The organism is Mycolicibacterium hodleri (assembly GCF_025822245.1).
Taxonomy (GTDB): Bacteria; Actinomycetota; Actinomycetes; order Mycobacteriales; family Mycobacteriaceae; genus Mycobacterium; species Mycobacterium hodleri.
In genome coordinates, this window is the sequence record NZ_JACKTL010000026.1 from 474857 (window position 1) to 530696 (window position 55840).

The window sequence follows — 55840 nt, forward strand, 5'->3', positions numbered from 1 at the left end:
CGCGGCCGAGGTGCTCACGCTGTCCGAGGTCGAGCATCCGAACATCGTCCGGATCTACAACTTCGTCGAACACCTGGACGCTGGGGCGACGGCCCCCGTCGGCTACATCGTCATGGAGTACGTCGGAGGCACGTCGCTCAAGCAGATCCGCAAGGCCCGCAACGCGCCACTGCCACCCGACCAAGCCGTCGCCTACCTCGTCGAGATCGCGCCCGCCGTCGCCTATCTGCACGCCCAGGGCCTGGCCTACTGTGACTTCAAGCCCGACAACGTGATGCAGACCGACGAGCAGCTCAAGCTGATCGACCTCGGTGCGGTCATCGCGATGGACGACGAGGAGAGTGCGATCTTCGGGACCGCCGGCTATCAGGCGCCGGAGATCGCCCAGACCGGGCCCACCGTGGCCAGTGACGTCTACACCGTCGGGCGCACCCTTGCCGTGCTCGTGATGGACGTGCCGCAGGCACACGGCCGCTTCGTCGACGAGTTGCCCGGACCCGACACCATGCCGGTGCTCTCGACGTACGAGTCGTTGCACCGCGCGATCCTGCGCGCCACCGACGTCGACCCGCTGCGCCGGTTCTCCTCGATCGAGGAGATGGCCGATCAGCTCACCGGCGTGCTGCACGAAATCGCCGCCACCGACACGGGAGTCGCGCGTCCACGCCAGTCGAGCTACTTCAGCCCTCAGCGCGAGGTGTACGGCGCCGGCCGAGACGCAGCGGTGAAGCCGGCCCGGATCATCGCGGCCCTGCCCGTCCCCGTGGTCGACCCGACCGACTCCGGCGCCGCGCTGCTGGCGACCACCAGCGGCACCACGCCCGCTCGGCTCGAGCACGCCCTCGACCTCGCCCGCGGTGGCACCAACCAGGGTGCCAGCACGTCGGTCGAGGTCCCGCTGCGGCTGGTGCGCGCGTCGTTGGAGCTCGGTGCCCTGGACAAGGCCAGGGCCCGCCTCGCCGAGCTGGATCCGGTGATCGCCGGGGACTGGCGGCTGTCGTGGTACGGCGGGCAGTGCGCCCTCCTCGAGGGTCGATTCGACCAGGCGGCAGCAGATTTCGACACCGTTCTGGCCACGTTGCCGGGTGAGCTCGCCCCCAAGCTGGCGCTCGCCGCCACCGCCGAACTGCGCGGCGCCCGCGAGGACGCGCAGCGGTACTACGAGATGGTGTGGCGGACCGACCGCGGCTACGTCAGCGCCGCCTTTGGTCTGGCGCGGCAACGAGAGCGCGCAGGAGACCGGGTCGGCGCCGTCGCGGCGCTCGACCAGATACCTTCTGCCTCTTCGCATTTCACCGATGCCGGCGCCGCCGCGATCGAGATCCTGCTTGACGGGCAGCCGGCGGAGAAGCTGGACGAAAAGACCCTCGTCGATGTCGACCGGCGAGCCAGCGCTCTGGCGCTGGAGTCGAACGCCAAGCGAGCGTTGCTGCGGCTGCGCGTGCTGGGTGCCGCACTCGGGTGGCTGGAGGCCGGGCAGCGCACCACCGTCCCTCGCCTGCTCGGCGCGGACTTCACCGTGGCGGGATTGCGCACGGGGATGGAGCGCTGCTACCGCGACCTGGCCCGCGAGTCCTCGGGGGTGTGGGAGCGCATCGACCTGGTCGAGAAGGCCAACGCGATCAGACCGAGGACACGGGTATGACCGGGGCCATCACCGACGGGCCCGCCACGTGCCCCTCGTGCGCGACGCCGGTCGGAGGGTCGGACCGGTTCTGTGAGAGCTGTGGCGGGCCGCTCTTCGAGGTGCCGGAACCGACGTTCGAGAGGGTGGCCATTCCGCGGCCGGGCCCGGTCGAGGGAGCGTGTGCCGATTGCGGCAACGACGCATTCTCCGACGGCTACTGCACCGGGTGCGGCCACCGTCGCGCCGCACCCGATCGCGACGAGGCGCACGTCGGCGCCATCGTCCTCGTCACCGACCGCGGCCTGCACCACGCGCGTAACGAGGACGCCGCCGCGGCGGGAACGGTGACCGGTGTTCCCGGCGTTCCGGCGGCGCGCGCCGTCGTCGTGTGCGACGGAGTGTCCAGCTCCGGAGAGCCGCAGATGGCGTCGGCCGCCGCGTCCGCGGCCGGCGTCGAGGGCATGGTCGCGGCGTTGGCCGCGGCCGGTACGACGCACGCCGCGGTCCTCGCGGGGCTCGCCGCGGCGACCAGGGCGGCCGCCGACGCCGGTGCCGGCCTCGACCCGGACAACGCGCCGTCGTGCACCTATACCGGTGTGGCGGTCGTGGCGAAGAACCAAGGGACGGTCCAGGTCACGGTCGGCAACGTCGGAGACAGCCGGGCCTATTGGCTGCCCGAACCGCCCGCGCAACCGCAACAGCTCACGCTCGACGACTCGGTGGCCCAGGAGCTGGTGACGGCCGGAGCCGCCGCCGATTCGGAGGCCGTGCAGCGGGGCGCGCACACCATCACCCGGTGGCTGGGTGCCGACTCCGAGGCGCAACCCTGGTCGGATTCGAGCGTGCGGACCCTCACCCTGACGGGACCCGGATCGCTGCTGCTGTGTTCGGACGGCCTGTGGAACTATCTGCCCGACGCCGCCGACATCGCCCGGTTCTGCTCGGGGCAGGACCCCACCGCCGCGGCCCGGGCGCTCACCGAGTTCGCTCTGCAGGCCGGCGGTGACGACAACATCACCGTCGCAGTGATTCCGATCGGAGGAACTACATGAGTTCAGCTGGGCCAGAAGGCATCTCCGGGTTCTCCGTCGACGTCGACCACAACCCGTACCTGCCCGAGGGGTCGGGCACGGTCGACGCGATCGTCAGCATCACCATCGGAAGTGACGTCGCGGTGGCGAGCGCGCCCACCCAACGCGTGGAGGCCATCATCATCGATTGCTCGACGTCGATGCTCAAGCCTGCGGGCAAGTTCGACGGCGCGAAACGGGCGACCCTCGCCGCGATCGACGAGCTCAGCGACGGAACGTACTTCGTCGTCGTCTGTGGAACCGCCAGCGCGGCGGCGATCTACCCGCCGGACGGCACGCCGACGCGGGCGAGCGCGTCGACCAGGAAGGAGGCGGCGTGGGCGGTCGACGGCTTGATCCCCTACGGCGGCACCGCGATGGGCACGTGGCTGGCGTTCGTCCGTGACGTCGTCGGCCGGTATCCGGGCGCGCTGACCCACGCGATCCTGCTCACCGACGGCAAGGACGAGCACGAGACGCCCGAACAGCTGCAGCAGGAAATCGCGCTCAGCGTCGGACGGTTCACATGCGACTGCCGCGGGGTCGGAACCGCCTGGCGCGTCGACGAATTGCGGTCGATCTCCTCGGCCTTGATGGGCACCGTGGACATCGTCGCCGACGCCGACGACCTCGCTGCGGACTTCGCGGCGATGATGCGCGCCTCGATGGGCAAGTCGATCCCCGATCTGACCCTGCGGGTGTGGACACCCGCGGGTGCCACCGTGGAGTTCGTCAAGCAGGTCGCCCCGACCGTCGAGGACCTGACCGACCGCCGGGTGGACACGAGTGCGCAGATCGGCGAATACCCGCTGGGCTCCTGGGGAGCCGAGGATCGCGACTACCACGTCCAGGTCGCCGTCGAACCGGCCGCGGCCGGCAAGGAGAAGTTGGCCGCGAGGGTGACCGTCGTTGCGGGAGAACAGGTTCTGGGTCAGGGCCTGGTCAACGCACTGTGGACGGCGGACACGGCGTTGTCGGCGAGGATCAACCGCCGGGTGGCGCACTACACCGGCCAGGCGGAGTTGGCCGACGCCGTTCAGCAGGGGCTGGCGGCGCGTCGTGACGGCGACGTGGCGACCGCCACGGCGAAACTGCAGCGCGCCATGGAGTTGGCCGTGGAGTCGGGCAACGACGACAAGGTCGCCGAACTCGGCAAGGTCATCGACGTCGACCAGCGGACGGGGACGGCGCGCCTCAAACGCGAGGTGGCGGCGGCCGACGAGATGGCGCTCGACGCGCGGTCGACGAAGACCGCCCGCGTACGGAAGGAGAAGCCCGCCTGATGCCGATCTGCGCAGAGGGACACACCTCGGCCGCCGAGGACTACTGCGACGTGTGTGGGGCGCCGATCGGGTCGCCGTCCGCCCCGGTCGCGTCGCCGCCGGCCGCGGCGAAGGCCTGCCCCGCGTGCGGGGCGTCGATCAGTGGACGCTTCTGCGAGACGTGCGGCCACGACTCCGCGCTGCCCGCGCCGGCCACGCCCGTGCAGGCGTCCGTGACGTGGACCGCGGTGGTGCGCGCCGACCGGGAGTTCTACGACCGCGTGGTGGCCCGAGGCGGACCCGACAGCGTCGACTTTCCGCAGTTCTTCCCGGAACGCCGCATCACGATTCAGGGCGACACCGCGCTGATCGGGCGGCACAACCGCGATCAGGGCGTCACCCCCGAGATCGATCTCGGCCTGCAGCCCGCCGACCGTGGCGTGTCCACGCAGCACGCGGTGCTGCGGATCCATGACGGCGGTCCGACGATCACCGATCTGGGCTCCACCAACGGCACCAGCCTCAACGGCAGCGAGGATCTGCTGGCCAACGGGGTCGAGACCCCCCTGTCCGACGGTGACCGCATCCACGTCGGCGCGTGGACGACCATCAAGATCGAGAAACAGCAGTAATAACGCGTACGGCGGGTTCACAATGTCCCTAGGTCCGGCAACTTGGGGGCACAGTGACCGAGCCGAACGAGCGCACGTCGCGTACGTCGCGGCAGTCGTTCCGCGTGCACGATCAGCTGAAGGACGCCCGCAATCAGTCGGCGGCCAGCCGCGAGATCCTCGCCGCTCTCGGCAAGGACGCCGCCAACACCGACGCGGTGCTCGACATCGTCGTCGAATACTCCGCGCGACTCTGCGGCGCCAAGGCGGCACAACTCTTCCTCGCCGACGGTGAGCTGTTCCGCGTCTCGCGGGTCTCCGGCGACACGCCCGAGGAGTACCGCGAGTATCTGGTCGACCATCCGATCGCGCGCAACCGCTCGTCGACGGTCGGGCGGGCCGCCGCCGACAAGTGCACCAACCAGATCGCCGACGTGCTCAACGACGCCGAATACGGACGCTCGGACCTGCAGAAGCTGACCGGCTTCCGCACCTTGCTCTCGACGCCGATGCTCCTGGAGGACGAGGTCGTCGGGGTGCTGTCCATGTGGCGCACCGACGTGGCGGCCTTCAACGACCAGGAGCGCGAACGCCTGGAGGAGTTCGCGGCCCAGGGTGCCCTCGCGTTGCGGCAGGCCAACTTGATGCGGGCGCTCACCTCCCGAGAGGCCCTGCTGACCAGCAAGGTGGAGCAGCTCGAAGCCCTACGCGAGGTCGGTGAGGCGGTCGGCTCGAGCCTGGACCTCGACGTGGTGTTGCACCAGATCGTCGGAAACGCCGTGCGCCTCACCAACCGCGGCTTCGGCGACATCACCTTGCGGACCGACGGCGGCTCGATCCTGGAGTACGACGACACGACGGGCACGTTCCACGTCCACGCCATCGGTGTGAGTCCCATTCTGCTGCAACGGCTTCGGGGCATCACCATTGACCGCGACTCGACGCTGGTGGGCCGGACGGCCCACGAACGACGACCGATCGAGGTGGCCGACCTCGCGGCGGTGGTGCGAGACCCGCACCTCGAGGTGCTGTTCGCCGACGGGTGGCGCTCCGTGCTCGCCGTCCCGATGCTGCGCGGCGACAAGATCGTGGGCGTACTGGTGATCCGCCGGCGGGGTACGGGTGCGTTCCCCTGCGACGTCATCACGTTGCTCGAGACCTTTGCCAGCCAGTCCGCGCTCGCCATCGTCAACGCGCGGCTGTTTCGTGAACTCGAGACCAAGACCAGCGAGCTGGAGGTCGCCAGCCGGCACAAGTCGGAATTCCTGGCCAGCATGTCCCATGAACTGCGCACGCCGTTGAACGCGGTGAACGGGTTCTCCGAGGTGCTCCTCGACCGGACGTTCGGCGAGATCAACGACCGCCAGGAGGAGTACCTGCGCGACATCTGGAACTCGGGCCGGCATCTGGTCGCGCTGGTCAACGACATCCTGGACCTCTCGAAGGTCGAGGAGGGCCACATGGCCCTGCAGCCCACCACGTTCGCGGTGAGCGGTGCGATGGAGGCAACGCTGACCATGGAGCGGGAGCGGGCGACGCGTCACGCCATCGCCTTGACACTCGAGGTGGGCGACGACGTCGACCTGATCGACGCCGACGAACGACGGTTCACACAGGTGCTGCTGAACCTGGTGTCCAACGCCGTCAAGTTCACCCCCGACGGCGGCCGCGTCGGCGTCCACGCCCGCCGCGAGGGAACCGAGCTGGTGGTCACGGTGACCGACACCGGACCCGGGGTGGCGCCGGGGGACCAGGTGCGGATCTTCGACTCCTTCCAGCAGGGCAGCCGCGGAAACCCCAAGGAGGAGGGCACCGGCCTCGGTCTCACGCTGTGCCGGCGGATGGTCGAACTGTTCGGCGGAAGGCTCTGGCTGGACAGCACGTTGGGTGTCGGAAGCACGTTCGGCTTTACGCTGCCCGGGCTGCGGGAACGCCGGCGCGAGGATGACCCACCCAGCCTCGGCGGTCCGCCCGTCATCGTGCTGCTCGACGAGGACCCAGCCTCCCAGGATCTGGTCGAGGCCTATCTCGACGGCTTCCCGGCTGCGGTGATGCGGGCGTGGGACGGGGTGCGGGCGCTCGAGCTCATACGCTCGGTGCGTCCGGCCGCGGTCGTGCTCGAGGTCGGGTTGCCGGGCCTCGACGGCTGGCAGGTGATCGCCCAGGTGAAGGCGGACCCGGCGACCGCCGCCATCCCGTTGATCGTCGCCTCGAGGATCGACGACCGGCCCCGCGGTCTCGCCCTCGGTGCCGCCGCATACCTGCTCAAGCCGATCCGGCGGGACGAACTCGTCGACGCATTGCGTTGCGTCGGAGCGCTGTCCGAGGTGGAGACGTCGTGATGGACGCGCCGGTGACGGTGCTGGCCGTCGACGACCAGCCGATCAACCTGAGACTCCTCGACGCGGTACTCGCGCCACGCGGGCACCGCGTGCTGACCGCCTCGTCGGGGCCAGCTGCCCTCGCCCTGCTCGAGACCGAGGACGTCGACTTGGTCCTGCTCGACATTCTGATGCCCGACATGGACGGGCACGACGTGTGCCGAGCGATACGAGCTACGCCCGCAACCGAATTCCTCCCCGTCGTAATGGTCACGGCCAGCGGCAACGAACAGCGGCTGGTCGCCCTGCAGTCGGGTGCCGACGACTTCGTCATGAAACCGTTCGACCAAGCCGAGCTGTGTGCCCGGGTCGCCTCGCTGGCACGGATCAAGCGGTACCAGGACACGATTCGACGTCAGGCCGACGAGCTGGCGCGGTGGAACGCCGAACTCGAAACCCGGGTGGCCGAGCAGGTGGAGGAGCTCCAACGCACCAGCCGCCTTCGCCGGTTCCTGTCCCCGCAGCTGGCCGACCTGGTCGTCGGCGACGAGACGCTGCTGCAGAGTCATCGTCGCGAGATCGTGGTCGTCTTCTGCGATCTGCGGAACTTCACCCCCTTCGCCGAAGCCAGCGAGCCCGAGGAGGTGATGGGGGTGCTCGCCGAATATCACCACGCCATGGGATCGCTGGTACACCAATACGGGGCCACCCTGGAGAGATTCACCGGCGACGGGATCATGGCGTTCTTCAACGATCCCGTGCTGCAGGACGATGCCGCCGAACGTGCGGTGAGGATGTCGATCGGCATCCGTGACGCCGTGAGAGAGCTTGCGGCTCAATGGCGTCGACGGGGCCACGACCTGGCGCTGGGAATTGGCATCGCCCAGGGCTTCGCCACGCTCGGAAGGATCGGGTTCGAGAGTCGTTTCGACTACTCCGCAATCGGCAGCGTGACCAACTTGTCCGCCCGGCTGTGCGGCGACGCCGGTCCATGGCAGGTGCTGGTCACCGACCGCGTCCTGGCGGCCACCGAGCACCTCGCGGTCGCCGAGCCGGTCGGCGACGTCACACCCAAGGGATTCAGCCGCTCGGTGCGGGTCCACAACATCACGGAACTCAAACGAAACTAGTTGGTAGACATGATGAAACAAGAAGACCCCGGTCGTCGGCTCTCGCAGCTCGACGACGACGAACGTTATCGCGTCTTCGACCGGCTGCAGCAGTCGATGCCGGCTGTCTGGTCGTCGATGCAACGCGGCTTCGACGACGAGTCGGTGGTGGTGGTGCCGTCGATCAGCATGGACGGGCCGACCTCGAGGAGCGGCACCGTCATGCAGGCGATGGAGGAGCGCGCGCTGTTCCTCCTGCTCCTTCTGCGACAGCCACGCCTGCGGATGATCTACGTGACCTCGCAGCCGGTGGCGGAGGCCACCATCGAGTACTACCTCGGTCTGCTTCCCGGGGTGATCCCGAGTCACGCCAGGGCACGGCTGACCCTGGTTCCCGTCGGCGACGCGTCGTCGGACTCGCTCAGCGCGAAGCTGCTGGCGCGACCACGGCTGCTGCGGACCATCCGGACGCTCATTCCCAACCCGGCCAAGAGCCATCTGATCCCGTACAACACCACGCCGCTCGAACGCGACGTGGCGCTGAGCCTGGGCATCCCGATGTACGGCGCCGACCCGCGGCTGGAGGACCTCGGGACCAAGACCGGCTGCCGCCGGATGTTCGACGAGCTCGGGGTGCCGTGCCCGGTCGGCGCGGAGGACCTCCACACGGTGGACGACGTCGTCGCGGCCGTCCAGGGCATGCGACGGCGACGGCCCTCGCTCACCGAGGCGATCGTCAAGCTCAACGACGGCGTCTCGGGATCGGGCAACGCGTTGGTCGACCTGCACGGGTTGCCGCCGTCGGGCGCACCGGAGGAGGCGGCCGCGATCACCGAGCGACTGCTCGGCATGCAGTTGGAGGCCGAGGACCTCGCTCTCGACGTGTACCTCGCGGCATTCGCCGAACACGGCGGCATCGTGGAGGAGCGCATCACCGGCGTCTCGCTGACGAGTCCCAGCGTCCAGATGCGGGCGCTGCCGGACGGCACCGTGGAGCTGCTGTCCACCCACGACCAACTGTTGGGTGGCGCCAGCGGGCAGAAGTACCTCGGCTGCGTGTTCCCCGCCGATCCGGGCTACGCCGTGCTGATCGCCGAACCGGCGATGGTGATCGGTCGGCACCTCGCGAAGCTCGGCGTGCTGGGTCGGTTCGCGGTGGACTTCGTCACCGTGCAGGACGAGACCGGTGCCTGGACGCCATATGCGATCGAGCTGAACCTCCGGAAGGGCGGCACGACCCACCCGTTCCTCACGCTGCAGTTTCTCACCGACGGGCACTACGACGGCGAACGCGGCGTCTTCCTGACGCCGGGCGGCAGCAGCAAGCATCTCGTGGCGACCGACCACTTCGAGGACGACCGACTGAAGGCTCTGACCGTTGCGGACCTGTTCGACATCGTCGTCGCCGAGGGGCTGCACTTCGACCAGGCCCGTCGTACCGGTGTCGTGTTCCACATGATCAGCTGCCTGACCGAATGTGGTCGCGTAGGGCTGACCGCCGTGGGCGACGACCCTGCGGATGCGCAGCGGATCTACCTCCAGGCGCAGTCGGTGCTGCTGCGGGAGGCCGACGTCGCCCTTCGGGAAGGAGCCGTGATCGGTTGAGCCGGCACCGGGTCAGTAACCTGGGCCAGGTGTTGATCGTGAACCTGCCGGCCGCGGCCACCGCCGGGTTCAGCGTGCGGCCGCGATAGTGGAACTCAACGACCGCGTCTACCGGCTCATGCGGCCGCTCACCAGGGTGTTGTCCCTTCGGGCCATCGTCGTCGTCGCCGCCCTGGCGGTCATCGTCCTGGTCATCGTGCTCGGGACGTGGGTGTGGGTGGGCGTGACCGACGACCAGTACAGCCAACTCGACCGACGACTCGACTCGGTGAGCAGCCTCGGCGACGTCAGCAACCTGCTGAGCAACACGCCCAACACCGACGTCCGGCAGCCCAAGCCCGACGGCAACGTCATCCGTACCGCACGCATCGGTGGCATCACCGTCTCGGTGCCCGACGACGTCGTCCTGCCCGAGCTCGCCGACGGGTACGCCACCACGGAGATCGACGGCGTGCCATACCGGGTGCGGACCTTCTCCGCAGGCCCCGGCTCGATCGCCCTCGGTGCGCCGCTGGCCGAGACCCAGCACCGCATCGACGAACTGCACCGGCGCGTCTTGCTGATTTGCAGCGGCGTGATCGTGGGCACCGTGCTGGTCGGCTGGGTGATCTCGCTGTTGATGATCGTCCCGTTCCGGCTGTTGGCGCAGCAGGCGCGGGCGATCAACGCCCAATCCATGCCCGACGGGGTTCAGGTGCGCGGCGTCCGGGAGGCCGTCGAGATCGCCGAGGCGGTCGAGGGCATGCTCGCCCGCATCGGCACCGAGCAGCAACGCACCAGGGCGGCACTGGAGTCCGCGCGGGACTTCGCCGCGGTGGCCTCCCACGAGTTGCGCACTCCGCTGACGGCGATGCGCACCAACCTCGAGGTGCTCTCCACCCTGGACCTCGCCCAGGAGCAGCGCGACGAGGTCATCAACGACGTGGTGCGCACCCAGGGCAGAATCGAGGCGACGCTCACGGCCCTGGAACGGCTCGCCCAGGGCGAACTCACCACGGCCGACGACTTCGTCTCCTTCGACGTCACCGAGATGCTCGACCGCGCCGCGCACGACGCCCAACGCGTGTACCCCCGCTTGCACGTCACCCTCGCGCCGTCGCCGTCGAAGATGATCGTGGGACTGCCCGCCGGTCTGCGGCTGGTGATCGACAACGCCATCGCCAACGCGGTCAAACACGGTGACGCCACGGAGATTCGGCTGAGCGTGGTGAGTTCGGTCGCCGGCGTCGAGATCGCCGTCGACGACAACGGTGCCGGCGTGCCGGAGGAGGAGCGGGCGGCGGTCTTCGAACGCTTCGCCCGCGGTACGACCGCGTCGCGATCGGGCTCAGGGCTGGGACTGGCGCTGGTCGCCCAACAGGCCGAATTGCACGGCGGCTCAGCAGAACTCGACGTCAGCCCGCTCGGCGGGGCCCGGCTGCTGCTGCGGCTGCCGAGCCAGGAGGCCAAGCGGGACGGGGTGCTGACGCCGTCGCTGGCCTAGCGCCCGTCCGTCAGCGGCGTGGCAGTCGCACGTGTTCGTCGACGTCGTCGCGCACGCCCCTGGCGAACTCCCACCAGAGTCGCCGCATCGGTGGACCGAACTCGGCGAGCGCCCGGCGGGCGTCCGTCCCGAGCATGGGAGCGCGGTTCCACTCGTCGAACGAGCCCATCAGAAAGGGGAGTTCGATGCAGTGGCACGCGCCAAGGGCGCTGCCCGCCGGTTGCCAGTCGAACACGTAGGTCGTGGCATGACCTCCGTCGCGCCGGTGCTGCCTGGCGAAGGCCGCCGACGGTCCGGCGAACAGGCGGTTGGTGACGGTGGTGCCGGCCAGTCGTCGCGCCGTCGACCCGACGAGAGGGGCGTCGAAGACGGGCGCCAACCGGGGGTTGAGCATCAGGAACGGTCGGGCGTCGTCGGCCGTCGTGCCGATCATCACCGGCAGGCGCCCCGCCACCTCGCGGCGGCGGGCGTCGACCTGGTCTTCGGGCGGCAGCGGGTAGTGCCCCGTTTGAGGTCCGAACGACATCTGCGCACGCGTGCCGAACGCGGCAGCGGCTGCGGCGACGGTGGATTGGGCGGCCAGCACGTCCTGGGTGTCCGCCGCCTTGGGATCGGGTCCGAGCGCGGCGCGTGCGGCCACGCCCATCGCGTGGCTCATCGGGCCCCGTCCGCGCTGAATCCCCAGCGGCGCACTCTGCAGGATGGCCCGGCGGAACAGGCCCTCGGTCCCGTCCGCGATCATCAGATGAGACACCGAGTCGGCTCCCGCGGATTGACCGAAGATGGTCACGTCACCCGGATCGCCGCCGAAGCCGCCGATGTTGCCGTGCACCCACCGCAGCGCGGCGATCTGGTCGAGCAGACCGAGGTTCGCCGGTACCAGGCCGTCGATCGCGAGGTAGCCGAACATGCCGAGGCGGTAGTTCACGGTGACCGTGACGACGTCGCCCTCCTCGGCCATGGCCGTCAGGTCGTGGAGGGGGGACTGGCCACTGCCCGTGACGTAGGCGCCGCCGTGGAAGAACACCATCACCGGTTTGGGGGTGTCGCCGGACCGGGGCGCGACGACGTCGAGCACCAGGCAGTCCTCGTCCTGCACCAGTTCGGTTGCGCGCGTTCCGACGACGAACGCCAGGCGCGACGGCAGCTGGGGGTACGCGGGTCCGCGGGTGGTGGCGTCCACCACCCCGTCGGCGGTGGGCACGGGCACGCACGGCTCGAAGCGTCGCGCCGTCGCGTACCGCAGCCCGTGGGCGCGAATCATCCTGTCGTCGCAGCGGACCCGGAACCGTCCGCTGGGGAGTACCAACACGTCATCGTCCATAGCCGAACCGAGCCTACGGGTCGAGGCTTCACACTTCTCGCCACTCGTGGTGGACGCGGGTCGTACGATCGCAACCAATGGACGGCGGGGGAGCGACCAGCGGGCACACCGTCCTGGCACAGGCCGACGGTGCGATGTATCGGTCCCTGCGCCAGCAATCGGTGAGCAGGGCCGAGCGCTACGCCCTTGGCAAGAGCCTGCGCAAGCAGGTGCCGCGTCGCTCGTTGGCCGACTGGACGGTGCCGTCCACCCGACCCGATCCCGTCGACCTGATCAACGCCAGCCACCGCGGCCGGGTCGACCGGCTGATCCCGGTGCGGGTGGGCCGCATGGTGGCCTCGCCGTACGGATTCCTGCGCGGTACGGCGGTGGTGATGGCCGAGGACGTGGCGGGGCTGCCGTCGACCGGCATCATGCCCGTCGTCTGCGGCGACTCGCACCTGGGCAACTTCGGCTTCTACGCCTCGCCGGAGCGGGATCTCGTGATCGACCTCAACGACTTCGACGAAGCGCATCCGGGCGGCTGGGAATGGGACCTGCGCCGGCTGGTGGCCAGCATCTGGGTCGCGGGGCGGGACAACGGCACCTCCGAGGAGCACTGCGGCGACTCGGTGCGGTCGTGCGTCGCGGCCTATCGCCACGAGCTGCGGCGGCTCGCGGACCTGCCGTTGTTCACCCGGTCGTTCGAGCGACTCGACGTCGACCGGCTGGCGGCTCAGACCGAAGGGCCCCTGCAGCAGCAGGTGGCGCGGTCGGCCGAACGAGCCCGACACCGCACCGGCGACCGTGCCCTGCCCCGCTTCACCCACGAGGTGGAGGGCAGGCGGCGGATCGTCGAGGAGCCACCCCTCATCACGCGTCCCGAACCCCGGGAGGCCGAGCTGCTGGCCGAGGCGCTGGACGGCTACCTGGAAACGCTGCCGTCCTACTGGCGGCGCGTCCTCGGCGGCTACACGCTGGTCGACGTCGCGCACAAGGTCGTCGGCGTCGGCAGCGTCGGACTGCGCGCGTACGTGGCCCTGCTGGAGGGTTCGTCGTCATCGGACGTGGTGTTCCTGCAGCTCAAGCAGGCGCGGCGGTCGGTGCTGGCGCGCTACGTGCACGGTGACTCCGCGTGGCACGCGCATCAGGGGCAGCGGGTCGTCGAATACCAGCAGTCGCTGCAAACGGTCAGCGATCCGCTACTGGGGTGGACCACCATGGACGGGCTGCAGTACTACGTGCGGCAGTTCAGGAACATGAAGGGACGCATCCCGCTGGACTCGATGGACGCGGCGGCGCTCACCGACTACGCCGGCGTGGTGGGTCAGTTGCTGGCCAAGGGGCACGCCCGAACCAGCGGCGCGTCGATGATCGCCGGGTACATAGGCAGTTCCAGCCGGGTGGACAAGGCGTTGTGCACGTTCGCGAGGCGGTACGCCGACCAGACCGAGGCCGACCACGCCACGCTGGTCGCCGCGGTCGACCGGGGATTGCTCCCCGTCGAACGCGGCGTCTAGCGGAGCTCAGGCGCAGTCGGCGCAGATCATGCGGTCGCCGACCTGACGGGCCAAGCGGTGGCTGTGCTGCACCAGGAAACAACTCGAGCACGTGAACTCGTCGCGCTGCTTGGGGACGACCCGAACGGTGAACTCCTCACCGGAGAGGTCGGCGCCAGGAAGCTCGAAGTCCTCGAGCTCTTCGCCGTCGTCGACGTCGAGCACGGCGGTCGCGGCGTCGTTACGACGTCCGGCCAACTGCTCAAGCGATTCGTCGGCGACGTCATCGGTTTCCTTCTGGCGGGGTGCGTCGTAATCAGTAGCCATTTTTGTCCTTTCGAGTCCAGTGCCGGCGTCACGACAACGTGGACGGTGCGCAGCTTGTTCCCGTCTGCTAACGGGATCAAACGCTCACCCTCGAATTCACCTCGACGCACGTAGACACATCAGCTGATTCTCAGTGCGGGCTCAGGCAGATGCCTGCTCGCCGAGGTCAGTTCGAGGACACAGTACGGTCCGATGGAACGGATCGCCGTGCGCCGCGGCGAAGCGAACGGCGTCATTTGCACGCGCGAGCGGAAACACGCTCACCCGTTCGTGTGCGAGGTCCAGCACGCCGCTGCGAATCATGTTGATCAACCCGACGTTCGCGGTCCGCGGATACATCCACTGACCCCGGACGGTCACCGAATTTCGCATCATCCACGGATAGGGCAGCGCCAGGTCGTCACCGCCCAGCATCCCGACCCCGCCCATGAGCACGACGCGGCCGTACGGACGCACCGTCATCACCGCCGCCCGGGCCACGGCGGCACCCGCGCTGGGCGGCAACAGGTCGAGCACCACGTCGACCGGATCGCCGGCGGCGGCTTGCATCGCGGCCCGGTCGGCGTCGCCGTCGCCGGTGAGCACGACCGGCCGCACCCGGTCGCCGAAGCGCGCGACGAGATCGGCCAGCACGGTCTCGTTGCGGCCGGGGCAGACGACCGAGGCTGCGCCCATGGCCAGCGCGACCGACACCCCCGCGCTGCCGAAGTTCCCCGTGGCGCCGCTGACCAACACCGTCTCTCCTGCCTGCAAATTCGCGGCGAGCAGGCCGCCGTACGGCACCAGCAGCACGCCCAGGGCGGTCCACCGCGGCACGTCGGCGAGGTCGACGTCGCCAAGGGCGACGGCGTTCTCGGTGGGTACCCGCATCCGCTCGGCGAAGGGCCCGTCGTGGAAGTACCGCGACAGCGCCAGCCCTCCGTCGCCGGCAGAACTCCAGCCCTGCAGGGTGATGTCCGGTGTCACCGCGTCGTCGCGCGACCGGACGGTGGCGTCGCACCACACCAGATCGCCGGGGCGCAGCCGGGTGGCGTCGGGCCCGGTCGACGCCACCCGCCCGATGGCGCCCACCCCCGAGATCACCGGCGGTTCCAGGGGATAGCTCCGCTCCCCGCTGAAGACCTCCGCGGCGTACGGCAGCACGCACGTCGCCAGCACGTCCACCACCACTTCGCCCGTCCCCGCCAGGGGGTCGGGAACCTCCTTGATCGTCAACGGTTTTCCGAACTGCTCCAGCACGGCTGCCTTCATCGTCGTCTCCCTTCCACCTCCCTCACAACCCTGACGGCCGGACCGTCGATGCCATGTCCGATGCGACAACCCGGCATGGGTGGTATGACGTTGACGCATGGAGCCCTCGCTGACTGGCCTACGGGTGTTGCGCGCAACCGCTGAGCGCGGCAGCTTCACCGCCGCGGCCGCAGAGCTCGGCTACACCCAGTCCGCGATCTCGCGCCAGGTCGCCGCGCTCGAACGGGAAGCGGGCGCCCCGCTCTTCGAGCGGCACCCCGGGGGCGTGCGCCTGACGAGCAGCGGTGCGACGCTGCTGCGGCACGCGCGGGTGGTGCTCGACGAGATCGACGCGGCCACAAGGGAACTCGCGGGCACCGAGCCCGACGTAGAGGTAGTGCGGGTCGGAACGTTCATCAGTGCGGGCGCGCTGGTCCTGCCCCGCGCGCTGCGCACGTTGCGGGACCGGCGGCCCGACATCCGGGTCACCAGCCGCGACGGCACCACTCCGGCCTTGGTGCGGGCGCTGCGCGCGGGCACCGTCGACCTCGCGGTGATCTCGTCACGCGCGCCGTACCGGCCTCCCGACACCGAGCTGCCCGCACTGGTCACGGAGGTGATCAGTGAGACGGGTCTGGTTCTGGCCGCCTCGACGACGGGGCCGTTCGCCGGCCGCACGGTGGTGAGCGTCGACGAACTCGGCGACGTCGACTGGATCGCCAGCCCGTCGTCCGGCGGGGAGTCCCTGCTCGGAGTGTGGCCGGGGCTGGCGGGGCGGCCACGGGTCGCGCACACCGCGCGGGACTGGTTGACCAAGCTTCAGCTCGTGGCGGCGGGGTGCGGGGTCACCACCGTGCCGCCGAGCCTGGCCGACGTGCTGCCCGACGGCGTGCAGCTGATGCGCGTCGACGGCGGACCCGAAGAGCGCCGCCGGGCACTGGTGGCCCGGCTGCCGGGACGGCCCTCCCGCGCCGTGATGGCCGTCGTCGACGCGCTGCGCGGCGGATATCCAAGCTGATCTCACGTTCTGGCGGGCTCGGACGTCTTCGGATCGAGACCCACCACGAGGAGGAGACCATGACCACCGCGGATCCGAACCCGCCACCATGGAACCCATGACCGGCAAGCAGGCCTTCGAGGCCGTCGTGCGGCAGCACGGGCCGACCGTCCTGCGAGTGTGCCGCGCGGTGGTGGGTTTCACCGACGCCGACGACGCCTGGTCGGAGACGTTCCTGTCGGCGCTCAAGGCCTATCCCGACCTTCCCGCCGACGCGAACGTCGAGGCCTGGCTGGTGACGATTGCGCACCGCAGGGCGGTCGACGTCGTGCGCGCCAGGGCGCGCCGCGCGATCCCCACCGACGAGGTGCCCGACGTGGTCGGCCCGTCGGTACCCGACCGCGACGACGACCTCGCCGCCGCCCTGGCCCGGTTACCCGACAAACAGCGATACGCCGTGGCCTACCACCACTTGGCGGGTCTTCCCCATGCCGAGGTGGCCGCCATCCTCGGCGGCAGCGCCGACGCGGCCCGCCGCGCCACCGCGGACGGCCTCGCCGCCCTGCGACGAACCTATCCACCGAAGGGAGCATCACGATGACCGAGGACCGCGACATGCTCGCACTGCACACGCGACTGGTCGCCGCCGCCGAACGCGACGGCGTGCTCGACGTCGCCTACCGAACCGTCGACGGTCCGGTCGGAGCACTGCTGTTGGCGGCGACCGACCTCGGCCTGGTCCGGGTGGCGTTCGCGGTCGAGGACCACGACGCCGTGCTGCAGGGCCTCGCCGACCGGGTGAGCCCGCGAATCCTGCACGCACCCCGCCGCCTCGACGCCGTCGCCGCACAGCTCGACGAGTACTTCGCCGGCGCCAGAACGACATTCGACGTGCCGCTGGACTGGCGCCTGTCGGGTGGGTTCCGAGGCACCGTTCTGCACCACCTGCCGGAGATTGCCTACGGCCACACCGCCAGTTATGCGGCCGTCGCCCAGCTGGCGGGCAACCCCAAGGCGGTCCGAGCGGTCGGCAGTGCCTGTGCGACCAACCCGTTGCCCGTCGTGGTCCCGTGTCACCGCGTGGTGCGCAGCGACGGCGCCATGGGCGGCTACCTCGGGGGAGTCGAGGCCAAGCGCACCCTGCTGGCCCTGGAGGCCGCGGCGTGAATGGGCGGTCCCGTGTCCCCGCACGGTCGGGCCACGGTGTCGAGGTGTTGCCCCGACAGGTGGTGATGTCAGTGCGATGATTCGGACCAGTCACCCTTGATGTGGTCGAGATGACCGAGCATCAGGGTGCGGGTGGCCTCGGCATCCCCGGCGACGATGGCATCGAGGATTGGCAGATGCTCCTCGGCAGACGCCGTGAGAGTGCCGCGGTCGGAGAGCTCCTTGAGTCCGAACAGTCGCGTCTGGTCGCGAAGTCCGTCGACGAGTTCGAGCAGGCGTCCATTGGTGGTGTGGGCCAGAATGCCCATGTGGAAACGGCGGTCGGCATCGAGGTAGTCGATGAGGTCGCCGTCACGGGCGGCGTCGACGATCTCGGCCGCGATCGCCGAGTACTTGCCGTACTCGGCCTTGATGGCCTCGTTGCCCGCCAGATTCTGCATGGCCGGGATCTCCAGAAGCACTCGCAATTCAAAGATTTCGCGGCGATCGGAGTCGTCGATGGGCAGCACCCGGAAACCGCGATTGCGGATGGGCTCCATGAGTCCCTGGTTCACCAAGGTCAGCATGGCCTCGCGCACGGGGCTGGCCGAGACGCCGAGTTGATTGGCCAAAGCCGTGACGGAGTAGATCTCGCCGGGGGCCAGTTCGCCGGACACCATGCCCTCGCGCAGCACGGCGAGTGCCTGGTCCCGCAGGCTCGCGCGTTTGAGACTGGGGGTGTTGCTGAGCATCGGGCCTCCGATCACGGTGTACGTACTATGTTACGTCGTACCTGCAACCGTGATGCGCGAGAACGGGTGTGTCAGCCGAACAGTTCGCGCAGATGGGGATTGAGGAAGAGGTTCTTGGGGTCGAACCGCCGTCGGATCTCTTGGAAGTCGTCGTATCGGGGGTAGAGGGCTTCGACCCGGTCGCGGGTCAGATAGTGCACCTTGCCCCAGTGCGGGCGAGCGTCGAACTGCTGCAGTTCGTGATCCAGTTCGCGCAGGAACGGTTCGTAAGAGGTGCCCACCTGGCCCGACACCGACAGTGACATGGTGTCGCGACGGTACTGAGCCGACAGGTAGGCCTCGTCGGCCTTCTGCCAGCGCACCTGGACGGGTGAAATCTGGTCGGTGTGCTTGGTCAGCATCAGCGTGCGCAAGACCTCGAGCGCGTCGCGGCCCTGTTCGGCGGGCACCATGTACTCGAGCTCGTGGAAGCGAGCCTCGGTGGTGGCGTCGGGGTAGATGAGGTGGGCGCGGCCCGTTCGGCTGCCCGGTTCGGCGTCGACGTCGGCGGCATCGGCGGGCTCCTCGGTCAGCAGCTTGACGACGCAGTGGTCTGGCGGGACGGTGCCGAGGTCGTACATCGCCGACGATGCCGGGGTGGGCATCCACCAGAACGAGAAGTGTCGATAGTCGGCGAGGTAGGTCGTCCAGTTGGCCTCGACCTCGTCGAACGGGAGTATCGCGTTCTGCTCTCGCAACTTGTAGGCGGGTACGGCCTGGACGTCGACGTCGAGAAACACTCCGAGCATGCCAATCGACACCTGGGCGGCGTGAAGGGCGTCGGCGTCCGACTCGGTGATGGCGACGACGTCGGCGTTGCCGTCGACGAGTCGCACCCCGCGCACGGTCGACGACAAATTGCCAAAGGCTGGACCCGATCCCTTCGTGCCGGTGGCGATGGCGCCGGAGATCGACTGTGCGTCGACGTCACCCTGATTGGCCAGCGACATCCCGTGGTCCCACAGCGGGGCGCCGACGTCCCACAGTCGGGTACCGCCGCGAACGGTGGCCCGCATGGTGGCCTCGTCGGCGCTCGTCACCCCCGTCAGCCGTTCGACGCTCAGCAAGGTGTGGTCGGACTGCACGATCGGAGTGAAGGAGTGTCCGCTGCCGGCGACCCGAAGGCCGTGGCCCGTCGTCGCGGCGCGGGCGACCGCGGCGACCACGTCCTCGTCGGTCGCGGCGTCGACGAACTCGGCGTAGTCGAACGCCTGGTTGCCTCCCCAGTTACCCCAGTGTCCGGCGGTTGTGGCGATGCTTTCGCGCATGGAGAGGCCCTTCGCGTTGGTAAGATGTAATCGGTAGCATACTACTGAGCGATATGCGGCGCCAGCCGCAACGACTTACGTCCCCGCGGGGTGCAGCGTGCCGTCGATGCGACGGGGGATGTCGGCGTACCCGTCGCGCAGTTCGGGCGGAAGCGCCCGTTGCGGGGCGTTCTGGTATGTCACGGGTCGCAGGAAGCGCCGAATCGCCGTGGCGCCCACCGAGGTGTGCAGGGAGTTGGTCGACGGCCATGGTCCGCCGTGGTGCTGGGCCCACGACACCGCGACTCCGGTGGGGAATGCGTTGTACACCACGCGGCCGGCGTGGGCGACAGCCAACTCGGTCAGCCCCTGAAGCGCCGCGTCGTCCTCCGCATAGTGCACGGTCGTGGTGAGCGATGGCGGAAAGGCGTCGAAAAGCTTTGTCGCCGAGCTAATCACGGAATCGACAGGGTATCTGACGATGACCGTGATCGGTCCGAACACCTCGTGTACCAGGTCGAGGTCAAGCTCGTCCAGGGTGGTCTCGACCACCATGGGGCTGACGGAGAAGCCAGTGCCGACGACGCTCGGCCCAGTGCTGGTGCGCACGTCGGTCCGCTGTTCCAGGCCCGCGGCCTCCTCGGTGAAGGTGGTGTAGATGCCCTCGTTGAGCAGGACGTGCCCGGACGCGTCGGCGAGCCCCGCGCCTACCGCCGCGACGAGGCGGTCGCCGTCGCCGGAGTCGGGAACCAGGACGAAACCCGGTTTGGTGCAGAGCTGACCCGAGCCGACGGTGAAGGAGCCGACCAGCCCCGCGCCAATGTCCTCGCCGCGTTCGGCTGCGGCGCCGGGGGTGACCACGACCGGGTTGAGGCTGCTCAACTCGCCATAGAACGGGATCGGCTCCTCGCGCGCGTTGATGATGTCGAGTAGCGCCTTACCGCCGCGAAGCGACCCGGTGAATCCGACCGCCTTCACCGCGGGCTGCGCCACCAGCGCGGCGCCGGCGCGAGTGCCGTGCACGATGGCGACGACTCCGGCAGGCGCCGCGCTGTGCGCCAGAGCATCGGTGATGACGTCAAAGGACGATTGCGACGTGCCCGGGTGGGACGGGTGGGCCTTCAAGACGACGGGGCAGCCTGCCGCCAGGGCGGAGGCGGTGTCGCCGCCGAGCACGGAGAACGCGAAGGGAAAGTTGCTGGATCCGAACACCGCGACCGGACCGATCGGGCTTAAGATCCGGCGCAGGTCGGGGCGCGGGCCCATCGGGGTGTCCCCGGGCGGGTCGATGGTCACCTCCAGGTAGCTGCCCTCGTCGAGAACTTCGCCGAAGAACCGGAATTGGAACGCGGCACGCGTGAGCTCTCCGTCGAGCTTGGCGGTGGTGAATCCGGTTTCGGTCGAGGCGATCTCGATCAACTCGGCACGACGGGCGTCGATCCCGTCGGCGACGGCCCGCAGGATCTGTGCTCGCATGCTGCGGTCCAGACCCGCGAAGCCCGGCGCGGCCGCGGCGGCCGTCGCGACGAGGTCGGCGACCCCGGCCTCGGTGGTCTCGACGGTGACGGGCGGTAACGCCTCGCCGGTACGGGGATTGGTTCCGAAGACCGTGAGGGTCTCTGTCATGGGTGTCCTTCCGACAGTTTGAGCAGTGAGGCGGTGGTCAGCGTGGTGCCGCGTTCCAACTGGCTTGCCAGGGCGATGAAGAGGCTTGCCGTGGTGACGGCGTCGCCGAGGGCGTGATGGGGTGAGTGCACGGGGAGGCCGAGTTCGGTGGCGGCATACTCCAGTGACACCGCCTGGCCTGGGTCGAGGTCGACGTCCAACACGAGGCGGGCGAGGACTGCGGTGTCGAGCATGGGGTTGGAGAAGGGAAGATAGGAACGCCGAAAGGCCTTGCGCAGGAACGAGCGTTCAATCCACGCACAGTGGGCGACCACGGGGTGGCCGCCGATGAGACCGTCGAGGGTGGTGACGCAGTCCGCCAGCGGGGGCGCGCCGTCGAGGTCTTGGCTCCGCAGCCCATGGAATTTGATGGAGCTGCCTGGGACGTCCCCGGGCACGTGCACCAGCCCGTATACCGATTCGGCGGTCCTGACCCTGCCGTCGCGGATGGGTACTGCGCCGTAAGAGACGATATGACAGTTACGCGGGTCGAGGCCGGTGGTCTCCAGGTCGATGACGACGAAGGTGTCCTCTCGCCAGTCCACCTCGGCGTTCGTCGGTCGCCGAGGTCGGCGCGCGCGGAACCGCTGGGCCCAGTGGGTTGCCATGGTCAGATGCCCTCGTATCCAAACCATTTGCGGCTCAATCGGTCCTGGATTCCACTGATCGTCCGGAACGCGCTGCGGAGGTGTCGTCGCTCCAGCGGGTCGAGGGTGGCCGGATCGATGGCCGACTCCACTGGCGCGCCCGTCTTGATGGCGGCGATCTGACTGTCGAAGACCAGGTGGTAGAACAGACTGAACGCACCGGAGAGGGCATCGGCCTCGTCAGCCGTGAGCAGGCCGCTGCGGTGCGCCCTCTCGAGACGCTGGGGCGTGGATCCCGTTGGGTCGCCCGTGCGTTGGGCCAGGGCTCGCGCCAGTGACGCCACCGGCCGTAGGCCGGACTTCTTCAGGTTGAGGTGGCCCCTCTGCTCGCCGAAGTGTTCGACGACGAAGCCCCGGACGAAGCCGCTCGGTGGCCGGTCGCTCATCGAAAAGCGGCTCAGCGCGCGCGTGAACGCGTCGCGGCCGATGCCGCCGACCAGCGCGGTGCGCATGGGTTGGATCAGCGCGGGTCGCGTGATCGGGCGGGCGTCGAGCACGGTCGAGGCCATCAGTAGGTAGTCGATCTTGTCGGGGTTGGCGCGCCACACGTCGGCGATCTCGCGCCACTGCCGCTGCGACCGGTTGAAGAGTGGTGAGGATGCGTTCAGTCCCTGCGGACACGGGGCAAGCCCGCATCGGGTGAGTGCGGTGATAAGTGGTTCGGTTGCGGCAGCGACGTATTCGCGAGTGAATTCGACGTCCGTCGGCCCCTTGACGGCCCAGGCCAACGCGGTGTCGACGTCGGAGTTGGGCAGTGGCTCGCGTCGACCGAGGGAGCCCATCAGCATCCACGAGCAGTCCAACTCGGCCAACGGTGATGTGGTGGTGTGTAATTCGATGATCTTGCGGTAGATCGACTCGGTCATCGCCGACAGCAGAGCGCCGATGTGTTCGACGGGAAGACCCGACTCCCATAGTTCCACGGTGGTCGGCGTCAGTAGCCGGGACGCATCGACGAGCTCGTCCATGGTGGTCGCCGCGGCGGCTGCCGAGCGGATCACCAGCGGGTTGCGCACCTCGGCCGCGGCCATGTCGACGACGCGGACGACGCCGACCGCGGTGCCCACGGCGTCGACGACTACGAGGTGGTGAATGCCTTGTTCGACCATGAACAGATACGCCGTGCTGACGGTGCGGTCGACACTCATCGCGATCGCGGGGCTGCTCGCGATGGCGGAGATGGGCGCGTCGACGCCGACCTCCCCGGTGGCCACGCGGCGGCGGAAGTCGTCATCGGTGACGATGCCTATCTGCCCGGCCCGGATGTAGAGCGCGCAGGATCGGCCTGCATCGGTCATCAGTGCGGCGACGGTCCTGATGGAATCGTCGGCGTCGCACCACGTGATCGGGTGGGCGACCTCGCCGATCGGTCGCTCGAGCCGTGCGGCCGAACCGCCAGAGCTGATCAGGCGTTCCCTGGCGACCAGGCCACCGTAGTGGGAGAAGCGGAGACGATCGGGGTGCTGGAGGAGCGTGCGCGGATCCGGCAACCGGTAGCAGAGGGTGTCTTCGGCGGCGCGAACCTGCAGTGGTGGTGGAAGGCCTGACAGCACCGAGATGTGGCCGAAGGTCTCGCCAGCGCCGAGCACGTCGGTGACGCGGCCGCGGTCGACGATCTCGACCGCGCCCACCCTGACCACGTAGAGGCTATCCAGGGGTGCCGCATCGGCTTCGACGATCACCGTGCCCGCCGTGAAGTACTCCACTTCGACCGCCTTGGCTAAGCGGGTCAGGTCGTGGTCGTCGAGGCGGTCATACGGTGACTGTGCGCCGAGGAAGTCCAGAAACTCTTTCACGGGCTCAAGATTCGACGACGAAGAGTGGCTCGCCGAGCCGGTCTACGTCGATGGTTATGCCGAGGCCGGGCCCGGTAGGCGCCGAGCCCCGGCCGTCGACGGAGCGGGGATGGTGACCCGCCACGTGGCCGTCGGTCCAGTCGTTGAAGAATGGCGTCATCAACAGGACGTCCGGACGAGTGCTTGCCGCGAGATGGCTGGTGGCGGCGGTGATGACGTCGCCACCCCACATGTCCTCGACCGAGACGAGCAGGTTCAGCTCCTGGGTGAGGTCGCGCATCCGCGCTGCGTTGGTCAGGCCGCCGAGCTTGCCAAACTTGATGTTGATCGATGCGGCGTGTGCCTCCTGCTTGGCGCGAAACACATCCGTCGAGTCGACGATCGTCTCATCCATGACGAGGGGGAGCGTCGAATGGCGGTGGGCCAGAATCGAATCTCCGGTGGTGCGGCATGGTTGCTCGATGAAGACGGGGAGTCCCTCCATGCCTCGTAGCGCGATCTGTGCGTCTGCAACGTTCCAACCGCCATTGGCGTCGGCGACGATGACGGTGTCGGCGTCGCCGGCCTCCACGCACGCGCGGACCCGCGCGACGTCGTCGTGCGGCTTGTTGCCGACCTTGAGTTGAAAGCGGTTGACGCCCAAGGCGCGTCGCTCGGCGATGAAGCGGGCCATCGCAGCCGGGGCGCCGAGTGGCACCGCCTCGTACAGCGGAAAGCTGTCGTTGAGCACGCCGCCGAGCAACGCTGAGATGGGCAGCCCGACTGACTTGCCGAGCAGGTCCCAGCAGGCGATGTCGACGGCGCTCTTGGCGAACGTCTGGCCCATCAGCACCGAGTCCATGGTCAGCCGGATCTGGTTCAGGTTCGTCGGATCCGCGCCGAGAAGAGCCTGAGCCAATTCGTTGAGCGCGGCCCTAATGCCAGCAGGAAAGGTGGGCAGATACGTCGCGCCGAGGGTGGTGATCTCGCCCCAGCCGTCGAGGCCCTCGTCAGTGCGGACGCGCACCAGTGTGCCGTCCTCGGTGGCCGCGGCCCGGTCTCCGGACATCACGTAGACGCCGTGGGCGTAGCCCACGTCGTAACGGTAGACGTCGATACCGGTGATCTTCACGAGGCGGTCGTCCTTTCTCGGCTAACCATACGCGGGGGAATTCGGCCGGGCAATATAGGTTCGGGCGGTCGCAGTGGTCGGATCTCTCTGCGTGACAAGGGTTTCCGACATCCACGACCGCCCGGCGTCGAATGGGGTCGCTCAGAAGGCGGCCGTGAGTGCCAGCTCGACGTCCTTGATGACCTGGGCCCGGTCCTCGTCGCTCAGTGGCCTGCGCGGTGGGCGAGTGGGGCCGCCGTAACCGCCCGCGACCTCCTGGGACAACTTGATGGCTTGTACGAAGGTGTGCTTGGTGTCCCACAGGAAGGCGGGCTGCAGCAGCGCATACAGCTCGCGAGCCTCGGCGACCTGACCCGTGGTGCCAAGCTCGTAGATCCTCGCGCACGCCTTCGGCATCGAGTTGGAGAAGCCGCCGATCCAGCCGACCGCGCCCATCAACGTCGCCTCGAGTACGTTGTCGTCCGCACCCGAAAGCACATCGAGACCAGGTGCCTGGCGTTGAATTTGGGTGATGCGTCGGACGTCACCGGAGAACTCCTTGACGGCCACGACGTTCTCGATCTCGGCAAGTCTGGACAGCAGCTCGGGCGTCAGGTCGACCCTGGTGTCGAACGGGTTGTTGTACGCCACGATGGGCAGGCCCACCTGGTCGAGTGCCTGGTAGTGGTCCACGACCTCGTCGTCGTTCGCGCGGTAGGAGTTCGGTGGCAGTGCCAGCACGCCGTCGGCGCCGGCCTGCTGCGCCTGTTCTGTCCACCGCACCGATTCCGCAGATCCGTAGGCCCCGACGCCGGGGATCACGGAGAAGCCCTTTGGTGCTGCCTCCACCGCGAGCTCGACGACGCGGGCGCGCTCCTCGGCGGTGAGCACCTGGTACTCGCCGAGGGAGCCGTTGGGTGTGACGCCGTGAGCGCCGTTGTCGGCCAAGTAACGGACGTGCTCCTGGAACCGGTCGTAGTCGACGGTCAGGTCGGCCGCCAGGGGCAGGGTGGCGGCGACGACGATTCCGCGCCATGGGGTGGTGGTCATGTCTTCTTCTACTTTCGGTGAGTGGGTGCGGCCGGATGTCAGCGGAGGCTGATCCAGATGGTCTTCAGTTCGGTGTACTGGTCGAAGGCTTCGAGGCCCTTGTCATGGCCGCCAAAGCCGGAGATGCCAAAGCCTCCGAACGGGGTGGAGATGTCGCCCTCGCTGAAGCCGTTGACGGCCACCGTGCCGGCGCGGACGGCTTTGGCCACGCGCAGTGCGGTGGTGATGTCGTGTGTCCAGACGTTGGCAGCCAGCCCGTATTCGGTGTCGTTGGCCATGGCGATTGCTTCCGCCTCGGTGTCGAAGCCGAGGACGGCGACGACGGGTCCGAAGATCTCCTCACGTGCCACCGCGGAGGCCGGCGTGACGTCGTCGACCACGGCGGGAGCAACGAAGTAGCCGCCGGTGTCGGTGAGGATCGCGCCGCCGCCGTGAACCGTTGCGCCGTCGGCCCTGGCGGTCTCCAGATAGCGCAGCACGCGGTCACGTGCGCCGGCCTCTATCAATGGACCGATCTCGGTGGCGCGGTCCATGGGGTCGCCGACCTTGCGGCCAGCGGCCAAGGCGGCGAGCTTGGCGACGAACGCATCCTTGATCGACCGATGCACCAGAACCCTGCTACCTGCCGAGCAGTTCTGCCCACCGTTCCAGAAGGCCGCTCCAGCAAGGTCTTCCGCGACCGAGTCGAGTTCGTCGGCCATGTCGCCGAAGACGATTTGCGGGCTCTTGCCGCCCATCTCGAGGGCGACCTGCTTGAGATTACTGTCGGCGGCGTACCTCAGGAACATCCGGCCGACCTCGGTGGACCCGGTAAAGCTGATGACGTCGACGTCCGCGTGCAGCCCGAGCGCCTTTCCCGCGATGTGGCCGAGGCCAGGCACCACGTTGAAGACTCCGTCGGGAACGCCTGCCTGCGTGGCCAATTCGGCGTAGCGAAGCGCACTCAGGGGTGAGAGCTCGGCAGGCTTGACGACCACCGAGTTGCCCGCTGCCAACGCCGGACCGATCTTCCACGACAGGGTGTTCGACGGGAAGTTCCACGGCACCACGATGCCGACGACGCCTGCGGGTTCGCGGACGACGAGGCCCACGTTGTCGGCCCCGGTGGGAGACACCTTGCCGAAGACCTTGTCAATGGCCTCGGCATACCAGCGGATGGTCAGCACGACGTCGGGGATGTCGAGGTCTTCGCAGTCGCTGATTGGCTTGCCCGCGTCGATGGCGTCGATCAGGGCGAGCTCGGCGGCGTTCTCCTCGATCAGGTCGGCAAACCGCAGCAGCACCGCCTTGCGCTCGGCGGGGGAGATTCGGCTCCAGGTGCCGGCGTCGAAGGCACGGCGCGCCGCCGCCACAGCTGCGTCGACGTCGGACTCCGAGCACGCGGCGACCTTGTTGAGCACGGTGCCGGTGGCCGGGTTCACGTTGTCGAACGTCGCTCCGTCGCCGGCGTCGACGTGTGCACCGTCGACGTAGGCGCGGGTGGAGACGGTGGCGGGCAGAACGGGGGATGGGGCAGTCACGTGGAGGAACTCCTCGAGGTGGGGATCGGCCGGTGGATTCAGGGTGGGTACCCCCGTGGCGCTCACGACACCGGCTCCGGCCTGACGGGCTGGGCCGCAGGTGCCGCGGCGACGTCGGCGGTGTCGTCAGCGCGATTGCGCGCCGCGTAGATGCCGAGGCCGGCCAGGATGACGAGTACGACCGCGATCACGCCGCCCCACTGCAGGTACCAGTGGAAGGGTGCGATGGGGTTGTAGATCTCCTGGCGCGGCCACACCATGTTGACGACGGCGAACAGGCCCATCGCGATGGCGACCAGGTTCACCGGCACGCCCCAACGCCCGAGGCTGAAGTACTTCTCCCCACCGTTCACCGGCAGCGGCCACGTACCGTTGAAGCGGCGCAACAGCATTGGGATGGTCACCAGGAGGTATGCCAGGTAGGCGAGCACGACCACGACGCTGGTGATGACGGTGAAGATCTGCGGCTGGCGCACGTTGACCAGAAGGATCACCACGGCGACGATGCCGACGATGATGGTCGGCAGCACGGGGGTGCGGGTGCGGTCGGAGACCTTGGCGAGCTGCTCGGACTTGGGCAGTGCCTTGTCGCGCGCCAGGGCGAACGCGATGCGAACGGTGCCGGTTTGCACGGTTAGGCAGCAGACGAAGATGCTGATGGCGGCGGCGGCCAAGAAGATCGTGCCGAGGGTGTCGCCGAGCACGCTGGTGATGACGTAGGGCAAGCCGGACAGCGACAATTCCTCGGCGTTGATGTCGCCGACGGCCATCATCGCGAACAGCATGATGAAGCCACCGGTGATGCCCGCAGCGAGCAGCGCCTGAATGATCGCCCGCGGCGAGCGGCGCCGTGGGTCGATGGTTTCCTCGGCGACCGAGCCCGCGGTGTCGAAGCCCCACAGGATGTAGGTGGCCAGCAGGCTGGACGCCAACAGGGCGCCGAAGATGGCACTCGAGCCGCCCGAGGTGTGGCCCGCGGTGTCGAAGATGATCCCGGGACCGCGCTTGATGTGCAGGGCCAGCAGCACGATCAGCCCCACCGAGGCGATCAGTTCGACCCCGACGCCGATGTTGTTGATGATTGAGATCAACCGCACGCCAACGACGTTGATGATGGTCGTCATGATCACCAAGATCGAGCCGAGGACCACGGCGTTGCCTGCGAAGTCGTAGGTGCCGGTGCCGTCTCCGACGATCTGGAACACCGGTGAGATGGCGGGCAGCACCACCTGCATGGCCAATGCGACGCCGGCGACCGTGACGGTGCAGGCAATGAACATCAGCCAGCCGGCCATGAACGACACCAGCTTGCCCGCCAGTTGCTTGCTCCACGCGTACACCGATCCGGCAAGGGGGTGGTGCGCCGACAGCTCGGCGAAGCACAGGCCGACGGCGAGCTGACCGACCACGACCACCGGCCAGGTCCAGAAGAATGCCGGTCCTGCAAAGCCGAACGCCACGTAGAAGAGCTGGAATGCGCCCGTGAGGATCGAGATGTAGCTGAACCCGGCGGCGAAGGTCGAGAACGACCCCAGTTTGCGGTCCAACTGTTGTTTGTAGCCGTACTTCTGCAAGTACTCGGAATCGTTAAGGACCACGGGTTCGCCTTCCTCAGACGTGGATGGTGGAGTGCTCGGCACTGTGTCGCACCTAACCGGTCTCAGCTTATGGGTAGTCGGTAATGGGTAATATTCTACTCACCGGGCGGGTTTGTCAATCGGGGGAAGCCGTCAGACCACCGTCCGCCTACATTGGGGGGCACTCCCATAGGTGGAGGCCCAAGTTTCAAGATTCGGCCAACGGCTATACGGCGCGGCAGGCGGACCGCGCGTGTGCGTCACGGGACCAGGTAGGTAATCGAGTGGTGAGGAAGTAGAAGTAGATGACGGACACGGCGAGTGACGATCCGACGCGCGAACCCACCGAGATCACCTACGACGAACATCTCCACCCCGCCCGGCCCCGCACGCTGCGCTTTCGACCGCGGGTCAAGGCACCCTTCGCGCGTCACTCGGTGGCACGCGACGGCGAGGCGACGGCGGACAACCCGGCCTATGTGAAGTGGCTGCTCTCGGAATCGATGCTGTCCGACGCCAATGAGATCAGTCAGCAGTTCTCCGGCCAGGGCTCCATGTGGCAGAACCCGTTCGCCAACCCCAACCCGCGCAGCGCGGTCAGCGCGGCGTCGGTGTGGTTTACCGCCTATCCGCTGTCGCTGATCACCCGGCCCGACGAGTCGTTCCTGACGGCGATGGCCGACGAGGAGATGTGGAAGGCCTTCGCCGAGATCGGCATCGACGGCGTCCACACCGGTCCGGTGAAGCGCGCGGGCGGCATCTCGGGGTGGGAGTACACCCCGAGCGTCGACGGTCACTTCGACCGGATCAGCACACAGATCGACCCGGCGTTCGGCACCGAGGACGAGTTCCGCAAGATGTGCGCGACCGCCAACTGGTACGGCGGCACCATCATCGACGACGTAGTGCCCGGTCACACCGGCAAGGGCGCCGACTTCCGGCTCGCCGAGATGCACTACGCCGACTACCCGGGGATCTACCACATGGTGGAGATCGACCCAAGGGACTGGCACGAGCTGCCGGACACCCCCGACGGGGTCGACTCGGTCAACATCGACGCCGCGACCGAGGAGTGGCTGGACAAGGCCGGATACATCATCGGCCGGCTGCAGCGGGTGATCTTCTACGCCGAGGGCGTCAAGGAGACCAACTGGAGCGTCACGCGCCCCGTCGTCGGGGTCGACGGCGTCGAGCGTCGCTGGGTGTACCTGCACTACTTCAAGGACGGGCAGCCGTCGATCAACTGGCTGGACCCGACGTTCGCGGGCATGCGGATGGTGATGGGCGACGCCCTGCACTCGCTGACCGACCTCGGTTCGGGAGCCTTGCGGCTCGACGCGAACGGATTCCTCGGGGTGGAGAAGAGCGCCGCCGAAGGTAGCCCGGCCTGGTCGGAGGGTCATCCGCTGTCCGAGGCGGCCAACCATCTGATCGCCAGCATGGTGCGCAAGGTCGGCGGGTTCACCTTCCAAGAGCTGAACCTGACGATCGACGACATCCGCGAGGTCGGCGAGGCCGGGGCCGATCTGTCGTATGACTTCATCAACCGCCCCGCCTACCAGCACGCGCTGGCCACCGGGGACACCGAGTTCCTGCGGCTTACGCTGCGCACGTCGATCGAGCTCGGCGTCGACCCGGCGTCGCTGATCCACGCGCTGCAGAACCACGACGAGCTGACCTACGAGCTGGTGCACTGGTCCACCGGGCACCGCGACGACGTCTACACCTACAAGGGCGAGGAGATCACCGGCGAGCAGCTCGGCGAATCGGTCCGTCAGGACATGATCAACCAGCTGACCGGACCCAAGGCGCCGTACAACCTGGTGTTCACCACCAACGGCATCGCGTCGACCACCGCGACCGTCGTCGCCGCGGCGCTTGGCGTCACCGATCTCGACGACATCGACGACATCGACCCGATCCGGCGGGCCCACCTGTTGTTGGCCATGTTCAACGCGCTGCAGCCGGGAGTGTTCGCGCTGTCGGGCTGGGACATGTGCGGCATGTTGACCTTGCCGTCCAGCGAGGTGGCCGAGTTGATGCGCGGTGGTGACACGCGATGGATTCACCGCGCCGGGCACGACTTGATGGGCGTCAACGAGCGGGCCACCCGGTCGATGGCGGGAATGCCCCGCGGCCGCAGTCTCTACGGGTCCATTCCCGAGCAGCTCGACGATGACACGAGTTTCCTGCGTCAGTTGCAGGCCATCCTGAAAGTGCGCTCGCACTACGGCATCGCCACCAGCGTGCAGGTCGACATCCCCGAGGTGTCGCAGAAGGGGATGTTGGTGCTGGTGCACCAGCTCGAGGACCCCACCCAGCACCAACTGACCATCCTCAACTTCGCCAACGAGGACATCGCGGGCACCGTGCGCTCCGAGCACCTGCCGCCGGGGAGCCACGTGATGGACATGTTCACCGGCAAGACGGTGGGGACGGTCGACGACCTGCACAGCTTCGCCGTCGAAATGCCCCGGCACCACGGCATGTCGCTGCTCGTCGAGGCGGTCCCCGAAGAGCCGGAGTCGGACGCGAGGTAGCGGTCAGCGTCGGGCGGGCACCGTCAGGACGCTGCCGTCCACGGCTTCGAGCAGGCAGATCACGGTGCTCGGATCGGGGTTGGACGACGTCCGGTTCTGATTGGAGTCGATGAGGTAGGTGACGCCGAAGGTGCCGCTGCCGACCGGTTCGCCGGTGTACTCAGTGAACCCCTCGTCGCACTTGCGCCCGGCGATGTCGGTGATCGCGGTGTTCACCGCCAGCGGTGCCCGCAGGTAGACCTCGGCGTGGTGGGGCGACGTGCAGTCGACGACGGTGACGGCGATCACGGTCGGGTCGACCGGCGGCGGGTCGGCCAGGCAGTCACCGGGGGTGAGGTCGAACCAGTTCACGGTGCGTGCGGCCGGCGCCGACGAGGTCGTCGTGGTGGCCGCCGGTGGCGCTGACGACGGGGGAGCCGCGTGCGGTGCGGCCGTCGAGCTACACCCCGCCGCGAGTGCGACGGCGACGAGGCAGCCGCACCGAACGATCACGTCGACCTCCTCCGCGCCGAGATTACGTAATGCCGGCCTCACTCGTGGCGGGGACGCCGCACGCGGCGGCGAACTGCCGAGCGGTGAGGCCGTCGGCGGAGTTCATGTCGCAGTGGCCGAAGGGCGGCGCACCGTCGGGCAACGGCGTCTCGGTCCCAAGGCCGGTGCCGTAGCCCTGGCCGTTCGTGTACTGGTGGGCCACCTTGCCTGGGTAGTCGGGGTTCGTGCCGTAGGCGGCCACGACCAGGCGGATCCCGTCGGGCTTCACCCGCCACAATCGGTTCAGGTCGTCGACGGTGCCGTATCCGATGACCCGTCGTGGGCTGCCCAACCAATCGGCGACCGCCCAGTAGGCCCGGTTCACGCCGTCGGACTGATCGCCGGTGATCTGCCCGCCCCAACTCTCCACGTCGATCATCACGGCCATCCGCGGATACGGCTCGCCGACCACGTCCTTGAGCACGTCGACGGTGGCGCGCCAGTTGGGCCGCCAGACGAAGTAGACGATGAAGAACTCCAATTCGCCGGCGTCGCAACGTCTTCGACACCACTCGTGGTTGACGTGCCAGTTCAGGTCGCGGTGGTCGCCGTCGTTGGAGCGGATGCACAGCACCCGGTGCGGATAGCCGTCGTCGACCGGCACCTGCCATTCGGAGACGTCGGCGTAGACGGACACGCCTCCACCCTTGCACCCCCGGCCGTAGGCTGCCGACGTGGACACGGGCACCAGGTGGGCGATCGCCGCGGTGTTCACGTGGCTCGGCATGGTCTTGGCGATCTCGTTCGTGGAGGCGCCGCTGAAGTTCCGCGCCCCCGGGGTCACGTTGCGCATCGGTCTTGGCATCGGCCGCTTGGTATTCCGGGCACTCAACGTCTTCGAGTACGTGTTCGCCGTGGTGATCGCGGCCGCACTGTTCACCCACGAGACGCCGACGGCGCTCAACGTCGCGCTGTGCGGCGCGGTGGGCGCGCTGCTCACCCAGACCATCGTCGTGCGGCCGTTGCTGTCGCGCCGCACCTCCGCCGTCCTCGACGGTGACGAGGGGCGGCGGTCGACGGCCCATTTCGCCTACGTCGGACTCGAAGTCGTGAAGGTCGCCGCCCTGGTGTGGACGGGTGTGTTGCTGATCGACTGAGCCGGTACAGTCCCGCCAATGGCTCGTGCCAACCCCGACTCGCACGCGGAGCTGCCGTCGGATCCCGACGTCGCGGCGCGCGCGAGCAGGCCCCTGCATTTGCGGCCGTCGGCGTTGGCCTGGGTGTTCGCGGGCGGCGTCGTCGGAACCGCGCTGCGGTACTACGGCGAGGTGCTGCTGCCGCACGACGGGGCGGCGTGGCCGTGGGCGACCTTCGGCATCAACCTTGTCGGGGCCTTCGTCCTGGGAGCTCTGCTGGAGGCACTGGCCCGGCTCGGCGACGACTCCGGCTGGCGGCTGCGTGCCCGCCTCTTCGCGGGCACCGGCGTGTGCGGCGCCTTCACCACCTACAGCACCTTCGCGTTGGAGGCGGTCCTGCTGACCCGGAACGGTCACCTGGGTACCGCGATTGCCTACGGACTCGTCAGCGTCGTGGGCGGCGTGCTGGCCGCGTGGCTCGGCATCGTGGTCGCCTCGGCGGTTCACCGTCGGCGGGTCGACTCGTGATCGTCGTGCTCACCCTGCTGGCCGGCGCCACCGGAGCCGTGGCGCGGTTCACGCTCGACTCTGCGGTGAAGCGCCGGTGGAAGACGGCCTTCCCGTGGGCGACGGTGGTCATCAACGTCACCGGGTCGCTCTTGCTGGGAGTGCTCGCCGGTCTGGTGCTCTTCAATGGGCAGCCGGCCGTGTGGCAGACGGTGTTCGGCACCGGATTCTGCGGTGGTTACACGACTTTCAGCACCGCGAGCTTCGAAACGGTCCGGCTGGTGCAGCAGCGGCGGGCCGGTCTGGCCCTGGGCAACGCGCTCGGCTCGCTGGTGCTGTCGGTGGCCGGATGTGCCGCGGGACTGGCCGCGGTGTGGGCGCTGTAGGGCATCGCTGAGGCGAATTCTTCGCGACGCGGACGTGGGCGGCCCTCCGACGGGGCAGAATCACGTTCATGGCTGCCAACCCCCGTGCCGGACAACCGGCGCTGCCCGAAGATCTCATCGACGTGGCCCAGGTGGTCACCGCCTACTACTCGGTGGTGCCCGACCCGGATAACGTCGACCAGCAGGTGGCGTTCGGGACGTCGGGGCATCGCGGGTCGAGCCTCGACGCGGCCTTCAACGAGGCGCACATCCTGGCCACCACGCAGGCCATCGTTGAGTACCGCGCGTCGCAGGGCACCACCGGACCCTTGTTCATCGGCCGCGACACCCACGCACTGTCCGAGCCGGCCTGGGTGTCCGCGCTGGAGGTGCTGGCCGCCAACGACGTCGTGGCGATGATCGACGGCGCCGACCGGTGCACCCCGACCCCGGCCGTCAGCCACGCCATCCTCCAGTTCAACCGCGGTCGCGACAGCGACCTGTCCGACGGGATCGTCGTCACCCCATCGCACAACCCGCCGCGCGACGGCGGGTTCAAGTACAACCCGCCCAACGGCGGACCGGCCGACACCGATGCGACGGGCGTAATCGCCAAGCGCGCCAACGAAATCCTGCGCGGCGGCCTCGCCGACGTGAAGCGGGTCCCGCTCGCGCGGGCACTGCAGATCGCCGAGCGGCACGACTACCTCAACGCCTACATCGACGACCTGCCGAACATCGTCGACGTCCATGCCATCCGCGCGGAGGAGATCAGGATCGGTGCCGACCCGCTGGGCGGTGCGAGCGTCGACTACTGGGGGGCCATCGCCGAGCGGCACAAGTTGAATCTGACCGTGGTCAACCCACTGGTCGACGCCACCTTTCGGTTCATGACGCTCGACACCGACGGCAAGATCCGGATGGACTGCAGCTCACCGAATGCGATGGCCAGTCTCTTGGGCAAGATTGGCGAGTACCAGATCGCCACCGGCAACGACACCGACTCCGACCGGCACGGCATCGTCACCCCCGACGGCGGCCTGATGAACCCCAACCACTACCTGGCCGTCGCCATCGACTACCTGTACTCGCACCGACCGAACTGGCCCGGCTCCACGGCCGTGGGCAAGACGGCGGTGAGCAGCTCGATCATCGACCGGGTGGTCAACGGTCTCGGCCGCAAGCTGGTCGAGGTGCCCGTCGGATTCAAGTGGTTCGTCGACGGGTTGATCAGCGGGACAATCGGTTTCGGTGGCGAAGAGAGCGCGGGTGCGTCGTTCCTGCGCAACGACGGGTCGGTGTGGACCACCGACAAGGACGGCATCATCCTGGCGCTGCTGGCCTCGGAGATCCTCGCCGTCACCGGCGCCACGCCGTCGCAGCGCTACGCCGAGCTCGCCGAGAAGTACGGGGCGCCGACCTATGCCCGCGTCGACGCGCCCGCCAACCGCGAGCAGAAGGCGCGGCTGGCCAAGTTGTCGCCGGAGCAGGTGAGCGCGACCGAGCTGGCGGGGGAGAAGATCACCGCGAAGCTGACGACCGCGCCGGGCAACGGCGCCCCGCTGGGCGGGCTCAAGGTCACCACCGAGAACGCGTGGTTCGCGGCGCGGCCGTCGGGCACCGAGGACGTCTACAAGATCTATGCGGAGTCGTTCAAGGGCCCGGAGCATCTGGCCGAGGTGCAGAACGCGGCCCGCGAGGTGGTGAATACAGTCATAGGGTGAGATCCGACGCGGAGGCAGACTGTCCGGCTCCCCCAAAGGAGAAGCTGCCCAGCGAAGTCTGGGTGCTGATCTTCTGCAACGCGATCGTCGCCCTCGGGTACGGGGTCGTGGCCCCGGTCCTGCCCCAGTACGCCCGCAACTTCGGCGTCAGCATCAGCGCGGCCACGTTCGTCATCACGGCGTTCGCGTTGATGCGGCTGGTGGGTGCGCCGCCCGCCGGTCTGCTCGTGCAGCGGCTGGGGGAGCGGCGGGTCTACGTCTCCGGGCTGTTGATCGTCGCGCTCTCCACCGGGGCGTGCGCGTTCGCCCAGACCTACTGGCAGCTGCTGGCCTTCCGGTCGCTGGGCGGGCTGGGGTCGGCGATGTTCACCGTGTCCTCGCTCGGGTTGATGATCAGAATCTCCCCGGCCGACGCCCGCGGCCGGGTGTCGGGCATGTTCACCTCGGCGTTCCTGGTGGGCTCGGTCGGCGGTCCCGTGCTGGGCAGCCTCACCGTCGGGCTCGGGCTGTCGATGCCGTTCGTCATCTACGGCGTCGCGCTGCTCATCGCGGCGGGCGTCGTCCTGGTGGTGCTGCGCACCTCGTCGCTGGCCGCGGCGGACGAGCAGACCGAGACTGCGCTCAGCGTCCGTGTCGCCCTGCGCAACCCGGCCTACCGGGCGGCCCTGGCGTCGAACTTCGCGACCGGCTGGTCGGCGTTCGGGCTGCGGGTGGCGCTGGTCCCGCTGTTCGTCGTGGAGGTGCTGCACCGCGGTGCCGGCGTCGCCGGTCTCGCGCTGGCGACCTTCGCGATCGGGAACGTGTCGGTGGTGATCGTGAGTGGCTACCTCTCCGACCGGGTGGGCCGACGCATCCCGCTGCTGATCGGGTTGCCGGTGGCGGCGGTGACGACCGTGCTGGTGGGCTTCACGACGTCGCTGCCGCTGTTCCTGGCCGCGGCGTACGTGACGGGGGCGGCGACGGGCATCTTCATCTCCCCGCAGCAGGCAGCGGTGGCCGACATCGTCGGCAGCAAGGCACGCGGAGGCACGGCCGTGGCGACGTTCCAGATGACGTCGGACTTCGGGGCCATCCTCGGTTCCCTGGCGGTGGGCCAGATCGCCCAGTACCTGGGCTACGGGTCGGCGTTCGCCGTCAGCGGCGCCATCCTGCTGACCGCGGCGGTGTTCTGGGTCTTCGCGCCGGAGACCCGGCCGCGCACCAATGCGGAGCACACCGAGGCCCGGCCGCTGGGCCCCGACGCTGGTGGCGACGTCCCCTGACGTGCTGTTTTGAACCTCCAGCACTCATTGGTGTACCGTCGACCAGCACGACGAGGGGCTATGGCGCAGTTGGTAGCGCACCACACTGGCAGTGTGGGGGTCAGGGGTTCGAATCCCCTTAGCTCCACTTAGAAATCGCTGTTCAGAGGCGCTTTCGGAAGTTACGCAGGGATCGACGTAACAGTTCACGTAACATTGGTGACTGTGGCCAGCATCCACGCCCAAAAGACGACCCGCGGAAACACCTACCGCGTGCTGTGGCGTGCCGACGGCCGTCAGCGCTCGCTGACCTTCGAGAACCTGCCCTCGGCGGAGCGGTTCAAGACGCTGCTGGAGGACCATGGTCCCGACGAGGCGCTCCGGGTGATCGAGCTCGACGAGATCGGCAAGCACGTCCCGACCGTCACTGAATGGCTCACTTCCCACATCGACAACCTGACCGGCGTCCAGCCGGCGACGATCAACCGCTACCGCACCTATGTCCGGCGTGACGTCAATCCGGTGTTCGGATCGCTCCCGATCTCCGCGGTGACCGAAACTACGATCGCCCGCTGGATCAAGCAGCTCGGCGGCAGCGGCAAGACGATCGCTAACAAGCACGGGTTCCTCTCCGGTGCGTTCAACGGTGCTGTGCGCGCCGGGGTGATGGCCACCAACCCATGCGCCGGCCGGCGCCTGCCGCACACCCGGGTCGAGGAGACGGTCTTCCTCACGCCGGCGGAGTTCAAGCTGCTGCGGGACCACATCGAGCGCGACCGCTGGAAGAACCTCGCCACCTGGCTGGTCACCACCGGCATGCGCTTCTCCGAGGCCACCGCCCTGTCTGCGGCCGACATCGACGCCGAGGCCAAAACGTGCCGGATCAACAAGGCGTGGAAGTACTCCGGGGACTACCGGCCCGAGATCGGACCGCCCAAGACCAAGAAGTCGATCCGCACCATCAGCCTGCCACCCTCGGCGCTCGAGGTGATCGACCTGACCGCCCCAGGCTTCCTGTTCACGAACGGCGCCGGAAATCCCGTCCGCGCGCAGGAGTTCTTCAACGGCGGCTGGAAGCCCGGTCGAGCGGCTGCCGTGGCTGCTGGATTGACGAAGGAGCCGCGTGTGCACGATCTACGGCACACGTGCGCGTCCTGGATGATCCAGGCCGGCGTGCCGCTGCCGGTGATTCAGCAGCACCTAGGGCACGAGTCGATTCAGACGACGATTGGGGTGTACGGGCACCTCGATCGTAGGAGCGCACAGGCTGCGGCCGATGCGATTGGTTCGGCGCTAGGGTGAACAATTGCCTGTGGAGACAGCAAGCTTCGGCTTGTCGTCGTGGTGACGCAGGTGTCTTGAAAACAGGGCGGGAGGGCGCGTGGAGTTCGTCGTTGTGCGACTGAACGCCCGGTCCCTGGGGAGAGTGAATTGTGCATTGGTTTAAAGGGAATGTTGCCAAGGGATCGTCGGCTCAAGGATGACTGATCTCGGCGCCCACTTCTATCGGTGTGATTTTCAGGTTCACACGCCTCGGGACACGAATTGGCGTGGTGATCGCCCGGTCGACGACGCGGGAAGGCGGCGGTGGGCGCAATCTTTGGTCGCAGCGTGTCGGGCTAAGGGCCTAGAAGCAATCGCCATCACCGATCATCACGACTTCGCCTTGTTCCCATACGTTCGACAGGCCGCCGAATCGGAGACTGATGGCAGTGGAACTCCGATCCCGGCAGAGCGACGGCTCACGGTCTTTCCGGGTCTTGAACTTACGTTGAGCGTTCCCTGTCAGGCATTGCTCATTCTAGATGCCCATTTTCCTGAGGACCGGCTAGACGGTGTGCTAGCGCGTTTAGCGATCCAGCGGGTGGACCCGAGCGAGTCGCGCCTCCCGTCAGTCGAGCCCATTGAGATGGCTTTGTTGTCCGAACTGTACGCAGAACTTGATAAAGAACCCTGGCTGAGGAACCGTTATATTGTCTACCCGAACGTGACGGATGGCGGCTACCAAACCTTAATGCGGTCGAAGATGTCGCAGAAATACCGTGATATGCCTTGTGTGGGAGGCTATCTCGACGGCACGGTGGAGAAGAAGGTCGGTGAAGGGAATCGGCGAATCTTCGAAGGGCTCAATGCAGATTACGGTAACAAGCGACTCGCGCTGATTCAGACTTCTGATTGCCGCAACGGATCATTTGCAGAGTTGGGGCAACACTCCACCTGGATCAAGTGGGCCTTGCCAAGCGCAGAGGCTTTGCGTCAAGCGTGCCTTGCGCAGGAATCGCGAATCTCGCAGGTCCGCCCCGATCTTCCGACGATCTGGGTATCTCGGTTAAGCGTTGACAACAGCATGTTCCTCGGACCAATCGACCTCGAATTCAATCATGAGTTCAGCGCGATCATCGGCGGAAGGGGCACAGGAAAGTCAACCTTGTTGGACTACATGCGTTGGGCTCTGTGTGATTTACCCACAAGCGCCGGAGGCGAGGAGATGGGAGACTCTGCGGCGAGACGACGCCGTCTGATCGAGACGACACTGGGTCCGACCGGGTCGACCGTGGAAGTCCATTTCTCCATTAATGAGATTCCACATGTGGTACGGCGGACTGCGCCCAATGGCGATGTCACTCTGAAGGTTGGCGACGCAGAATTTGTGAAGGTTCGCGAGGCCGAGGTTCGCGATCTACTTCCGATTCAGGCGTATTCCCAGAAGCAGTTGAGCAGCGTCTCTGTCCGGATGGAGGAGTTGACTCGATTCGTCACGTCGCCGATCCGCCGCGATCTCGCCAACATCGACCAACAAATCGAGGAGGTAGCGGGGCGCATCCGCGAAAATTACGCAACGCTTCAGCGGACTCGCCAACTCGAGAGAAGCGTTCATCGTCTGTCGCTGTCTGACGCCTCATTGGCGGAGCAAGCAGTCAACTTGCGATCTGCATTGGACGATCTGAGTGATGACGACCGAAACACGCTGAGGGATAAGCCAAGGTTTGATACAGCGTCAACGGCGATCCAAGACTGGCAGTCGTCGGCTCAACAGGCGTTAGTGCTGGCGGACAGTGCTTCAGCCGCCCTGATCGATCTTGCCGCGAATCTGATGCAACCCTCCGATGTGCCTGAGTCGCTTCGAAGTCGCCTTGAACGATTGCGCGACCACACAAACGCTTTGCTCAATGAAATTGCCGCTCAAGTGAATAACGCTGCGGGAGTCGTTCGGGAGGCGCTAGATAATGGAAGCGAACGAATGCGAGATGTCGACGAGGTCATCAAAGCTGTCGAGTCGTTCGCTGAATCGTACGATGACGTAAAGGCACGCTCGACAGCCCACGCTGTGAAGCTCGCTGAACTAGGGGAGATCGAGAAACAACATCGAGAGGTAGGAGCGACTCTTCGATCGCAGCGTGAGGAGATGCGAGGCCTAGGGGATCCTTCGGCGGAGCACGCTCGTTTGATGCACCTGCTCTTCGAAACCATGGATGCCCGGTCTAATCGCATCGCTAGCCAATGCGTCTCGTTATCGGAGGACTCCGGCGGTCTTCTACGCGCAACTCTGCAGAAAGGGCTCGGCCTGGATGCGATATCGGACCAACTGAAGGCGTCAGTCGCCGGTTCGAGTCTACGGGGTGCGCGCATTGAAGAATTCTTCTCAAGGCTCGCAACCGAAGAAAACCCGGTTGCGTCGTGGGAAGCGGCGGTCACTGAGATGGAGGGACTAACCCACGTCGATGACGACTCAGCGGTGACGTCAGAGCAATTCCCCACGCTTGCCCGCCTGAGCTTCAGTCCCGCCGATCTTCAACGCATTGCGACGAAGCTGGGCGCCGACAGTTGGTTGGCGCTCGCTCTAACACCGATTGCCGACCACCCGCGGTTTGAATATGAGACGAAGGAGAACCACTACATCGACTTCGCGGCCGCGTCGGCGGGGCAGCAAGCAACGGCACTGCTTCGGATCCTGTTGGCTCAGCCGGGCCCGCCGTTAATTATCGATCAGCCGGAGGATGACCTCGATAGCGAAGTCGTAATCGACGTCGTCGAGCAAATTTGGGACGCAAAGCGCCATCGTCAGCTCATCTTCGCGAGTCACAACGCAAACCTCGTCGTGAACGGCGATGCCGAGCTTGTGGTCCACTGCGATTATCGAGTCAGAGGTGAACAGTCGCGAGGTGAGGTTAAAAATCAAGGTGCGATCGACGTACCCGAGATTAGAGACGCGATCACACGTGTGATGGAGGGCGGGGAAAGGGCCTTTAAGCTGCGCGCCAACAAGTACGGTTTCTGAGGCCGGGCAAATTGCCCGTCTGTTAAGCACGGGAGACTACGAACTCATCCACCATGCTGAGTCCGAAGTGCGCGGCTGTGGCGACTGTGCCTCGACAGCCCTGCTGGAGATGGCGGCTCGGACGGACGCGCCTCGACGCACATGGACTCGATGGCGGCTTCGATCTGTGGCTCGGTCATCGCCCACCGGCCAGCGCGCTTCATGCCGGAGAAAGTACGGTCGCGAAGCTTCGACCGGAGGTAGGACTCGGAGAAGCCGAGTATGTGTGCTGCCTCAGCGAGGTCATAGATAGTTGGGATCATTGGCATTCCTTAATTGACTGGAATGTGCACTGCCCCAAGCGCACGTCTCGAGCGTCGTCCGTCCGATCGACTCGCCGCCCGTAGACCAATCTTATGGGCCACCGATGACAACTCATGCAAAACGTTTGGCGCGGGCCGGCGGCCATCACCGCCAACAGCCCATACGCCTCCACCGCCACACCTCCAAGCTGTTGCCACCCCTCACCCCATGCCACCGCACTCTCAAGCATCACCAAAATCCCCGTCCCCGTTGCCCTTCCGGACATTCAGTGTCCATCCCCACGATCCAAGAAACTGCAGTGACACATTTGCACAGGGTGCGATACTGGTCGTGGTCGCGTGTGGGGCGTAGCCGAAAGTGACGGCGGGGCAGTCGTTCTGACTTTGGGGTTTCATTCCTGGGTTGGTGGCTGCGGTGTTGGCGATCTCGAAGTTGAAGCGGTGGTCGATCACCTACTACCTCGACACCGCCCAATCAGCTCAGCGCGCCACCAGAGACTTCCAACGTGCCGGGGGCGGGCTGGGGGAGTACTACTCCGAACACGACACCCGCACCCCGATGTGGTTGTGCGCGGGTGACACCCGCACATCGGCCGCGCTGGTCGGGCTTTCGGACACCCAGCGCGCGGGGGGTGAGGCGGACGCCGGGGTGGTGGCGCGCTGGCTCGACGACGGGATCGCCCCGAACGGGGTTCGGGGCCGCGTGTTGGGTTCAGCGGGGGTGCATGGGTATGACCTGACGTTCGCCGCGCCGAAGAGCGTCTCGGTGATCCGGGCGTTGAAGGCCGATGACGTCGTGTCGGCTGCGATCGCCGACGCGCACACCACCGCCATGGCCGGGGCGATGGAGTATTTGGCCGCGCACGCCGGCTACACGAGAGTGCACAACCCGGTCACCGAACAGAAGGACTTGGTGCATCTTCCGGGTCTGGTGGCGGTGGCGTATCAGCACGAGACGTCGCGGTGCGGGGACCCGCACCTGCACACCCACGTCATCGTCCCCAACCGGCAAGCCCGCGCCGACGGCGTCCTGGTCTCCATCGACGGCACCTCGCTGTATCACGAAGCCAAGGCCGCCGGGGTGATCTACCAGGCCACCCTGCGTCGAGAACTGCACCAGTCGTTGGGGTTCGAGTGGGAACCGGTGGACCCGCACACCGGGATGGCCGAACTCGCCGGCGTCGACCGCACCTCCATCACCGCCTGGTCGCAGCGCTCGAGCCAACTGCGAGAGTGGGCCGCGCGCAACCTGCGCCTGCAGGACGCGCCACTGAGTGCGGCTCAGCTCGCGGCCGCGCAGAAGGCCACCCGGCCCGCGAAACCCGAAGAGCTCGCCTGGCCGGAACTGCTGCAGCAGTGGCGGGCCGATGTGCGGGGGGTGGGCCTGGACCGCGCATCCTTCGAGCAGGCGCGTGCAGCCCGCCGCGCGGCCGCACGCACACCGTTCGACCGCGCACGCCTGGCCGACGCCGCCGAGCGGATTGACAAGGCCGCGTTCACTCGGGCGGATCTGGTGGAGATCATCGGCGCGCAGCTCCCCGTCGACGGGGAACGCTCACCGCGGGAGGCGGTGGAGGCCGCGGTCGACGTGCTTGGCATGCGGCTGACCGCGCCTCGTCAAAGGCATCAGCGCGAGGGGCACGAGCGGTTCACGTTGAGCCGGATCCTGGCCGAGGAAGTGGCCGTAATGGATCTGGCCGACGCGCGTTATGAGCGCGCACAGCTGTGGGTCACGGGGGAGGACACCCGCGCCTTGTCGGCGGATCAGAGGGCGGCGGTGGAGAACATTGGTCGGTCGCCGTGGTTGGTGCAGCCGCTGTCCGCGCCGGCGGGCGCGGGCAAGACCACCTCACTGCGCGCGCTGCGCGCCGCCGCGCACCACCGCCACGACGCCCGGGTGCTGGTGCTCGCGCCGACTGGCCGGGCGGTCGACGTTGCGGTGCGCGAAGGTGCTGGCGACGAAGGGCTCACCATTGCCAAGGCGCTACAGGATCTGAACAACGGCACCCTCACTTTGAATCGCGGGACGGTGGTGGTGGTGGACGAGGCTGGGATGGTTGGTACCGACGAGCTCCGACAGCTCCTGACCGCCACTACCCAAGCCAACGTGAAGACCGTCCTGGTCGGCGACCCCCACCAACTCGCACCGGTGAAGGCACGCGGCGGCATGTTCGCCCAACTCTCTACCGGTCTGCCCTGGACACAGCACCTCTCAGAAGTCTGGCGGATGCGCAATGAAGAGGAACGCGTCACGTCGCTCGCCCTACGTGACGGCGGTCCCGAACCGGTCCGCAGGGCCGTCGACTGGTACGCCCGGCACGACCGGTTGCGGTGCGGGGATCAGATCGCCATGGCTACCGACGCCCTGGACGGTTACCGCAAGGATGTCGCGGTCGGCAAGGACGCTCTGCTGTTGTGCGACACCACCGAAATGGCCGACGCGTTGAATCGTCGCATCCACGACGACCTCATCCCGACTGACGCGCCAACCGTGATCGCCGCGCGGGGGCAGCGCATCGCCGCCGGCGATCTGATCCTATCCCGCCGGAACGACCCCACCATCGAGGTCCGGCGGGCCGACGACCACGACGAGGCAGCGGATCCGGTGCGCAACGGTGACCGCTGGCGCGTCGCAGCCGTCGACCTGATGACGAATCGGGTTGCGGCCGAACGATTATCCGACCGCGCCAGCGCCGTATTCAACGCCGACTACGTTCACGAGCAGATCACCCACGGCTACGCCTCCACGGTGCACTCGGCGCAAGGGGTCACTGCCGACACCACCCACGCCGTCCTCGGGGAGAGCACCACCCGTTCCATGCTGTACGTCGCGATGACCCGCGCCCGAGACGCCAACACGGCCTATCTCTACGAACGAATCACCGAACAGGAATACGGACCCTTGCCCGTGGACAGTCCGCATGTCATGCAGCGGGGTACCAGCGCTCAGGCCAGCCTGTTGGCGAGCTCGATCATCGAGGCCCATGACGACGTGCCTGTCACCGCGCACCAGGTAGCCGCCGCCACCCCGGGGCACCTTCTGCCCGACATGGTCGCGCGCCTGGTCGACCGACAGAGCGCGAAGGTGGAGGACCGCAACACCGCCCACACCCGATGGCAGAACGCCATCGATGGATGGGACGAGACGATGGAACGAGCGCACGAACGCGAACAGGCCCGCGCCACCAACCGAAGCCGAGACCACAGCCGCGACAGCGGATTCGAACTCTAGGGACAGCCAGCTCCGCCAAGCGGCCACTAGCGTGTTCAGCTCAGCAGAGACGCATTTTGCGGCGGTTGCTATACGGAGACCGCCGCGCAGAAAATCACTTGATGGTCCGGGAATTTTGCAACCAGACCACCCCCATGGTGGATAACAGTTGTCATCCAAGATCTCTACTCGATGAGAGGCAAGCGCGAATTCGCACCTCTAAGGTCGGTCAGTTGCCGGTGGGGATGGTGGCTACATCGTCTGCGGGTACTTCGTATCCAAGATCGTCGATGAAGGCGACGTGTACCGGCCGCTCGGTGCGGCTGGCTTTACGCACCATAGTGGGACCTTCAGGCCGTGGGAGGTGTTGGTCGCCCCACTGCTGAAGGGCGCCTATGAGTACGTGTAGCTCGCGGCCGGCGGGGGTGAGGTGGTAGGACGGACGCCGACGTTGACCCGGTTCCTGATAGGACTCCTTGGTCATGACGCCATACTCCACCAACGTTGCGAGTCGATCCGCGAGGCGATCCGGCGGCAGGCCCAGGTTGCGCTCGAAGTCGGCGAACCGCGTCGTTCCCAGGAGGGCCTCGCGCAGGATGAGAATCGTCCACCGTTCGCCCAGTACGGTAATGCTGCGCGCGACCGAGCACTTCCAGTCGTCGACCTTTTTGGTTGCCACCTGATGAACTTTACTCCTCTGACTTGACAATCGGCAGTCAGCCCGGTCACAGATGGTTCGTGTCGGCCTAGGTCGGCATCTCCTCCAGGGTGTCGCCGATCGATGATGACGCGGGTGGGCCGCGGCGCAGGGAGGGGACAACTCGGCCGAGGCCCACCCGACGGCGGGGGGGGGGCTAGGTGCGGGCTGCGGTGAGGAGGGCGTGCACTGTGCTGATGGCGCTGGCGCCTTCGCCGACGGCGGCGGCGACGCGTTTCATGGACCCGGCGCGGACGTCGCCTGCGGCCAGGACTGCGGGTGCGCTGGTCTCGAAGGACATTGGGGTGCGGTCGGCCTGAGCCCATTGCGGCCCGAGGGCGTCCTGAGGGATGCGGGAGTCGGTGAGGATGAATCCGTGGTCGTCGAGGGCGATGCCGGTGAGCCAGTCGGTGGCGGGTACGGCGCCGATGAAGCAGAACAGGCCGCACACATCGTGATTCGTGTTGATGAGGTCCCCGTCGGAGGTCGTGGTGGTGGCGGTGATGCGGCGCAGTTGGTGGTCTCCGTCGACGGCGCTGACCTGGGTGCGGGTGTGCACGGTGATGGCGGGGTGGGCGGCGATCCGGTCGGCGAGGTAGGACGACATGCCGGTGGTCAGCGAGGCGCCGCGCACGATGAGGTGCACCATGCCGCCTCGTTCAGCGAGGAACAAGGCGGCTTGTCCGGCGGAGTTGGCGCCGCCGATGACGGCGACGGCGGTATTGCCGCAGACACGGGCTTCCAATTCAGTTGCGCCGTAGTAGATTCCAGCCCCTTCGAAGTCGTCCCACCGCGGCAGTGGTAGGGCGCGGTAGCGGGCGCCGGTGGCGATCAGGATGGTGTGGGTGTCGATGGTGGTGGCGTCGTCGAGGTGCACGCGTAGGTGGCCCGGGGTGGTGTCGAGGTGCACGATCTGGGCGGGGGTGGCGATGCGGGCGCCGAACTTTTGGGCTTGGATGACGGCGCGTCCGGTGAGGTCGCTGCCGCTGATTCCGGAGGTGAAGCCCAGGTAGTTCTCGATGCGGGAGCTGGTGGCGGCTTGTCCTCCGGTCGCCACGGAGTCCAAGAGCAGGGTGCTCAGTCCCTCTGAGGCGCCGTACACCGCTGCAGCCAGACCAGCAGGCCCTCCGCCGATCACGACGACGTCGAGGGTTTCGCCGATGATCGGGCGGTGGGACAGGCCGAGGACGTCGGCGAGTCGGGCGGGGGTGGCTTGGCGGATGACGGCGGTGGAGGTGAGCACGGCCGGCAGGTCCTCGACGGCGATGTCAGCGGCCTTGGCCAGGACCTCCCCGATGTCGGAGGCGAAGTCAGTCCAGGTGTGAGGGAGTTGTTGACGGTTGAGGTAGGTGCGCAAGGCCATCGACCCGGAGGACGCTGGGCCGGCGAGCACTTCGATGCTGCGGGCGGCTTGGCCCTCCCGCAGACTTTGCCGTCGTGCGAGCAGTGCACGCAGGACCAGGTCGGAGAGGTCGGATTCGGTGTCCATCAGCCGGCGGAAGTCGGTCGGGCTGACGCGGTAGATGACCGCGGTGTCGGTGGCGCGTGCATCCAGGTAGGTGGCTTGTCCGGTCAGCAGATTCATCTCCCCGCTGAACTGGCGTGGGCCGTAGTGGGCGACGACGGCTTCGGGGCTGTCGGCGGTAGCGGCCCGGACGATGTCGACGGTCCCGGATTCGACGAGCAGCATGTCACACGCCGGTTCCCCCGCCCGAAAGAGCCAGGTCCCCGCCTGGGCATGCTGCACGGTGCCGTAGCTGCGGAACCGTTCCCACAGCGCATCGGTGAAGGTGGGTTGCGCCGGGCTGGCCGTGCGTGCCGTGGTGGACATGTTGGGCTCCTTGGTGGGTCGGGGGATGCCGGTCGGTCAATGCCGCGCGAGCCAGGACAGGGTGTAGTCGGCGACTTCGCGCCATCCGGAATCGAAGACCAGGGAGTGTCCGCGGTCGGGGAACACGTGGTAATCGGTGACGGCGCGGGAATCGGCGTAGAGCTGGAATGCCAGTCGGGTGACGACCTCGGGAACTTGGTGATCCTTGCCGCCGCCGGTGATCAGCAGTGGTCCGCGATCACTGCTGGCGGTGTCCACCGCAGCGGGAGAATGAGGATCCTTCTTGGCGGAGGTGGCCTCGAACAGCGGCTTGCCCGGGCCGGGAATGGCCCAGCGCTGGTACAGCTCTCGGGCTTCGTCCTTGGAGACGGCGTTGGCGAAGCCGAAGCGGAACTGACGTTCGGTCAGCGTCACGGCGCCTTCGCGGTTGGACTTCTTGCGCAGCACCGGCAGCGCGGCCCGGATCTGGTTCAGTGGAACCTTGTTCACGCCCTTGGGTGGTCCGGGATCGATGGCCACCGCGTGGCTAGCGAGGCCGGCGGCAAGCAGTTGCTGAGCGATGAGGCCGCCGAAGGAGTGCCCGACGACGACGGGGCGCTGCGGGAGGTCGGCGATGATCTTGGTGTAGCGCTCAGCGATGTCGGCCAGGCCGTGGCCGGCCACCGCGGAGGGGTCGCGGCGGGTGGCGTCGACGGTGGCGCCGTCACCGGGCCAGCCGGGTGCCACCGCGTCGTAGCCGGCGGAACGGTAGAGCCCGATCCAGGGCTCCCACGCACTGGAGTGGACCCATAGGCCGTGGATGAAGACAACGGGTTGAGTGGACATGATGATTCCTTCGGTTGCGTTGTGCAGGTTAGGGATTGAGGCGGGTCTGCCAGTCGCGGGGGACGCGTCCGGCGGGCCCGGGGGCAGGTTGGTCGGCCGGGTGGTGGCGGGGTCCGGCCAGGTGCGGCCCAGCCGTCAGGCGCGCGGAGCGGTAGTCGTAGAACCAGTCCTCACCAGGCTCGAAGCTGGTGACGACGGGGTGCCCGGTGTGCTCGGCGTGGCCGGTGGCGTGGCGCGACGGGGAGTTGTCGCAGCAGCCGACGTGCCCACACGCCGCGCAGCGCCGCAGGTGCAACCACCAGCCGCCGGCACGCTCGCAGTCCAGGCATCCCGCACCGCTGGGGGTGCTGGTGGGATCGACGTCGGTGGTCATGACTGCCGTCCTGGGCGGACGGCGCGTGGCGGGACGTCGAGTAGTTCCAGGACCTGGCCGAGATCGCGTTCGGTGGGTCCGCGTTGTTGCAGTCCCCGGGCGAACAGTTGTCCAACGAGGTTCTGGGTTTCGGGGCGAGCGACCGACCGGGTGAATGCCGCCATCTGCGGGGCCATTTCGTCGTCGGATGGCAGGGTGACGTCGTTGACGAATGCCTTGACCTCGCGGATGGCGCGGACGTCGAACCGGGATACCCGGTGGGCGAAGGCGTCGACGAAGCGGTCGAAGTCGGCGTCGGAACCGACCGGTTGACGTAGCCGTACCGTTCAGCGGTGTCGGCGTCGAAGTCCTCGGCGCCCAGGAGGATCTCCAGGGCGCGTCCGCGTCCGACCAGTCGCGGCAGCCGTGATGCCGGACCGCCTCCGGGAACGGCGCCGCCACCGACCTCGAACTGGGCCAGCACGGCCCTCTCGCGACTCGCGAAGCGGATGTCGGTGGCCAGTGCGAATTCGCTTCCCGCGCCGCGGGCACGCCCGCGGATCGCCGAGATGGTCAGCGCCGGGAGCCTACTAATCCGGCCCAGTACGTCCAGCCAGGGATGAAGCCCGTTGTGGCTCAGCGGGATCGCGTCGAGAAGAGCGGGGTCGGCGGCGATGTCCCAGTGGGCCAGGAAGAAGTCGGTGTCGGCGCTGTCGAAGACGATGACTGCGAGCTGCTCGTCGCGTTCGGCCAACTCGAGGAGCGCCACCAGGTCGGTGAGCATTTGCGGGTCGATGAGGTTGATCGGCGGATTGTCGAAGGTGACCCGCCACAGCGAGGGTGACGCGCGACGTACCCGTAGAAGCGCGGTGCCGTCGATGTCGACGTTCATGTCGTCAGCCCTCATGATGGTCTACCTCCGTAAGTCTTCTGTATTCAGTAGTCGAAGTGAGGTGGACCGTACCCGTCCATTCTGCGAAGAAGCTGGTGAAGAAGCCTGCGACGACTGTGTGCGTACCGAATGAAGCGCTATTGCGCTGCGATAGTGGTTGTTTGATCAATCGCAGCCACTCGGTCAGCATCAGATGCCGGTAGTGGTGGCTGCGCATGACGTGGACGGTACACATTCTAACTAGAAATTTCAAAGTGAGATGGTACGGTGCTCGCATGACCTTCATCGACGACTTCGCCCCCACCCACCTTCGCCTCACCGAGGTGTCGCCCACGTTGTGGCGGGTCACCTTTGACAACCCACCGGTCAACGTCATCGGCACCGAGATGATGCGCGACCTCAAGGACCTACTCACCGAATTGGAGTCCAACGACACCGTCAACGTCGTGCTGTTCGACAGCGCCGATCCCGACTTCTTCCTGGCCCACTACGACCTGGCCGCCGACCACGCGGCGTCCGAGACGCTACCCAGCGCCACCGGGTACGCAGCCTGGGTGGACGTCACGGTGCGCATCAGCAAGCTCTCGGCGGTCACCATCTCAGCGGTGCGGGGCATCGCCCGCGGCGCGGGAAGCGAATTCGCACTGGCCACCGACATCCGCTTCGCCAGCCGCGAGAAGGCCATCCTGGGGCAGATGGAGGTCGGCTTCGGCGCCGTACCGGGTGGCGGCGCCTCGGGACGCTTGCCCGCACTGGTCGGCCGCGGCAGAGCCTTCGAGATCCTGCTCGGCGGCGGCGATTACGACGGCGACACCGCCGAACGCTACGGCTACGTCAACCGCTCCATCCCCGATGAGGACTTCGTCGCCTTCGTCGATGACTATGCCACCAGAGTGTCGCGCTGGGACCACCGCGTCCTGGGCGAGATCAAGGCCTTCATCAACAAGTACACCCGCCTGCCCGACAGCGAATACCCACTGCACTCCGACGCCTTCTGGGCAGCAGTACCCACCCCCGGCTTCCAAGCAGTCACCAAGGGACTCTTCGAACGCGACCTGCAACAAAAGAGCGACCTCGAATACCACCTCGGGGCCGAGATCGCCGACGTCGCCGCCGCCGTGACGCCCACCAACTGACCCAGCAGTGTCGCCACCCTGCCCCGCTGCGGTGTACCGGGGCAGGGGTGGTGGCCGAACCAACCACGCTCCAAAACGTCTATTGCACATCCGCATTCAAACCAGTACGCACACCCAAGGAGAACTCATGCCCGTCGTGACCGGACAATCCCAGTGGAACGGGACCTTCAAGGAAGGCACCGGAACGTTGTCGACGACGACGTCGGACACCATCCGCGAAGCGCCCTACACCTACGCCAGCCGATTCGAGGGCGCACCCGGGGCCATCCCCGAAGAACTCCTCGTCACCGGCCATGCCGGCTGCTACAACCACGCCCTGGCCAACATCACCTTCAAAGCCGGTGCAGCGGTTGAATCGATCAGCACCACGGCCGAACTCACCATGGGCACCGACGACCAAGGCTCCGACGGACACGGCTATTCGGTGGAGGGCATCCACTTCATCGTCGTCGCCGACATTCCCGGCGTCACCGACGAGCAGTTCGCCGAACTCGCCGAGGAGGCCCGCGCACTGTGCTCGATCTCCAAGATCCTGACCGTCCCCATCACCTTGGACGCCACGCGCACCACCGCGCCAACGGCGTAAGCGCCACGCGGTGCCCCATCAGCTCCGGTGTGGAGGGGACCGGCTCCCGACCCTCCACACCGGAGCCACCACCCACACGCCAACTCCTCAGAAAGACAGTGATCGCCATGCAACACAACACCTTTGGGCGCAGGACCGGGCTCCGCGTCTCGGAATTGGCGCTGGGCACCTCCAACTTCGGGACCGGCTGGGCCACCGGCGCCGACCACGCCACCTCCTCGGCCATCTTCACGGCGTTCGCCGACGCCGGCGGCACCTTCATCGACACCGCAGACACCTATCAGCACGGCGAATCCGAGACCTACCTCGCCGACTTTCTGGCCGCGGACCGCGATCACTTCACCGTGGCCAGCAAGTACGGCTTCGGATCCGGCACCCACACCGGCGTCACCGCCACCGGCAACAGCCGCAAGGCCCTACGACGGTCTCTGGAAGCCACCCTGACCCGGCTGGGCACCGACTACCTCGATTTGTACTGGGTGCATGCCCCGGACTTCCTCACCCCAGCCGAGGAGATCGTCGAGGCGCTCGACGACCTAGTGCGGGCCGGAAAGATCCTCTACGCGGGACTATCTAACTTCTCGGCCTGGGCCACCGCCTCCGCGGTGGCACGCGCCGAAGCCCTCGGCCGATCATCGGTCATCGGCGTGCAATTCGAGTACAGCCTGGCCGCGCGCGACGCCGAACGCGACCTGATCCCCATGGCCGAACACCTCGGACTGGGGGCAGCTCTGTACTCACCGCTGGGCGGAGGACTGCTCACCGGTAAGTACCGCCACGGCACCGAGGGACGGCTGTCCACGTTGAAGTCCATCATTCAGCGCGAGGACACCGACCAGAAGACTGCCGTCGTCGATGCGCTCCTGGAGGTCAGCTCCGCCACCGGGGATCAGCCCGCCGAGGTGGCCATCGCCTACCTACTGGAACGTTCTCGACGATCGGACACTGCGCTCATTCCCGTCATCGGACCCCGCAGCACCGCCCAACTCACGTCCTATTTGCACGCCTTGGCCGTGCGCCTCGACGAGCAGCACTACCAGCGTCTGGACGCGGTCAGCGCGCCCACGCTGGGCATCCCGCACGATGGTGCCCAGGCCACCCGGCCGGCGCTCGTGGGTGGGGACACCGGCAACGTCACTCCCGCCGGTGCCCACACCTCGAATGCGTCGTCCGCCAGCACCGTTGGTGCCTGAGGGGCGCGCGTTCGTTCCGCTAGGACGGTCGAAGGCGGGTCCACAGGTCGTCGAAGGCGACGGTGTCGTAGAACGCGGCGCCTTCGACGATCATGCCGTCCTGCATCTGCATGAACCACGCGTAGCTGTTGTCGTAGGGTTCGCCGTCGCTGGCGGTGCCGTGACCATCCCACAGCGCGATCACGTGGTCACCGTCGGCGAAGACGAAACGAGGACGGGCGGGGCGGAAGGGCTTCTCGGTCGAGAACAGCGCTGCGAACGGCGCCAGCACCTGCTCGATGAATTGCTGCTTGGTCGTGTATTCCCCGGCGACTATCGAACGTCCCTCGATGCGCCACTTCAACCCGTCGACGAACAGGTCCGGGACCGCGGCGGGAGTGCCGTTGCGCCAGGCGTCGAACGCGTCGCAGATGATCTGTCGGTTGGCCTCGGTCTGCTGGGCGGTCACTTCTGCCATGGCTGTCTCCTTTGTCGGGTCTGCGGGTTCGCGCACGTCCTCGCCGAACGTCCCAGTGCGTACGCCCGACGACGGGAACCGAGGCGTGTCGAGCGAATGGGCGTCAGCCCGGCGGACGTTACCACCGTGAATTTGATACAACAAGCCAGATGCGCGGACTGGCCAAGCAAGGGCCGATACATAGGAGATGATCGCCGTGCGACCGCATGCAAGGCGGGCGCCCGCCGCTCAGGTGCGCGCCCGGTCGTCGACGTCTACACCAATGGACCGCGTGCGCTCGATCCGCCCTTGCACGTCGTAATGCCAATGTGGCGGCGTTGTTTCGAGTAACCCGATTGCCGTTGCCCGTTGGGTGGTCGCCCTCGTGCCTCACGGAGGTCCACACCTCGGGTGCGCGGATGTTCGGCGATGCGCCACTGTTCGGTCGCTGGTCGTTGACACGTCGCGACCAATGAGCTAAATTCAAAAATGCAAGTCAGATGGTGCATCTGCCACCCGTGATAACCGGGGGCGGGTGGTCATCGGTGAGCAGCGTGACGTTTCCCAGGTCTCTAGTCGAGGCGTCGGCACGTCTGGAAAAGACCATCGCGGTCAAGCACGACGCATCCACGACACGCACCCCACAGCAGCGGAGGAAGACACATGAAGGCACTATTCGTCAGCAGCAGTCACGAAACCGGCACCTGGCTCTCGGAGGTCACCCATCCGTACTGGCATCTGATCGAACGCGGCATCGACGTCGACTTCTCCAGCCCCGACGGCGGACGCGTCAACTGGAGCGCCATGAGCGACCCGTACTCCGAGCAATCCCAGGAAGCCGATGATCTGGTCAGCAAGGGGTTCCTGTCCGACACCGCCCTCGTCGAACGCCTCACCTCGACGCTCAAGCTCGCCCACGTCGATCTCGAGCAGTACGACATCATTCACTTCACCGGGGGCCAAGGGGCAACCTACGACTTCTTCCCCAATCCCGACGTCACCGCCGCACTCGAGCACTTCTTCGCCAACGACAAGGTCGTCGCCGTCATCTGCCACGGAGCCATCGCCTTGGGCAACGTGCCAGATCGGCTCCGGGGACGACGGGTCACCGGCTACTCCCGCGCTGAGGACGCCGTCCTGGAGGAGTACGGATTCACCTTCCCGCACTTCCCTCAAACGGTCCTCGAAGAGGCCGGTGGCCGATACACCAGTGCCGGTCTCGCCGAGCCGTGCGTCGTCGTCGACGGACGGCTGATCACCGGCCAGAATCAGCAGTCCGCCTCCGAGTACGGCATCGCGCTGCTACACCTGGTCGCCGGGCGCAGCCCTGTCGCCGTCGGCTGACCGCCACCGTCTCAGCAGGTGCCGCCCGCAGGGGTGGCGCCTGCCGAGTGTTCCTGGACTGCAACGACATCGCTCACCGACCGAAGGAAAGACCATGCTCTTCCACGTGCACATGGCGACACACGTCCCCGACACCATGGACGCCGAAACCCTCGCCGCCCTGCAGGCCAAGGAACGCGCGCACGGCGCCCCCCTGCAGGAAAGCGGTGTCTGGCGACATCTGTGGCGCGTCGCCGGCAAGTACGAGAACATCAGCATCTTCGACGTCTCCGGACCCGACGAACTCCACGACATCCTCAGCGGGCTACCGCTGCATCCCTACATGAACGTCTCGGTGACCGCGCTCTCCCATCACCCCGGATCGATCAAACACGACGACGAATCATGACCCGACGGGTCGGCGGCAGCCTGGCAGAGGACGCGAACCCATCCCGCCGACGCCACCGTCTGCGAAGCACAGCCCACGAGCCGCGCGGCCGGGCGGTCCACATCTCATCTCACCTCACGACGGAAGAAGCCTTGTCATGCAGATCGATGGAGCGGTCGCTCTGGTCACCGGTGCGAATCGGGGCCTGGGCCAACGGATCAGCGAGCAACTGCTCGCCCGGGGGCGAAGGTCTACGGCGCGGCCCGCCGACCCGAGAGCGTCACAACCGCCGGCGTCATCCCCGTGCGGATCGATATCACCGACGCCGACTCGGTCACGGCGGCTGCGGCAGCCACCGGCGACGTGACACTGCTGGTCAACAATGCCGGAATGGCCAGTTCTGCCACGCTGTTGACTGGCTCGATGGACGAGGTGCGGGCGACGATGGAGTCCCACTTCTTCGGCACCCTGTTGGTGACGCGGGCGTTCGCCCCCCAGTTGATCGCCAACGCCCCCGGCGCGGTCCTCAACGTCGTGTCCGTGCTCTCCTGGCTGCATCCGCAGGTTCTGGGCGCCTACGCCGCGGCGAAGACGGCGTTGTGGGCCCAATCCGATGCCGTGCGCGAGGAACTCGCACCTCACGGTGTGGCCGTCACCGCTCTGCACATCGGCTTCATGGACACCGACATGATCGCCGACCTGGACACCGTCAAGACCGACCCCGCGATCATCGCCGCCATGGCGCTCGACGGCGTCGAACATGGCGTGGTCGAAGTGCTCACCGACGAGATGACACGAGAGGCGAAGGCCGCACTGTCCCGTGACCGGATCGCCGGCGCGGAGAACACGTTCGAGGCGTGGCTGTAGAACGTACGCACCGCCCCGCCATACGGAGCGGGCCACTCAGCCGTCGAGCGCGCGTCCACCGCATCGACGCGTACATGCCGGTCCCCGAAGCCTGGACTAGGTGACGTACTGGGCGACGCCGTTTCCGAATGACCAGTTCTCCTTGGGGATTTCGGTCAGCGCGATGGTGACGTCCTGCGGCCGCACGTCGACCTGGTCGTGCAGGCGGGCGACGAGTTCGGCGTAGAAGCGTTGTTTGAGGTCGGTGCTTCGGCCGGCGTTGAGGGTGATGTCGACGATGAATGCCTCCGGGGACCGGTCGATGCCAAGATAGTGCGGATCGATGCGCAGGACGTTGCTGCCGTGGGCGATGACTTGGAACCGGTCACCCACGGGAACGTCGAGAACCTCGACGAGGGTTTGGTAGACGACGTCGGCGATGAGCTCGCGGCGGCGGGTGGTGATCGTCTGGGGCATGTCGATGCGTACTAGTGGTCCGTCTCAGTTTTGATTGACTACTTGTTGGAGTTTGGTGCGTGCGCGTCGAACTTTGGCCAGGATCGACTCGGCGGTAGCCGTCCACAGG

47 protein-coding genes, 1 tRNA gene and 1 pseudogene (1 of these 49 only partly in view) are annotated in these 55840 nt (G+C 67.3%); 28 read left to right on the forward strand and 21 right to left on the reverse strand.

All coding sequences use genetic code 11. From position 1 onward, the window contains the following. The 8 genes from H7J06_RS10495 to H7J06_RS10530 all read left to right on the forward strand — a co-directional run. A protein-coding gene (locus tag H7J06_RS10495) for a serine/threonine-protein kinase (protein WP_264038710.1) crosses the window boundary here: on the forward strand, window positions 1–1645 show its 3' portion. 545 nt of this gene lie to the left of the window's left edge; the window shows 1645 of its 2190 coding nt (coding positions 546–2190); its start codon lies beyond the left edge, outside the window; the stop codon is at window positions 1643–1645. Beyond that, the gene (locus H7J06_RS10500) at window positions 1642–2679 is read left to right on the forward strand and encodes a PP2C family protein-serine/threonine phosphatase (RefSeq protein WP_264038711.1); all 1038 of its coding nucleotides are present in this window, start codon (window positions 1642–1644) and stop codon (window positions 2677–2679) included. The genes H7J06_RS10495 and H7J06_RS10500 overlap by 4 nt, the downstream gene beginning before the upstream one ends. After that, on the forward strand, window positions 2676–3980 hold the full coding sequence (locus H7J06_RS10505) for a VWA domain-containing protein (protein WP_264038712.1): 1305 nt from the start codon (window positions 2676–2678) through the stop codon (window positions 3978–3980). The genes H7J06_RS10500 and H7J06_RS10505 overlap by 4 nt, the downstream gene beginning before the upstream one ends. Continuing rightward, complete coding sequence (locus tag H7J06_RS10510) at window positions 3980–4591, forward strand: FHA domain-containing protein (protein WP_264038713.1); 612 nt, start codon at window positions 3980–3982, stop codon at window positions 4589–4591. Before H7J06_RS10505 ends, H7J06_RS10510 begins: the two co-directional genes overlap by 1 nt. Before the next feature lie 53 nt (window positions 4592–4644). Continuing rightward, on the forward strand, window positions 4645–6912 hold the full coding sequence (locus tag H7J06_RS10515) for an ATP-binding protein (protein WP_264038714.1): 2268 nt from the start codon (window positions 4645–4647) through the stop codon (window positions 6910–6912). Then, a complete protein-coding gene (locus H7J06_RS10520) occupies window positions 6912–8021 on the forward strand; it encodes an adenylate/guanylate cyclase domain-containing protein (protein WP_264038799.1) in 1110 nt (369 codons plus the stop codon). The genes H7J06_RS10515 and H7J06_RS10520 overlap by 1 nt, the downstream gene beginning before the upstream one ends. A 9-nt stretch (window positions 8022–8030) precedes the next feature. Further along, a complete protein-coding gene (locus H7J06_RS10525; protein ID WP_264038716.1) occupies window positions 8031–9605 on the forward strand; it encodes a peptide ligase PGM1-related protein in 1575 nt (524 codons plus the stop codon). A gap of 118 nt (window positions 9606–9723) precedes the next feature. After that, window positions 9724–11088, forward strand: coding sequence for a sensor histidine kinase (locus H7J06_RS10530; protein WP_264038800.1), 1365 nt, complete (start codon window positions 9724–9726; stop codon window positions 11086–11088). Window positions 11089–11098: 10 nt separating this feature from the next. Here H7J06_RS10530 and H7J06_RS10535 read toward each other — a convergent pair whose 3' ends face one another. Beyond that, a complete protein-coding gene (locus tag H7J06_RS10535; protein WP_264038717.1) occupies window positions 11099–12412 on the reverse strand; it encodes a carboxylesterase family protein in 1314 nt (437 codons plus the stop codon). A gap of 77 nt (window positions 12413–12489) precedes the next feature. Between H7J06_RS10535 and H7J06_RS10540 the strand changes: the two genes are divergently transcribed. Beyond that, entirely contained in the window at window positions 12490–13911 is a 1422-nt protein-coding gene (locus H7J06_RS10540; RefSeq protein ID WP_264038718.1) for a DUF2252 domain-containing protein, read from the forward strand. Between the two features lie 6 nt (window positions 13912–13917). Here the strand turns inward: H7J06_RS10540 and H7J06_RS10545 are convergent, their stop codons facing one another. After that, entirely contained in the window at window positions 13918–14217 is a 300-nt protein-coding gene (locus H7J06_RS10545) for a DUF4193 domain-containing protein (RefSeq protein WP_149480672.1), read from the reverse strand. 141 nt (window positions 14218–14358) lie between these two features. Beyond that, window positions 14359–15468 carry an alcohol dehydrogenase catalytic domain-containing protein gene (locus tag H7J06_RS10550; protein ID WP_264038719.1) on the reverse strand — a complete coding sequence of 370 codons (1110 nt, stop codon included), beginning with the start codon at window positions 15466–15468 and terminating at the stop codon, window positions 14359–14361. 97 nt (window positions 15469–15565) lie between these two features. On the opposite strand from H7J06_RS10550, the gene H7J06_RS10555 reads away from it, so the two are divergent. The 3 genes from H7J06_RS10555 (at window position 15566) to H7J06_RS10565 (ending at window position 17611) form a co-directional block, all read left to right on the forward strand. After that, on the forward strand, window positions 15566–16465 hold the full coding sequence (locus H7J06_RS10555) for a LysR family transcriptional regulator (RefSeq protein WP_264038720.1): 900 nt from the start codon (window positions 15566–15568) through the stop codon (window positions 16463–16465). 97 nt (window positions 16466–16562) lie between these two features. Further along, the gene (locus tag H7J06_RS10560) at window positions 16563–17045 is read left to right on the forward strand and encodes an RNA polymerase sigma factor (RefSeq protein WP_264038721.1); all 483 of its coding nucleotides are present in this window, start codon (window positions 16563–16565) and stop codon (window positions 17043–17045) included. Then, on the forward strand, window positions 17042–17611 hold the full coding sequence (locus H7J06_RS10565) for a methylated-DNA--[protein]-cysteine S-methyltransferase (protein WP_372515282.1): 570 nt from the start codon (window positions 17042–17044) through the stop codon (window positions 17609–17611). The genes H7J06_RS10560 and H7J06_RS10565 overlap by 4 nt, the downstream gene beginning before the upstream one ends. Window positions 17612–17679: 68 nt before the next feature. Here H7J06_RS10565 and H7J06_RS10570 read toward each other — a convergent pair whose 3' ends face one another. From H7J06_RS10570 to H7J06_RS10610, 9 genes are all read right to left on the reverse strand, one after another. Next, entirely contained in the window at window positions 17680–18342 is a 663-nt protein-coding gene (locus H7J06_RS10570) for a GntR family transcriptional regulator (protein WP_264038723.1), read from the reverse strand. 71 nt (window positions 18343–18413) lie between these two features. Further along, complete coding sequence (locus tag H7J06_RS10575; protein WP_264038724.1) at window positions 18414–19649, reverse strand: D-arabinono-1,4-lactone oxidase; 1236 nt, start codon at window positions 19647–19649, stop codon at window positions 18414–18416. 75 nt (window positions 19650–19724) lie between these two features. Further along, a complete protein-coding gene (locus H7J06_RS10580; protein ID WP_264038725.1) occupies window positions 19725–21254 on the reverse strand; it encodes an aldehyde dehydrogenase (NADP(+)) in 1530 nt (509 codons plus the stop codon). Further along, entirely contained in the window at window positions 21251–21901 is a 651-nt protein-coding gene (locus H7J06_RS10585; protein WP_264038726.1) for a 3'-5' exonuclease, read from the reverse strand. The genes H7J06_RS10580 and H7J06_RS10585 overlap by 4 nt, the downstream gene beginning before the upstream one ends. 2 nt (window positions 21902–21903) lie before the next feature. Beyond that, window positions 21904–23736, reverse strand: a complete 1833-nt coding sequence (locus H7J06_RS10590) for a putative nucleotidyltransferase substrate binding domain-containing protein (RefSeq protein WP_264038727.1) — start codon at window positions 23734–23736, stop codon at window positions 21904–21906. Between the two features lie 4 nt (window positions 23737–23740). Further along, window positions 23741–24847: a mandelate racemase/muconate lactonizing enzyme family protein gene (locus tag H7J06_RS10595; RefSeq protein WP_264038728.1), complete on the reverse strand. Its 1107-nt coding sequence runs from the start codon at window positions 24845–24847 to the stop codon at window positions 23741–23743. Between the two features lie 141 nt (window positions 24848–24988). Continuing rightward, window positions 24989–25876: a dihydrodipicolinate synthase family protein gene (locus tag H7J06_RS10600; protein ID WP_264038729.1), complete on the reverse strand. Its 888-nt coding sequence runs from the start codon at window positions 25874–25876 to the stop codon at window positions 24989–24991. 38 nt (window positions 25877–25914) lie between these two features. Beyond that, a complete protein-coding gene (locus H7J06_RS10605; protein ID WP_264038730.1) occupies window positions 25915–27396 on the reverse strand; it encodes an aldehyde dehydrogenase family protein in 1482 nt (493 codons plus the stop codon). Window positions 27397–27458: 62 nt separating this feature from the next. Continuing rightward, window positions 27459–28994, reverse strand: a complete 1536-nt coding sequence (locus H7J06_RS10610) for an APC family permease (protein WP_264038732.1) — start codon at window positions 28992–28994, stop codon at window positions 27459–27461. A gap of 284 nt (window positions 28995–29278) precedes the next feature. Between H7J06_RS10610 and treS the strand changes: the two genes are divergently transcribed. Continuing rightward, window positions 29279–31513 carry a maltose alpha-D-glucosyltransferase gene (treS, locus tag H7J06_RS10615; RefSeq protein ID WP_264038733.1) on the forward strand — a complete coding sequence of 745 codons (2235 nt, stop codon included), beginning with the start codon at window positions 29279–29281 and terminating at the stop codon, window positions 31511–31513. Window positions 31514–31516: 3 nt separating this feature from the next. On the opposite strand, the gene H7J06_RS10620 is transcribed toward treS, so the two are convergent. Beyond that, window positions 31517–32005: a hypothetical protein gene (locus tag H7J06_RS10620; RefSeq protein WP_264038734.1), complete on the reverse strand. Its 489-nt coding sequence runs from the start codon at window positions 32003–32005 to the stop codon at window positions 31517–31519. 22 nt (window positions 32006–32027) lie between these two features. Continuing rightward, window positions 32028–32681, reverse strand: coding sequence for a hypothetical protein (locus H7J06_RS10625; RefSeq protein WP_264038735.1), 654 nt, complete (start codon window positions 32679–32681; stop codon window positions 32028–32030). Between the two features lie 37 nt (window positions 32682–32718). Between H7J06_RS10625 and H7J06_RS10630 the strand changes: the two genes are divergently transcribed. The 9 genes from H7J06_RS10630 to mobF all read left to right on the forward strand — a co-directional run bounded on the left by H7J06_RS10630 (window position 32719) and on the right by mobF (window position 44770). Then, window positions 32719–33141: a hypothetical protein gene (locus H7J06_RS10630; protein ID WP_264038736.1), complete on the forward strand. Its 423-nt coding sequence runs from the start codon at window positions 32719–32721 to the stop codon at window positions 33139–33141. An 18-nt stretch (window positions 33142–33159) separates the two neighbouring features. Then, complete coding sequence (crcB, locus tag H7J06_RS10635) at window positions 33160–33648, forward strand: fluoride efflux transporter CrcB (protein WP_264038737.1); 489 nt, start codon at window positions 33160–33162, stop codon at window positions 33646–33648. Next, complete coding sequence (gene crcB, locus H7J06_RS10640; RefSeq protein WP_264038738.1) at window positions 33645–34013, forward strand: fluoride efflux transporter CrcB; 369 nt, start codon at window positions 33645–33647, stop codon at window positions 34011–34013. Before crcB (H7J06_RS10635) ends, crcB (H7J06_RS10640) begins: the two co-directional genes overlap by 4 nt. Window positions 34014–34081: 68 nt before the next feature. Continuing rightward, on the forward strand, window positions 34082–35716 hold the full coding sequence (gene pgm, locus H7J06_RS10645) for a phosphoglucomutase (alpha-D-glucose-1,6-bisphosphate-dependent) (protein WP_264038740.1): 1635 nt from the start codon (window positions 34082–34084) through the stop codon (window positions 35714–35716). After that, a complete protein-coding gene (locus tag H7J06_RS10650; protein ID WP_264038741.1) occupies window positions 35713–36978 on the forward strand; it encodes an MFS transporter in 1266 nt (421 codons plus the stop codon). The genes pgm and H7J06_RS10650 overlap by 4 nt, the downstream gene beginning before the upstream one ends. A gap of 54 nt (window positions 36979–37032) precedes the next feature. Then, window positions 37033–37105 (forward strand) — tRNA-Ala (locus tag H7J06_RS10655). 77 nt (window positions 37106–37182) lie between these two features. Then, a complete protein-coding gene (locus H7J06_RS10660; protein ID WP_264038742.1) occupies window positions 37183–38259 on the forward strand; it encodes a tyrosine-type recombinase/integrase in 1077 nt (358 codons plus the stop codon). A 178-nt stretch (window positions 38260–38437) separates the two neighbouring features. Beyond that, a complete protein-coding gene (locus H7J06_RS10665; protein ID WP_264038743.1) occupies window positions 38438–41236 on the forward strand; it encodes a TrlF family AAA-like ATPase in 2799 nt (932 codons plus the stop codon). A 717-nt stretch (window positions 41237–41953) separates the two neighbouring features. Continuing rightward, window positions 41954–44770, forward strand: a complete 2817-nt coding sequence (gene mobF / locus H7J06_RS10670; RefSeq protein WP_264038744.1) for a MobF family relaxase — start codon at window positions 41954–41956, stop codon at window positions 44768–44770. A 208-nt stretch (window positions 44771–44978) separates the two neighbouring features. Here the strand turns inward: mobF and H7J06_RS10675 are convergent, their stop codons facing one another. The 5 genes from H7J06_RS10675 to H7J06_RS32820 form a co-directional block, all read right to left on the reverse strand. Continuing rightward, window positions 44979–45428, reverse strand: coding sequence for a winged helix-turn-helix transcriptional regulator (locus tag H7J06_RS10675; RefSeq protein ID WP_264038745.1), 450 nt, complete (start codon window positions 45426–45428; stop codon window positions 44979–44981). Between the two features lie 175 nt (window positions 45429–45603). After that, window positions 45604–47277 carry an FAD-dependent oxidoreductase gene (locus H7J06_RS10680; protein ID WP_264038747.1) on the reverse strand — a complete coding sequence of 558 codons (1674 nt, stop codon included), beginning with the start codon at window positions 47275–47277 and terminating at the stop codon, window positions 45604–45606. A gap of 36 nt (window positions 47278–47313) precedes the next feature. Further along, complete coding sequence (locus tag H7J06_RS10685; RefSeq protein WP_264038748.1) at window positions 47314–48102, reverse strand: alpha/beta hydrolase; 789 nt, start codon at window positions 48100–48102, stop codon at window positions 47314–47316. Between the two features lie 28 nt (window positions 48103–48130). After that, the gene (locus tag H7J06_RS10690; protein WP_504928668.1) at window positions 48131–48391 is read right to left on the reverse strand and encodes a UBP-type zinc finger domain-containing protein; all 261 of its coding nucleotides are present in this window, start codon (window positions 48389–48391) and stop codon (window positions 48131–48133) included. Beyond that, window positions 48273–49361 carry an enoyl-CoA hydratase/isomerase family protein gene (locus H7J06_RS32820; protein ID WP_504928667.1) on the reverse strand — a complete coding sequence of 363 codons (1089 nt, stop codon included), beginning with the start codon at window positions 49359–49361 and terminating at the stop codon, window positions 48273–48275. The genes H7J06_RS10690 and H7J06_RS32820 overlap by 119 nt, the downstream gene beginning before the upstream one ends. A gap of 260 nt (window positions 49362–49621) precedes the next feature. On the opposite strand from H7J06_RS32820, the gene H7J06_RS10700 reads away from it, so the two are divergent. The 3 genes from H7J06_RS10700 (at window position 49622) to H7J06_RS10710 (ending at window position 52261) form a co-directional block, all read left to right on the forward strand. After that, on the forward strand, window positions 49622–50482 hold the full coding sequence (locus H7J06_RS10700) for an enoyl-CoA hydratase/isomerase family protein (RefSeq protein WP_264038750.1): 861 nt from the start codon (window positions 49622–49624) through the stop codon (window positions 50480–50482). Window positions 50483–50609: 127 nt separating this feature from the next. After that, entirely contained in the window at window positions 50610–51068 is a 459-nt protein-coding gene (locus H7J06_RS10705) for an OsmC family peroxiredoxin (protein ID WP_264038751.1), read from the forward strand. 107 nt (window positions 51069–51175) lie between these two features. Beyond that, window positions 51176–52261: an aldo/keto reductase gene (locus H7J06_RS10710; RefSeq protein ID WP_264038752.1), complete on the forward strand. Its 1086-nt coding sequence runs from the start codon at window positions 51176–51178 to the stop codon at window positions 52259–52261. Window positions 52262–52280: 19 nt separating this feature from the next. Here the strand turns inward: H7J06_RS10710 and H7J06_RS10715 are convergent, their stop codons facing one another. Next, a complete protein-coding gene (locus H7J06_RS10715; protein ID WP_264038754.1) occupies window positions 52281–52718 on the reverse strand; it encodes a nuclear transport factor 2 family protein in 438 nt (145 codons plus the stop codon). A gap of 642 nt (window positions 52719–53360) precedes the next feature. On the opposite strand from H7J06_RS10715, the gene H7J06_RS10720 reads away from it, so the two are divergent. The 3 genes and pseudogenes from H7J06_RS10720 to H7J06_RS10730 all read left to right on the forward strand — a co-directional run bounded on the left by H7J06_RS10720 (window position 53361) and on the right by H7J06_RS10730 (window position 55275). Then, the gene (locus tag H7J06_RS10720; RefSeq protein WP_264038755.1) at window positions 53361–54041 is read left to right on the forward strand and encodes a type 1 glutamine amidotransferase domain-containing protein; all 681 of its coding nucleotides are present in this window, start codon (window positions 53361–53363) and stop codon (window positions 54039–54041) included. Between the two features lie 94 nt (window positions 54042–54135). Beyond that, a complete protein-coding gene (locus H7J06_RS10725) occupies window positions 54136–54429 on the forward strand; it encodes a muconolactone Delta-isomerase (protein ID WP_264038756.1) in 294 nt (97 codons plus the stop codon). 136 nt (window positions 54430–54565) lie between these two features. After that, a pseudogene (locus H7J06_RS10730) lies at window positions 54566–55275 on the forward strand (SDR family oxidoreductase). A gap of 96 nt (window positions 55276–55371) precedes the next feature. Here the strand turns inward: H7J06_RS10730 and H7J06_RS10735 are convergent. After that, window positions 55372–55731 carry a tautomerase family protein gene (locus H7J06_RS10735; RefSeq protein WP_264038757.1) on the reverse strand — a complete coding sequence of 120 codons (360 nt, stop codon included), beginning with the start codon at window positions 55729–55731 and terminating at the stop codon, window positions 55372–55374. Window positions 55732–55840 lie beyond the last annotated feature (109 nt).

What these genes read in the sequence shown, in the direction of transcription:
- H7J06_RS10500 (WP_264038711.1), top strand. Translation starts at nt 1,642, where the DNA reads ATGACCGGGGCCATCACCGACGGGCCCGCCACGTGCCCCTCGTGCGCG.
- H7J06_RS10505 (WP_264038712.1), top strand. Translation starts at nt 2,676, where the DNA reads ATGAGTTCAGCTGGGCCAGAAGGCATCTCCGGGTTCTCCGTCGACGTC.
- H7J06_RS10510 (WP_264038713.1), top strand. Translation starts at nt 3,980, where the DNA reads ATGCCGATCTGCGCAGAGGGACACACCTCGGCCGCCGAGGACTACTGC.
- H7J06_RS10520 (WP_264038799.1), top strand. Translation starts at nt 6,912, where the DNA reads ATGGACGCGCCGGTGACGGTGCTGGCCGTCGACGACCAGCCGATCAAC.
- H7J06_RS10525 (WP_264038716.1), top strand. Translation starts at nt 8,031, where the DNA reads ATGATGAAACAAGAAGACCCCGGTCGTCGGCTCTCGCAGCTCGACGAC.
- H7J06_RS10530 (WP_264038800.1), top strand. Translation starts at nt 9,724, where the DNA reads ATGCGGCCGCTCACCAGGGTGTTGTCCCTTCGGGCCATCGTCGTCGTC.
- H7J06_RS10535 (WP_264038717.1), bottom strand. Translation starts at nt 12,412, where the DNA reads ATGGACGATGACGTGTTGGTACTCCCCAGCGGACGGTTCCGGGTCCGC.
- H7J06_RS10540 (WP_264038718.1), top strand. Translation starts at nt 12,490, where the DNA reads ATGGACGGCGGGGGAGCGACCAGCGGGCACACCGTCCTGGCACAGGCC.
- H7J06_RS10545 (WP_149480672.1), bottom strand. Translation starts at nt 14,217, where the DNA reads ATGGCTACTGATTACGACGCACCCCGCCAGAAGGAAACCGATGACGTC.
- H7J06_RS10550 (WP_264038719.1), bottom strand. Translation starts at nt 15,468, where the DNA reads ATGAAGGCAGCCGTGCTGGAGCAGTTCGGAAAACCGTTGACGATCAAG.
- H7J06_RS10555 (WP_264038720.1), top strand. Translation starts at nt 15,566, where the DNA reads ATGGAGCCCTCGCTGACTGGCCTACGGGTGTTGCGCGCAACCGCTGAG.
- H7J06_RS10560 (WP_264038721.1), top strand. Translation starts at nt 16,563, where the DNA reads ATGACCGGCAAGCAGGCCTTCGAGGCCGTCGTGCGGCAGCACGGGCCG.
- H7J06_RS10565 (WP_372515282.1), top strand. Translation starts at nt 17,042, where the DNA reads ATGACCGAGGACCGCGACATGCTCGCACTGCACACGCGACTGGTCGCC.
- H7J06_RS10570 (WP_264038723.1), bottom strand. Translation starts at nt 18,342, where the DNA reads ATGCTCAGCAACACCCCCAGTCTCAAACGCGCGAGCCTGCGGGACCAG.
- H7J06_RS10575 (WP_264038724.1), bottom strand. Translation starts at nt 19,649, where the DNA reads ATGCGCGAAAGCATCGCCACAACCGCCGGACACTGGGGTAACTGGGGA.
- H7J06_RS10580 (WP_264038725.1), bottom strand. Translation starts at nt 21,254, where the DNA reads ATGACAGAGACCCTCACGGTCTTCGGAACCAATCCCCGTACCGGCGAG.
- H7J06_RS10585 (WP_264038726.1), bottom strand. Translation starts at nt 21,901, where the DNA reads ATGGCAACCCACTGGGCCCAGCGGTTCCGCGCGCGCCGACCTCGGCGA.
- H7J06_RS10600 (WP_264038729.1), bottom strand. Translation starts at nt 25,876, where the DNA reads ATGACCACCACCCCATGGCGCGGAATCGTCGTCGCCGCCACCCTGCCC.
- treS (WP_264038733.1), top strand. Translation starts at nt 29,279, where the DNA reads ATGACGGACACGGCGAGTGACGATCCGACGCGCGAACCCACCGAGATC.
- crcB (WP_264038737.1), top strand. Translation starts at nt 33,160, where the DNA reads ATGGCTCGTGCCAACCCCGACTCGCACGCGGAGCTGCCGTCGGATCCC.
- pgm (WP_264038740.1), top strand. Translation starts at nt 34,082, where the DNA reads ATGGCTGCCAACCCCCGTGCCGGACAACCGGCGCTGCCCGAAGATCTC.
- H7J06_RS10665 (WP_264038743.1), top strand. Translation starts at nt 38,438, where the DNA reads ATGACTGATCTCGGCGCCCACTTCTATCGGTGTGATTTTCAGGTTCAC.
- H7J06_RS10680 (WP_264038747.1), bottom strand. Translation starts at nt 47,277, where the DNA reads ATGTCCACCACGGCACGCACGGCCAGCCCGGCGCAACCCACCTTCACC.
- H7J06_RS10685 (WP_264038748.1), bottom strand. Translation starts at nt 48,102, where the DNA reads ATGTCCACTCAACCCGTTGTCTTCATCCACGGCCTATGGGTCCACTCC.
- H7J06_RS32820 (WP_504928667.1), bottom strand. Translation starts at nt 49,361, where the DNA reads ATGAGGGCTGACGACATGAACGTCGACATCGACGGCACCGCGCTTCTA.
- H7J06_RS10700 (WP_264038750.1), top strand. Translation starts at nt 49,622, where the DNA reads ATGACCTTCATCGACGACTTCGCCCCCACCCACCTTCGCCTCACCGAG.
- H7J06_RS10705 (WP_264038751.1), top strand. Translation starts at nt 50,610, where the DNA reads ATGCCCGTCGTGACCGGACAATCCCAGTGGAACGGGACCTTCAAGGAA.
- H7J06_RS10710 (WP_264038752.1), top strand. Translation starts at nt 51,176, where the DNA reads ATGCAACACAACACCTTTGGGCGCAGGACCGGGCTCCGCGTCTCGGAA.
- H7J06_RS10715 (WP_264038754.1), bottom strand. Translation starts at nt 52,718, where the DNA reads ATGGCAGAAGTGACCGCCCAGCAGACCGAGGCCAACCGACAGATCATC.
- H7J06_RS10720 (WP_264038755.1), top strand. Translation starts at nt 53,361, where the DNA reads ATGAAGGCACTATTCGTCAGCAGCAGTCACGAAACCGGCACCTGGCTC.
- H7J06_RS10725 (WP_264038756.1), top strand. Translation starts at nt 54,136, where the DNA reads ATGCTCTTCCACGTGCACATGGCGACACACGTCCCCGACACCATGGAC.
- H7J06_RS10735 (WP_264038757.1), bottom strand. Translation starts at nt 55,731, where the DNA reads ATGCCCCAGACGATCACCACCCGCCGCCGCGAGCTCATCGCCGACGTC.